This window comes from Streptomyces sp. NPDC058195, assembly GCF_042883525.1.
Taxonomy (GTDB): domain Bacteria; phylum Actinomycetota; class Actinomycetes; order Streptomycetales; family Streptomycetaceae; genus Streptomyces.
This window is the reverse complement of sequence record NZ_JBHVVM010000019.1, coordinates 56,587-113,387: the sequence shown is the minus strand read 5'-3', so window position 1 is coordinate 113,387 and position 56,801 is coordinate 56,587. Positions and strand designations below refer to the sequence as shown.

General features: G+C 70.6%; 48 protein-coding genes (2 of these 48 only partly in view). 26 read left to right on the top strand and 22 right to left on the bottom strand.

The genetic code is table 11. From position 1 onward, the window contains the following. Window positions 1–441, bottom strand: the 5' portion of a protein-coding gene (locus ACFVWY_RS23460; protein ID WP_389875650.1) for a haloacid dehalogenase-like hydrolase. It extends 252 nt beyond the left edge of the window; only the first 441 of its 693 coding nucleotides appear in the window; the start codon lies at window positions 439–441; its stop codon lies off the left edge, out of view. A 98-nt stretch (window positions 442–539) separates the two neighbouring features. Here ACFVWY_RS23460 and ACFVWY_RS23455 point away from each other — a divergent pair, with 98 nt between their 5' ends. Both ACFVWY_RS23455 and ACFVWY_RS23450 read left to right on the top strand, forming a co-directional pair. Continuing rightward, complete coding sequence (locus ACFVWY_RS23455) at window positions 540–1,316, top strand: XRE family transcriptional regulator (protein WP_389875647.1); 777 nt, start codon at window positions 540–542, stop codon at window positions 1,314–1,316. After that, complete coding sequence (locus tag ACFVWY_RS23450; RefSeq protein ID WP_389875644.1) at window positions 1,303–1,770, top strand: NUDIX hydrolase; 468 nt, start codon at window positions 1,303–1,305, stop codon at window positions 1,768–1,770. The genes ACFVWY_RS23455 and ACFVWY_RS23450 overlap by 14 nt, the downstream gene beginning before the upstream one ends. On the opposite strand, the gene ACFVWY_RS23445 is transcribed toward ACFVWY_RS23450, so the two are convergent. Further along, window positions 1,758–2,321, bottom strand: a complete 564-nt coding sequence (locus tag ACFVWY_RS23445) for an HD domain-containing protein (RefSeq protein WP_389875642.1) — start codon at window positions 2,319–2,321, stop codon at window positions 1,758–1,760. The genes ACFVWY_RS23450 and ACFVWY_RS23445 overlap by 13 nt on opposite strands. Window positions 2,322–2,537: 216 nt before the next feature. Between ACFVWY_RS23445 and ACFVWY_RS23440 the strand changes: the two genes are divergently transcribed. The 3 genes from ACFVWY_RS23440 to ACFVWY_RS23430 are packed head-to-tail and all read left to right on the top strand — an operon-like array spanning window position 2,538 to window position 8,499. Continuing rightward, on the top strand, window positions 2,538–6,098 hold the full coding sequence (locus tag ACFVWY_RS23440) for a DEAD/DEAH box helicase family protein (RefSeq protein WP_389875759.1): 3,561 nt from the start codon (window positions 2,538–2,540) through the stop codon (window positions 6,096–6,098). A gap of 26 nt (window positions 6,099–6,124) precedes the next feature. Further along, the gene (locus ACFVWY_RS23435) at window positions 6,125–6,922 is read left to right on the top strand and encodes a restriction endonuclease subunit S (RefSeq protein WP_389875756.1); all 798 of its coding nucleotides are present in this window, start codon (window positions 6,125–6,127) and stop codon (window positions 6,920–6,922) included. Continuing rightward, on the top strand, window positions 6,922–8,499 hold the full coding sequence (locus tag ACFVWY_RS23430; protein ID WP_389875640.1) for an N-6 DNA methylase: 1,578 nt from the start codon (window positions 6,922–6,924) through the stop codon (window positions 8,497–8,499). Before ACFVWY_RS23435 ends, ACFVWY_RS23430 begins: the two co-directional genes overlap by 1 nt. Window positions 8,500–8,721: 222 nt before the next feature. On the opposite strand, the gene ACFVWY_RS23425 is transcribed toward ACFVWY_RS23430, so the two are convergent. Then, entirely contained in the window at window positions 8,722–10,260 is a 1,539-nt protein-coding gene (locus ACFVWY_RS23425; RefSeq protein WP_389875638.1) for a hypothetical protein, read from the bottom strand. An 853-nt stretch (window positions 10,261–11,113) separates the two neighbouring features. Here ACFVWY_RS23425 and ACFVWY_RS23420 point away from each other — a divergent pair. The 3 genes from ACFVWY_RS23420 (at window position 11,114) to ACFVWY_RS23410 (ending at window position 17,114) form a co-directional block, all read left to right on the top strand. Then, window positions 11,114–12,100, top strand: coding sequence for a hypothetical protein (locus ACFVWY_RS23420; RefSeq protein ID WP_389875636.1), 987 nt, complete (start codon window positions 11,114–11,116; stop codon window positions 12,098–12,100). Window positions 12,101–12,174: 74 nt separating this feature from the next. Next, window positions 12,175–14,022, top strand: a complete 1,848-nt coding sequence (locus ACFVWY_RS23415; RefSeq protein ID WP_389875633.1) for an HSP90 family protein — start codon at window positions 12,175–12,177, stop codon at window positions 14,020–14,022. Next, window positions 14,022–17,114, top strand: coding sequence for a hypothetical protein (locus tag ACFVWY_RS23410; protein WP_389875631.1), 3,093 nt, complete (start codon window positions 14,022–14,024; stop codon window positions 17,112–17,114). Before ACFVWY_RS23415 ends, ACFVWY_RS23410 begins: the two co-directional genes overlap by 1 nt. Window positions 17,115–17,423: 309 nt before the next feature. On the opposite strand, the gene ACFVWY_RS23405 is transcribed toward ACFVWY_RS23410, so the two are convergent. Then, complete coding sequence (locus tag ACFVWY_RS23405) at window positions 17,424–18,104, bottom strand: phosphotransferase (RefSeq protein ID WP_389875629.1); 681 nt, start codon at window positions 18,102–18,104, stop codon at window positions 17,424–17,426. 167 nt (window positions 18,105–18,271) lie between these two features. Here ACFVWY_RS23405 and ACFVWY_RS23400 point away from each other — a divergent pair, with 167 nt between their 5' ends. The 3 genes from ACFVWY_RS23400 (at window position 18,272) to ACFVWY_RS23390 (ending at window position 21,041) form a co-directional block, all read left to right on the top strand. Beyond that, entirely contained in the window at window positions 18,272–19,639 is a 1,368-nt protein-coding gene (locus ACFVWY_RS23400) for an alpha-lytic protease prodomain-containing protein (RefSeq protein ID WP_389875626.1), read from the top strand. Window positions 19,640–19,793: 154 nt separating this feature from the next. Further along, complete coding sequence (locus ACFVWY_RS23395; RefSeq protein WP_389875624.1) at window positions 19,794–20,639, top strand: carbohydrate-binding protein; 846 nt, start codon at window positions 19,794–19,796, stop codon at window positions 20,637–20,639. Window positions 20,640–20,822: 183 nt separating this feature from the next. Continuing rightward, complete coding sequence (locus ACFVWY_RS23390; RefSeq protein ID WP_389875621.1) at window positions 20,823–21,041, top strand: hypothetical protein; 219 nt, start codon at window positions 20,823–20,825, stop codon at window positions 21,039–21,041. On the opposite strand, the gene ACFVWY_RS23385 is transcribed toward ACFVWY_RS23390, so the two are convergent. The 4 genes from ACFVWY_RS23385 to ACFVWY_RS23370 form a co-directional block, all read right to left on the bottom strand. Continuing rightward, window positions 21,004–22,734 carry a bifunctional 3'-5' exonuclease/DNA polymerase gene (locus ACFVWY_RS23385; RefSeq protein ID WP_389875618.1) on the bottom strand — a complete coding sequence of 577 codons (1,731 nt, stop codon included), beginning with the start codon at window positions 22,732–22,734 and terminating at the stop codon, window positions 21,004–21,006. The two genes, ACFVWY_RS23390 and ACFVWY_RS23385, sit on opposite strands and share 38 nt — an antisense overlap. 149 nt (window positions 22,735–22,883) lie before the next feature. Further along, window positions 22,884–23,948, bottom strand: coding sequence for a type III polyketide synthase (locus ACFVWY_RS23380; RefSeq protein ID WP_389875615.1), 1,065 nt, complete (start codon window positions 23,946–23,948; stop codon window positions 22,884–22,886). Between the two features lie 734 nt (window positions 23,949–24,682). Continuing rightward, window positions 24,683–25,888 carry a cytochrome P450 gene (locus ACFVWY_RS23375; protein ID WP_389875612.1) on the bottom strand — a complete coding sequence of 402 codons (1,206 nt, stop codon included), beginning with the start codon at window positions 25,886–25,888 and terminating at the stop codon, window positions 24,683–24,685. A gap of 309 nt (window positions 25,889–26,197) precedes the next feature. After that, the gene (locus ACFVWY_RS23370; RefSeq protein ID WP_389875609.1) at window positions 26,198–27,163 is read right to left on the bottom strand and encodes a DUF1259 domain-containing protein; all 966 of its coding nucleotides are present in this window, start codon (window positions 27,161–27,163) and stop codon (window positions 26,198–26,200) included. 270 nt (window positions 27,164–27,433) lie between these two features. Here ACFVWY_RS23370 and ACFVWY_RS23365 point away from each other — a divergent pair, with 270 nt between their 5' ends. Further along, a complete protein-coding gene (locus ACFVWY_RS23365) occupies window positions 27,434–28,645 on the top strand; it encodes a DUF2786 domain-containing protein (protein WP_389875608.1) in 1,212 nt (403 codons plus the stop codon). A gap of 183 nt (window positions 28,646–28,828) precedes the next feature. Beyond that, window positions 28,829–31,048 (top strand): FUSC family protein, encoded by a 2,220-nt coding sequence (locus tag ACFVWY_RS23360; protein WP_389875605.1) that lies wholly within the window; start codon window positions 28,829–28,831, stop codon window positions 31,046–31,048. 7 nt (window positions 31,049–31,055) lie between these two features. Here the strand turns inward: ACFVWY_RS23360 and ACFVWY_RS23355 are convergent, their stop codons facing one another. Further along, window positions 31,056–31,556 carry a hypothetical protein gene (locus ACFVWY_RS23355; RefSeq protein WP_389875602.1) on the bottom strand — a complete coding sequence of 167 codons (501 nt, stop codon included), beginning with the start codon at window positions 31,554–31,556 and terminating at the stop codon, window positions 31,056–31,058. A gap of 254 nt (window positions 31,557–31,810) precedes the next feature. Here ACFVWY_RS23355 and ACFVWY_RS23350 point away from each other — a divergent pair, with 254 nt between their 5' ends. Beyond that, window positions 31,811–32,053: a DUF397 domain-containing protein gene (locus tag ACFVWY_RS23350; protein ID WP_266690134.1), complete on the top strand. Its 243-nt coding sequence runs from the start codon at window positions 31,811–31,813 to the stop codon at window positions 32,051–32,053. Window positions 32,054–32,331: 278 nt separating this feature from the next. On the opposite strand, the gene ACFVWY_RS23345 is transcribed toward ACFVWY_RS23350, so the two are convergent. After that, window positions 32,332–32,817: an ATP-binding protein gene (locus ACFVWY_RS23345; RefSeq protein ID WP_389875601.1), complete on the bottom strand. Its 486-nt coding sequence runs from the start codon at window positions 32,815–32,817 to the stop codon at window positions 32,332–32,334. 329 nt (window positions 32,818–33,146) lie between these two features. Between ACFVWY_RS23345 and ACFVWY_RS23340 the strand changes: the two genes are divergently transcribed. The 4 genes from ACFVWY_RS23340 (at window position 33,147) to ACFVWY_RS23325 (ending at window position 36,869) form a co-directional block, all read left to right on the top strand. After that, entirely contained in the window at window positions 33,147–34,031 is an 885-nt protein-coding gene (locus ACFVWY_RS23340; RefSeq protein ID WP_389875598.1) for a helix-turn-helix domain-containing protein, read from the top strand. Between the two features lie 54 nt (window positions 34,032–34,085). Further along, window positions 34,086–35,543 (top strand): aldehyde dehydrogenase family protein, encoded by a 1,458-nt coding sequence (locus tag ACFVWY_RS23335; protein ID WP_389875595.1) that lies wholly within the window; start codon window positions 34,086–34,088, stop codon window positions 35,541–35,543. Window positions 35,544–35,657: 114 nt separating this feature from the next. Beyond that, window positions 35,658–36,209 carry a DinB family protein gene (locus ACFVWY_RS23330; RefSeq protein WP_389875592.1) on the top strand — a complete coding sequence of 184 codons (552 nt, stop codon included), beginning with the start codon at window positions 35,658–35,660 and terminating at the stop codon, window positions 36,207–36,209. An 18-nt stretch (window positions 36,210–36,227) separates the two neighbouring features. Then, window positions 36,228–36,869, top strand: a complete 642-nt coding sequence (locus ACFVWY_RS23325) for a PadR family transcriptional regulator (protein WP_389875590.1) — start codon at window positions 36,228–36,230, stop codon at window positions 36,867–36,869. Between the two features lie 44 nt (window positions 36,870–36,913). Here the strand turns inward: ACFVWY_RS23325 and ACFVWY_RS23320 are convergent, their stop codons facing one another. The 3 genes from ACFVWY_RS23320 to ACFVWY_RS23310 form a co-directional block, all read right to left on the bottom strand. Beyond that, window positions 36,914–38,338: a glutamate decarboxylase gene (locus ACFVWY_RS23320; protein WP_389875587.1), complete on the bottom strand. Its 1,425-nt coding sequence runs from the start codon at window positions 38,336–38,338 to the stop codon at window positions 36,914–36,916. Between the two features lie 52 nt (window positions 38,339–38,390). Continuing rightward, window positions 38,391–39,014, bottom strand: a complete 624-nt coding sequence (wrbA, locus tag ACFVWY_RS23315) for an NAD(P)H:quinone oxidoreductase (protein WP_389875585.1) — start codon at window positions 39,012–39,014, stop codon at window positions 38,391–38,393. A gap of 116 nt (window positions 39,015–39,130) precedes the next feature. Further along, window positions 39,131–40,465 (bottom strand): ion channel protein, encoded by a 1,335-nt coding sequence (locus ACFVWY_RS23310; protein ID WP_389875583.1) that lies wholly within the window; start codon window positions 40,463–40,465, stop codon window positions 39,131–39,133. 103 nt (window positions 40,466–40,568) lie between these two features. On the opposite strand from ACFVWY_RS23310, the gene ACFVWY_RS23305 reads away from it, so the two are divergent. Then, window positions 40,569–41,348 (top strand): MerR family transcriptional regulator, encoded by a 780-nt coding sequence (locus ACFVWY_RS23305; protein ID WP_389875580.1) that lies wholly within the window; start codon window positions 40,569–40,571, stop codon window positions 41,346–41,348. A 75-nt stretch (window positions 41,349–41,423) separates the two neighbouring features. Here the strand turns inward: ACFVWY_RS23305 and ACFVWY_RS23300 are convergent, their stop codons facing one another. Continuing rightward, complete coding sequence (locus ACFVWY_RS23300; protein ID WP_389875578.1) at window positions 41,424–41,789, bottom strand: YbjQ family protein; 366 nt, start codon at window positions 41,787–41,789, stop codon at window positions 41,424–41,426. 187 nt (window positions 41,790–41,976) lie between these two features. Between ACFVWY_RS23300 and ACFVWY_RS23295 the strand changes: the two genes are divergently transcribed. Next, window positions 41,977–42,669 (top strand): DedA family protein, encoded by a 693-nt coding sequence (locus ACFVWY_RS23295; protein ID WP_389875575.1) that lies wholly within the window; start codon window positions 41,977–41,979, stop codon window positions 42,667–42,669. 19 nt (window positions 42,670–42,688) lie between these two features. On the opposite strand, the gene ACFVWY_RS23290 is transcribed toward ACFVWY_RS23295, so the two are convergent. Both ACFVWY_RS23290 and ACFVWY_RS23285 read right to left on the bottom strand, forming a co-directional pair. Then, window positions 42,689–44,404 (bottom strand): threonine/serine exporter ThrE family protein, encoded by a 1,716-nt coding sequence (locus ACFVWY_RS23290; protein ID WP_389875573.1) that lies wholly within the window; start codon window positions 44,402–44,404, stop codon window positions 42,689–42,691. 192 nt (window positions 44,405–44,596) lie between these two features. Next, a complete protein-coding gene (locus ACFVWY_RS23285) occupies window positions 44,597–45,091 on the bottom strand; it encodes an inorganic diphosphatase (RefSeq protein ID WP_073789594.1) in 495 nt (164 codons plus the stop codon). Window positions 45,092–45,177: 86 nt separating this feature from the next. Between ACFVWY_RS23285 and dacB the strand changes: the two genes are divergently transcribed. From dacB to folE, 6 genes are all read left to right on the top strand, one after another. After that, window positions 45,178–46,680, top strand: coding sequence for a D-alanyl-D-alanine carboxypeptidase/D-alanyl-D-alanine-endopeptidase (gene dacB, locus ACFVWY_RS23280; RefSeq protein ID WP_389875571.1), 1,503 nt, complete (start codon window positions 45,178–45,180; stop codon window positions 46,678–46,680). Window positions 46,681–46,729: 49 nt separating this feature from the next. Next, window positions 46,730–47,863, top strand: coding sequence for a zinc-dependent metalloprotease (locus tag ACFVWY_RS23275; RefSeq protein WP_389875569.1), 1,134 nt, complete (start codon window positions 46,730–46,732; stop codon window positions 47,861–47,863). Window positions 47,864–48,061: 198 nt separating this feature from the next. Beyond that, a complete protein-coding gene (tilS, locus tag ACFVWY_RS23270) occupies window positions 48,062–49,144 on the top strand; it encodes a tRNA lysidine(34) synthetase TilS (protein WP_389875567.1) in 1,083 nt (360 codons plus the stop codon). Window positions 49,145–49,244: 100 nt separating this feature from the next. Next, complete coding sequence (gene hpt, locus ACFVWY_RS23265) at window positions 49,245–49,784, top strand: hypoxanthine phosphoribosyltransferase (RefSeq protein WP_389875752.1); 540 nt, start codon at window positions 49,245–49,247, stop codon at window positions 49,782–49,784. Window positions 49,785–50,015: 231 nt separating this feature from the next. Next, a complete protein-coding gene (gene ftsH / locus ACFVWY_RS23260) occupies window positions 50,016–52,046 on the top strand; it encodes an ATP-dependent zinc metalloprotease FtsH (RefSeq protein ID WP_389875564.1) in 2,031 nt (676 codons plus the stop codon). Window positions 52,047–52,200: 154 nt separating this feature from the next. Beyond that, window positions 52,201–52,806 (top strand): GTP cyclohydrolase I FolE, encoded by a 606-nt coding sequence (gene folE, locus ACFVWY_RS23255; RefSeq protein ID WP_389875562.1) that lies wholly within the window; start codon window positions 52,201–52,203, stop codon window positions 52,804–52,806. Window positions 52,807–52,874: 68 nt separating this feature from the next. Here the strand turns inward: folE and ACFVWY_RS23250 are convergent, their stop codons facing one another. The 6 genes from ACFVWY_RS23250 to ACFVWY_RS23225 all read right to left on the bottom strand — a co-directional run. Then, window positions 52,875–53,357: a DUF3180 domain-containing protein gene (locus tag ACFVWY_RS23250; RefSeq protein ID WP_389875559.1), complete on the bottom strand. Its 483-nt coding sequence runs from the start codon at window positions 53,355–53,357 to the stop codon at window positions 52,875–52,877. 90 nt (window positions 53,358–53,447) lie between these two features. After that, on the bottom strand, window positions 53,448–54,059 hold the full coding sequence (gene folK / locus ACFVWY_RS23245) for a 2-amino-4-hydroxy-6-hydroxymethyldihydropteridine diphosphokinase (RefSeq protein WP_389875556.1): 612 nt from the start codon (window positions 54,057–54,059) through the stop codon (window positions 53,448–53,450). Next, window positions 54,056–54,415, bottom strand: coding sequence for a dihydroneopterin aldolase (folB, locus tag ACFVWY_RS23240; protein ID WP_389875553.1), 360 nt, complete (start codon window positions 54,413–54,415; stop codon window positions 54,056–54,058). Before folB ends, folK begins: the two co-directional genes overlap by 4 nt. 200 nt (window positions 54,416–54,615) lie before the next feature. Further along, the gene (locus ACFVWY_RS23235; protein WP_389875550.1) at window positions 54,616–55,098 is read right to left on the bottom strand and encodes a nuclear transport factor 2 family protein; all 483 of its coding nucleotides are present in this window, start codon (window positions 55,096–55,098) and stop codon (window positions 54,616–54,618) included. Continuing rightward, window positions 55,095–55,892: a dihydropteroate synthase gene (folP, locus tag ACFVWY_RS23230; RefSeq protein ID WP_389875749.1), complete on the bottom strand. Its 798-nt coding sequence runs from the start codon at window positions 55,890–55,892 to the stop codon at window positions 55,095–55,097. The genes ACFVWY_RS23235 and folP overlap by 4 nt, the downstream gene beginning before the upstream one ends. A 93-nt stretch (window positions 55,893–55,985) precedes the next feature. After that, a protein-coding gene (locus ACFVWY_RS23225) for a phosphatidylglycerol lysyltransferase domain-containing protein (RefSeq protein WP_389875547.1) crosses the window boundary here: on the bottom strand, window positions 55,986–56,801 show its end. 1,026 nt of this gene lie beyond the right edge of the window; only the last 816 of its 1,842 coding nucleotides appear in the window; the start codon falls outside the window, past its right edge — the gene reads right to left on this strand; the stop codon is at window positions 55,986–55,988.

Genomic DNA, 56,801 nt, shown 5'->3' with positions numbered 1-56,801 from the left:
GGGACGCTGGACCCCGTCGGCACCGTAGGCGCCGACGGAGAGGTCGAGCAGAGAGTCGAGGCCGAAGGCGGCGAGCTTGACCTCGGCATTCGCCGCGATGTTGCCCGTGAGGACCGAGGACACCCACCCCTCCCTCTCCGCAACGCACTTGAGCGCGTCACATGCACCCGGCAGGGCCGTACCGCGCACCCGCAGCTCCCCAAACCGCTCCTGCCCGGCAAGGGTCAGGGCGTCCTGGATCCGGCCCCATTCCGGCTCGGGAACGTCGTGCCGAATGAACATCTCATGCATGATCAGGCGGTCCGTACGTCCCTCCGTGCGTGCCGGCCCGGTCGGCGCGAAGCCGGCCAGTGCGGCGAACGCGGCGGAGTAAATCTCCTTGCTCACACCCGCGTTGTCGATGAGCGTGTGGTCGATGTCCCACAGGACGCTGAGCTGCATACCGCCAGCGTAAGCACTGGCTCGATACCGCCCGGCACCACGGAAACGTCCCACGACGTCCTTGCCCTCCGCCTCACGACTCGGCTTGTATTGGCTCCGTGAACGAGCGACTTCACTCCGTACTCGCCCAGCGCGGTGTATCTCCCGAATCGCTCGCCGAAGCCTGCGAAGTGGACCCCAAGACCGTCGGCCGGTGGCTCGGCGGACGCGTGCCCCACCCACGGCACCGCTTCAGCGTTGCCCAGCACCTGCGTGTCGAGGAGACCTTCCTCTGGCCCGCACCGCTGCCACGCAGCGGTCGGCCTGGCACCGGCTTAGGCAGCGGCGAGATCATCGGCACCTACCAGAACCGGGCCAGCGTCCCCCGTGACACATGGCTCGCCCTCCTCCAGGGCGCCCAGCGGCAGATCGATGTCCTGATCTTCTCCGGCACCTTCTTCGCCCAGACCAACCCGCACGTCGCCAAGATGCTCGCCGAGCGCGCGGCCACCGGGGTGCGCGTACGCCTCTGCTTCGGTGACCCGAGCGGCAACGCAGCCGCCACCCGAGGCCGCGAGGAGGGCATCGGCGACACCCTCGCCGCCAAGATCCGCGCCTCCCTCACCTACTACCGCCCACTGCTGTCCGAACCCGGATGCGAGGTGCGGCTCCACGACACCACGCTCTATAACTCCCTCTTCCGGTACGACGACGATCTGCTGGTCAACCCGCATGTCTGGGGCCAGCCGGCGAGCGCCAACCCCCTGTTCCACCTGCGGAGAGTGGATGCCATGGGCTGGTTCGATAACTACGCTCAGAGCTTCGACGCCGTCTGGGCCGGCGCACGGCCCTGGATGCCCGATCATGAGGGGACCGCCGCACATGGGCAGGACTGAGTACTACAACGACCCCAACGCCCCAAAGGCCAACACCCTCATCCCGGCCAGCAACCTGCTGGTCGTCGACGACAGCGGCGCCATCCTGCTCCAGCGCCGCCGAGACACCGGCCAGTGGGCATTGCCGGGCGGGGCCCAGGACATCGGCGAGACGGCGGCCGAGTGCGCGGTACGCGAATGCCTGGAGGAGACGGGGATCGTCGCCGAGATCACCGGATTCCTCGGCGTCTACACGAACCCCCGCCACATCGTGGCGTACACCGACGGTGAGATCCGCCAGCAGTACGAGAACACCTACATCGGCCGCCCCATCGGCGGCGAGCCCACGATCAACGACGAGGCCGACGGCGTCCGCTTCGTTCAGCCGGCCGACCTCGACCAGTACGACATCCACGCCAGCATGCGCCAGCAGATCGGCGACTACCTGGCCGGCGCCTACCCCTACCTCGGCTGAGCCGCCAGCGCCGCCTCCACCCGCCTCACGGCGGCGAAGATCTCCGGTGCCGCCCGGCGGATGAACCGCCCAACCACGCTGTCGTTCCCGTAGCGGCCCAAGATCTCCGCGACACGCTCCTCGGCGGTGGTCCGGCCGCCGTCGGGCGTGGTCGTCATGTCGCAGTACACGAGCGCGTCCACCAACAGCGGCTCCTCCAGCAGAGGGAACTCGCTCGCGAGCTCCTCCCGCAGCCCCCGCTCCTCGGCCTCCAAGAGCGCGAACGAGTGGTTCGCGACCAACCGCACCAGCCGCTCGTCGGCGCCGTGCTCGTCCCGGAGGAACCGGGCTCCGTCCAGGGGGTGGAAACCGGTCGTCGCGAGCCGGGGCGCGTACCCGACGTCGTGCAGGGTGGCGGAGGCGATGAGCAGGCCAGCATCTCGGCCGAGAACCTGACTTACTTCGGCAGCGCGCTCGGCCACTCCCTGCGTATGCGCCCACCGTCGTGGAAGCGCACTGCTGAGTTCGGCCTTTGCGATCTCCGCCGCCCAGTTCTCGATGAGATCACCCATGCGGGCTCTCTGCCCAGAGTGCACCGCGGGCAAGCCTGGCCGGGTATGCGCATCCGTCTCGGCTCCCGCTGCCACCGATCCCGCCGGCGTCGTCACAGGACAGAAGATCAAATTTCTACTACTTGCGTGGCGTCCTGCTTCTAAGCTTGTGCCGATTCGACACAGCAGGGATGCAACACGGCCGGTGCCACGAGGATGGAGTAGCTGGTGGGGGAAATGGACGAGCGGCTACAGAAACTGGCGAAGTCCTCTCCGAACTTCGGCATCCTCTACTCACTGAAACCACTGTTGTCGCTCTACGGCGCCCAGGCCGAGGCTACGGTCTTCACCAACCCCAACTCCTCGCTCGTCCAGGCGGGCCAGTTCGGTGAAGTCCTCGCAGAGGAGCTGATCACTCGGATCGGCATGCGTGTGGAAGGCAATCGGCAGATCGATCGGCTGACCGCCCTGACTCGAGCCGGCGTCCTGATCCCTGAGACGCGCCGGGACTTCGATCAGCTGCGGGTGGACCGCAACAAGGCTGCCCACGCCCATTTGTTCGACACAGCGCGAGCGTTGGACGCTGTGAAAGTCTGCTACAAGCTCGGTCTCTGGTTCCACGACGCGATCTTTGACCGCCGCACGGTGGCGGAGTTTGTACCGCCCACGGACCCGCAGGCGATCGAGCGGATTTCGGATCCGGGCGAGGTTGCGGAGCTGAACCAGGCGCTGGATGGGCATCGCGAGGCCCTGACCCAGGCGCGCACACGCATCACTGAGTCAGCGAGTGAGCTGGAGGCCGAGCGGAACGCACGTGCCGAGGCGGAGCGCCTCATCGCGAGTGCCGGCGCGAACAACGCCGAGCTCTTGGCCCAGATCGAAAGGCTGACCTCGCAGGTTGCCGAGATGCGCGTTGCCCAGACGGCTGCCTACGAGCAGGCCCGTCAGGCTCCGCGGAAGGTCGATCCGGCGGCCCGTGACGCGATCATCCACCGCGCACAGCGGCGGGCACCGCTGAACGAGATCGAAGCCCGCAAGGAGATCGATAAGCTGCTGCGCGCCGCTGGCTGGGTGGTGCAGGATCGCAGCGAGGTCAACCCGATGGCAGGTCGGGGCGTAGCCGTGCGTGAGTTCACGCTCGCCACGGGACGGGCCGACTACGTCCTGTATGTGGACGGACAGATTGCCGGTGTCATCGAGGCCAAGCGTGAGGGCACGCACCTGGCCAGCGCGGTCGCGCAGAACGACCGCTACGCCGGCGGAGTGCTCAAGGAGCACCGGCTCGCCGTGTGGCGTGAGGACGAGCCGTTCGCCTTCCGGTATGCGACCACGGGCACCGAGACGTACTTCATCAACCGGCTGGACCCCGAGGCACGCTCCCGTGAGGTGTTCGCCTTTCACAAACCGGAGACGATCGCCGACTGGATGCGGCGGGCCGAGGAGCATCATGCGGCCCCGACTTTCCGTGCCGCCCTGCGCAGTGTTCCGGAGCTGCACCGTAATGGTCTGCGTCCGGCGCAGATCGAAGCAATCACGGGTTTGGAGAGCTCGCTCGCTCTGGACAAGCCGCGAGCCCTGATCCAGATGGCGACGGGCGCGGGCAAGACCTTCACCGCCGTTGCCCAGACGTATCGGCTGCTCAAGCACGCCCGAGCCCGTCGTGTGCTGTTCCTGGTGGACCGCAACAACCTGGGCAAGCAGGCGCTGGACGAGTTCAGGAAGTTCCCGACCCCGGATGATGGCCGCAAGTTCTCCGACATCTACAACGTCGAGCGCCTGGGCGCCGCAGGGCTGCAGGACAGCAGCTCGGTGGTCATCTGCACGATCCAGAAGATGTATCGCCTGCTCACCGGTGAGCACCTCGTTGACGACGATCCGGTCGACGAGGCGAACGACGACGTGGCGTATGAACAGTCCTACGCCGCTGAGAGGCCCATCGAAGTCGGCTACAACCCGGCCGTGCCGATCGAGTCCTTCGACCTGATCATCGTGGATGAGTGCCATCGCTCCATCTATGGCCTCTGGCGCGCGGTGCTGGAGTACTTTGACGCTCACCTTGTCGGGCTTACCGCCACGCCGACCCTTCAGACCCTCGGCTTCTTCGGCCGAAATCTTGTCTCCGAGTACACCTACGCGCAGGCCGTAGCCGACTGCGTCAACGTCGACTTCGACGTCATCCGCATCCATACGGATTTGCGGGAGAATGGCGGCGCGACCATAGAAGAGGGCACGACGGTCAAGATCCGTGACCGGAAGACCCGCTACCAGCGCTACGAGCAGCTGGCGGATGACTTCACCTACACCACCCGTCAGATCGGACGCTCGGTGGTCGCCGTCGACGAGATCCGAGCCGTTCTCACCGCTTACCGGGACAACTGGCAGAGCTGGTTTCCCGGCCGCAAGGAGGTCCCCAAGACGCTGATCTTCGCGGTTGGCGAGGACCATGCCGAAGACGTGCTCGCTCAAGCCAAGGAGGTCTTCGGGCGGGGGGACGAGTTTGCTAAGAAGATCACGTACAAGAGTCGCAAGGCTGGCGAAGACCCCAACGAGCTGATTCGTGATCTGCGGACGTCCCCGGGCCTCAGGCTCGCCGTGACCGTCGACATGATCGCCACCGGTACGGACATCAAGGCGCTGGAGTGCGTGATCTTCCTGCGAGAAGTGCGCAGCGCGGTCCTCTTCGAGCAGATGAAGGGACGCGGCGCCCGCACCATCGACGCCACTGAACTGCGCGAGGTGACCCCTGGCGGGGATGCGCGGGTGCGCAAGGACCGTTTCGTCCTCGTGGACGCAGTCGGCGTCACTGACTCTCCGCTCGTGGACGCGCGGCCACTTGTTCCGGCCGGGGAACGCCAGGTCTCACTGGCCAAGCTCCTCGACAAGGCTGGCACCAAGTCGATCAGTGCCTCGGAGGCGGAGATCCTCGCAGGCCGTCTCGCCCGCCTTAACCAGCAGCTCAACGCTGGCGAGCGCGACCAGATCACCAAGGCGGCCGGCGGCCTCGAACTCTCGGACATCGCGGGCGCGATCATGAAGGCCGCAGATCCCGACAGGCAAGACCGGGCCCAAGCGGAGGGGGGTGAGAAGGCGGCCCACGCGTTGATCGCTGCTGCCGTCGCCCCCCTCACCACCAGCCCCGACCTGCGCCAGCTGATCATCGAGATCCGTCGGGACAAGGACTATGTGATGGATGAGACCACTGCGGTCGCCGTCACCGACGTCCACGCGATCCCCCGAGAGGAACGGGCCCAGGAGCAGGTCGACCGCTGGAGCCGCCTCCTCGAGGAGGAGCGTGACAAGATCGCCGCGATCTCCATCGCGGTTTCGAGTCCCCGTTCCGTTGCCCCCACGGAGGCATACGCAGCGCTCAAGGAGCTGGCCGACAAGATCCGGCGCCCAGACTTCGCATGGACCCCGCAGGTCCTGTGGACCTACTACGAGGACCTCGGCCGCGCGACCGAGCGGCCTGGCAGGGAAGCCGGTGTGCCGGACCTCATCTCACTCATCCGGTACGAGCTCAACGTAGATTCGGAGCTGAAGCCGTACCGTGAGACGGTAGAGGAGCGCTTCGAAGGCTGGCTGCTGCGGCAGCGGCAGGCTGGCGTGGAGTTCACGGAGGACCAGATGTGGTGGTTGGAGGCCATCCGCGACGTCGTTGCCAGCGACGTCGGCATCGCCCCTCCGGACTTCCGAGCCGAACCGTTCGTTAGCCGCGGTGGCGGCAGGGGTCTGGCGTTGGCCTTTCCGGGGCGCACCCCGCACGACTTCCTGAATGAGTTGAATCGAGAACTGGCTTGAGCACCACGGAACTTCCGCCCGGTTGGGTGCGTGTCCGTCTGGCGGATGTACTGAGTGAGCCCTTGATTAATGGCCGTTCCGTACGCAGCATGGACGGCGGATTCCCGGTACTGCGCCTCACGGCACTTAAGCGTGGCGGAGTCGACCTTTCGGAACACAAGTCTGGTGCATGGAGCGAAGAGGAAGCCACCCCATTTCTAGTGTCTGAAGGGGACTTCCTCCTGAGTCGCGGAAATGGCTCTCGAAGTCTTGTCGGGCGCGGCGCAACGGTTAAGCGTGTGACATTCCCAGTCGCGTTTCCGGACACCATGATTCGCGTTAGGGTCCGACCCTCACTGGTCCTCTCGGAGTATTTGGAGTTCGTCTGGGGCTCCACTATTGTGAGGAATCAAATCGAGGATTCAGTTCGCACGACTGCGGGAATCTACAAGATCAATCAGAAGATTCTTGAGGGGATGGAGATCCCTGTTCCGCCGCTCGATGAGCAAAGGCGGATCGTTGGAGCTCTCGACGCCTATATTTCTCGCCTTGACATGGCGGAAAGGGGTATCGAGCTTGCACAGTTGCGTGCGGTCAGTTTGCGGAAAGCTCTCCTCTACCGTGCCTTCACGGGTGGTCTTGTTCCTCAGGACCCAAACGAGGAGGCCGCCAGTTTGCTGTTCGATCGGCTTCGAGCCGAACGGCAAGCAGATGATAATCCGCCTAAGCGCGTTCGCCGAGCGCGCAAGAAGGGTGCTGAGGCAGGGCCTGTGTCTCCGCCGGCTCCCTCTGTTTCCATGAACTCAACCCCTCACGTCGACATTCAGCAGGAGTTCGAGCTCTAGTGGGCGCAAACGAGATCAATTCGACTGCCCCTGCCAAGGTTACAGCGCAGACCAACTCGCTTGTCGCCAAGCTCTGGAACTATTGCAACGTCCTTCGTGACAATGGCCTGTCGACCATCGAGTACGTCGAACAGCTCTCATTCCTGCTATTCCTTAAGATGGCTGACGAGCTGGGTGCAGATCCGTTTGCTGAGGAGACAGCTGGTCCCATCGTTCCGCCCGCTTACGACTGGCAGTCGCTTGTTTCCAAGCGCGGCGAGGAGCTAGAGGCGCACTATCGCGCGGTGCTCACCGAACTTGGCAAGCGCCCTGGCACGACCCTGGGAACAGTCTTCGCAAAGTCCCAGAACAGGATCACCGAGCCGGCTCTCCTCGAAAAGCTGGTTGTCGACCTGATCGGTAAGACTGACTGGGTCCTCGAAGGCACTGACCTTAAGGGTGACGCATACGAGGGGCTGCTAGCCAAGGGGGCTGAGGACACTAAGACCGGCGCCGGCCAGTACTTCACGCCGCGCCCTTTGATTGATGCCATGGTTCAGGTGATGCGGCCGGGCCCCAAGGACAGGATTACTGATCCGGCCTGCGGAACCGCTGGCTTCCTGATTGCCGCGCACAGCTACATTCGCGAACACCACCTCAAAGGCCTCTCCCGAGAGCAGCGCCTCGGGCTTGGGCAGGGCAGCATCTGGGGAAACGAGCTCGTTCCAGGCACAGCCCGCCTCGCGGCGATGAACATGTTGCTTCACGGCATCGGTGAAGCTGGTGGTGAGTCGCTCATTACCACTGGTGACGCGCTGGCCGATGCTCCCACCGACCGGGCCTCTCTTGTTCTGGCAAACCCGCCGTTCGGCAAGAAATCGGCGATTACGGTGGTAGGAACGGACGGTAAGACCGACCGGGAGGACATCACCTACGACAGGTCTGACTTCCGCGCGACGACTACCAACAAGCAGCTGAACTTCCTGCAGCACATCATGTCGCTGCTGGAGATGGACGGCCGTGCGGCGGTCGTCCTGCCCGACAACGTGCTGTTCGAGGGTGGGGCTGGTGAGAAGATCCGACGTCGACTCCTCCAGGAGTTCAACCTCCACACGATCCTGCGCCTGCCCACGGGCATCTTCTACGCCGGCGGTGTTAAGGCGAACGTCCTGTTCTTCGAGAAGAAGACTCCGCGGGCTGACGGCCTTCCCAACACGTCCGAGGTCTGGGTGTATGACTTCCGGACCGGGCTGCACTTCACGCTCAAGCAGCGACCGCTTCGCCTCGCGGACCTGGCCGACTTCATCGAGGCGTACAACGCGGACGATCGTTCAGCACGCAGGGAGACCGAGGACGGCCGCTTTAAGCGGTTCACATGTGAGGAGCTCCTTGCCCGTGACAAGGTCAACCTCGACATCACCTGGCTGAAGGACCCGGCGCTCTACGATGCCGACAGCCTGCTCCCTCCCGAGGTCATTGCCCAGGAGATCGTGGAGGACCTCCAGGCCGCCCTCGCCGAGTTTGAGGCCATCGCCGAGGCGCTGGGCGGCGAGGTCAAGCCGGACGTTGCAGCCGAGGAAGTCATCGCCGAGGCATGACCCCCTTCTTGCGGTAACTCACGTCCCGCCCGGCGCGGAAACCTCAACGGTTGTGCCGCACTCTGGGCGGGACGGCGGCAGGAGGAAGGCGCTGCCGGCACAGCGAGATCGGCTCACTGAAATCGCGTTCTTTCCGGCCGATCCCGACGTTGACAGACCGGCTCCACAAGAAGATCGCCAACACGTTGTTACCGAGATCCAGTGAGCCGCGAGCCAAGAGCGTCAGTCCGGTAGATGGCGTCCCACGTGTCCGATGACGATCACCTTGTCGCTTTCGTCGAGGTACCAATAGATGCGAAGGCACTGATCGGGGCCGGTGGACTCGTCAACTTTGAGGTGTGGTTCCATGACAACTGGATTGTCCTTGTACTTCACTTCATAGTGACGCTTGTGCCGACGATCGCGTGCCGCAGGATTCTTTGCGGAATATCCATAGCCGAGATCAGCGAAGAACTCACCGAAGGGCTTCCCGAGAGTCCCGTCGCCCCACCGTCGGCCAGCGTCGGCAACGTCCAAGAGGGCTCTGTGTAGCTTCTCCGGATCCCTGTATTCGGAGAACTTCTTGATGCTTGCGTCAGCGCTTGGAAGGAAGACGAGATCGTCGCCGATTTCCGCCTTGGCATGCTCATAAGCCTCGGGCGCTGTCAGGGTCGATACGTTCGCATCGCGCGGCGCGGCTGATTGGCCATCATCGACAGCGGGCTTAGTGGAGTACTGACTTACCAGCGCGTACTGTTCGCGCATTGCAGCGACATCCGTCAGGGCGGCGGCGAGATCCTCCTTGAGGTCGTCGCGTTCCTCCCGAAGCCCGCGCAGCTCAGCGTCGGTGGTTTCGATGTACTCCTGAACCCAATGCGGGATGTCCCCGCTCTCGGCAAGCGCCTTCCGGCGTGCCGCTCGCATCCAGCCAAGAGCAGGATTCTCGGGTACCGACGCGGCGCTTACCGAACCCAGCCACCGCCTCAGCTCATCGATTAGTGCCTCATCATCCTCAAGGAGGCGACTAGGCGTCCAATACTTGTGTTCATATGGGTTTGCGTCCGCCTTGAATTTCGGCCAATACAGGCGTACTGCCCCCTGCCAAGCGGAGCGCTCTGCCCCTACTCTGTCGCTCAATGCGCGCGCAGCAAGGTGAGTGGAGAGGTGTACGACATGAGCGAGCCCGGATAGTTCCTTGGCCAACTTCCTCAAATCGACGAGCGGCTGCCCGGTTGAAGGGTAATTTGTGGCAACGACAACTGGAAGTGCACGCTGGTCGTTCGTCAGCCATTCGGCGAACTCGGGAATGTCGCCCGTGCGAAGCGTCGTGTGCGTCGGCCTTGTTGGTCGACCCGCATCAGATACTTCGAATTCTCGCAGGAGAGTGCGAACGATTGCCGGCGCAGAGAATTGATAGTTGGGCCGGCGGAGCTGGAAGCTATGGCTTCTCTGTTGGAGGCCGATTCGTACGGTTGCGCAGGCGGCATTCCCTTGGGCTGCGAGCGCCAGACTCAAAGTCCATCGCACCGAAGGGTCGTCCGTGCCGGGAAAGTGCCACAAGCAGCTCCAACCCGACGAGCCATCCTCGGTGGGCGCGTAGCGACTAACAGCCACCGTGTGTCCGCCACTCGCCTCGTGCTGCCCTTCGCTGAGGAACTCGGGGGCGAGGTGGGTCGGTCGGCTGACCCACTCGCGGATCAGCCTCTCAGCTCGGTTGAGAGTGTCCCCTGGGGACTCTTCGTCGCCGGTTAGTAGGAGCTGACACGCATAGAGCTCGCGCATTCCGCCTCTTTCGGACAATCTAAAACGAATCCGACATCGACATGTGGCGAGCTTCTGGCTCGCTGTTTCATATCAAGTACCACGGGCGGGCGAGCCGCAAGCCCACACTCGCGTCCGGAGAGGCTCTTCTCGAGCTGTCGCCGTCCGCATCGATGGGATCGAAGCGCATTGAAGCGAAGGTGGTATCTCCCCCCCCCCATAACCCTGGCCGTAGCTCGGCAGTCCGGATGGTGGCCGCAGTGGAGGCGGAACGTCCCTGCCTTTGTGGCCAGCGCATGTCCACACCCCACTGCGCCTGACTGTGATTACCTCGCGGTCACGCAGCGCATACGCGGAATGTCGTTCGCTTAACCTCAGGAGGCTTCGCGGGTGTCGACCCTCGAAAGTCTGCTGAGTGCGCGGGCCGCCTTCCTTCAAGGGCGGCACCGATGTACGGGCACGGGCCGAGCCCGAAGCCCCAAGTCCAATGACCTGTATAGGTGGCCGCCCGCCCATCTTGTGACGTCGGTGGAGCAGTCGCCGCTGCGTGAGCGCTGCGTGAGCGGACTGGGTGGCACCAGGGTGGACCAGTCGTCACGCCGATCAAGGCCGCAAGTCTCTGATCAGCGAAACCAGGATTCGGCGGCACGGCTCAGCACCACCCGGGATGATCTTGCGGGCCCTCGTAATGCGTAGGTCTCGGGTTCGAATCCCGAAGGCGGCTCCGATCAAACCCCAGGTCACGTACTCAGTGACCTGGGGTTTTTTTGTGCGTGGTGGGGCTGTGGAGCAGGTGTGAAAACTCTGTGGAAGCGATGTCGGTGGGGCGGCTTATGCTGCACCGGAAGATCGCGGTACCAGGGGAGGGATCGACATGTTCGGCAAGCTGTTCGGCAGGGGCGGGGAGAGGCCGGAGGCGGATCCGCACGCCCTGCCCGTTCCGCGTCGGCAGAGGAACGGGGTGTACACGCTGCGCGCGCTCGGGGACCGGCGGGTGCTCGCGGCGGTGGAGGCGGCCGGGGCGGGGGACTGGCAGGCGGTCAAGGCGGCGCTGGCCCCCTTCGATCTCGGCCGGGATCACCACGTCCTGGGTGAGCTCGCCGAGGTGGACGGGGTGCAGGACTGGATCGGCCGGGCCATCGAGGAGGACAAGGAGGGCCGTGCGACGGCGCTGCTCATATCCGGTGCGCGCCACGTCAGTTGGGGCTGGGAGGCGCGTACGGCCGACCGTGCGGTGAATGTCACGCGGGACCAGTGGCGGGTCTTCCACGAGCGGCTCCACATCGCCGAGGAGCAGTTGCTGGAGGCTGCCGAGCTGCGTCCGGAGTGGATCACTCCGTGGCGCCAGCTGCTCACCTCGGGCCGCGGCATGTCGCTGGGATCCGTCGTGAACCGGACCCGCCTCGATGCCGCCCTGCGCCGTGATCCGCTGGATCTGGAGACCCACATCGACTGGATCTCGCAGTTGCAGCCCCGCTGGAGCGGAGAACCGGGCCAGGCCCTGGCGTTCGCACGGGACGCGTTCGCCCGTGCGCCCCAGGGGCACCGGATCGGCTGTGTGATCGCCTTCGCGCACATCGAGGAGTGGGTCGAGGCGGAGAGCATGGGCTGCCTGAAGACGGCCGAGATCCGGGGCGAGTTGCGGACCGCGGCCGACCACAGCATCCTCCACCCCGACTACGTGCGGCGTCCGGGCTGGCAGGTGGACTTCAACATGTTCGCCATGGCGCTCTCACTGGCGGGCGAGCGCGACACGGTCCGACGGGTCTTCCAGGCGCTGGACGGCGCGCACACGACCTGGCCGTGGGCCTATCTCGCCAACTCCCAGAAGCAGTTCGCCCGCTACCAGCGCCGCGCCTGAGCGCACGCCGGTCCCGGCCGTGCCGCCCGTCCGTCGCCTCCTTCATCCGTCGCCCCACTCACCCGGACTGCCCGATGACTCTGCCCGACACCGCAGCGACCCCGCCCAACGCCGATCGCACCTTCCAGGTGGATCTGCGCGGCCTCGTCGACCTTCTCTCCCATCACCTCTACTCCAGCCCGCGCGTCTACCTGCGTGAACTCCTGCAGAACGCGGTGGACGCGCTGACCGCCCGGCAGGCACTCGCCCCGGACGCGCCCGCCGGCGCCTTCGGAATCCGCCTGTACGCGGACGGCGCGGTGGTACGCGTCGAGGACGACGGCGTCGGCCTCAGCGAGGCCGATGTGCACACCTTCCTCGCCACGATCGGCCGCAGCAGCAAGCGCGCCGAGCGGATTGCCGAGCAACGCGGCGACTTCATCGGCCAGTTCGGGATCGGGCTGCTCTCCTGCTTCCTCGTCGCGGACGAGATCCACGTCCTGAGCCGCTCCGCCCGCACCCCCGACGCGCCCGCCGTGGAGTGGCGGGGGCGCGGCGACGGCAGCTACAGCGTCCGCACCCTGCCCGGGGCCGCCCGTCCCCGGCCCGGTACGACCGTCACGCTGACACCGAGGGCCGACACGGGCGAGTGGACCGTGCCGGAGCGGGTGCACGCCCTGGCGCGGCAGTTCGGCTCCCTGCTGCACCACCCGGTGACCTTCGACGACGGCACCGCGGGCCCCGCCGTAGCGGTCAACCCCGAACCGGCGCCCTGGGCCCGTGCCTACCCCACACCCGGGTCGCGTTCCCGCGCGCTGGCCGCGTACGGCGAGGAGGTCTTCGGGTTCACGCCGCTGGACACCATCGAGCTGGACCTTCCGGCCGTGGGCCTGAAGGGCATCGCGTGCGTGCTGCCCGAGGCGGTCCCGGCCGGACGCCGTCACGGCCACCGCGTGCACGTCAAGGGCATGCTGCTGTCCGAGCAGGCCGAGGAGATCCTGCCCGAGTGGGCGTTCTTCGTCCGCTGCGTCATCGACGCGGAGAGCCTGCGCCCGACGGCGTCCCGCGAGTCCCTGTACGAGGACGACACGCTCGCCGCCGTCCGTGACGCCCTCGCCGAGCGGCTGCGCGCGTGGATCGCACGGGCCGCCGCCAGCGATCCGGAGCTGCTCGGCCGCTTCCTCCAGGCCCACCACCTGGCCGTGAAGTCGCTGGCGGTGCACGACGACGAGATCCTGCGGATGCTGCTGCCCTGGCTGCCGTTCGAGACCACCGACGGGCACACCACGCTCGACGAGTTCGCGCGCACCCACCGCACCGTGCTCGTGACGTCGAGCGTGGAGGAGTTCCGGCAGGTCGCGGCGATCGCCTCGGCCGCCGGGCTCGGGGTGGTCAACGGCGGCTACACGTACGACCGCGAGCTGGTCCACCGGCTGCCCGAGGTCAGGCCCGGGGCGGAGGTCGCCGACCTCGACCCGGAGACGCTCACCGCCCACCTCGACCCCGTCGACCGTGAGACGGAGCTGGCCGCCATGGCCTACCTCGCCCTGGCCCGGGACGCGCTGGCCGTCTTCGACTGCGACGTGGCCCTGCGCACCTTCCAGCCGGCCTCCGCCCCCGCCCTCCTCGTCGACAGCCGGGAGGCCCGGCACGAGCGGACCCGCTCCCGGCTCGCGCGTGAGCAGGAGGGCGGCGTCTGGGGCGACATCCTCGGCGCCCTGCGCCAGGAGGCCCCGCGGGCCCAGCTGATCCTCAACCAGCTCAATCCGCTGGTCCGCGCCGCCGTCTCCATCGCGGAGCCCGAACTGGCCCGCACCAGCGCCGAAGCCCTCTACGGGCAGGCCGCGATGCTCTCCCGGCGCCCGCTCCGGCCCGCCGAGTCCAGCCTCATCAACCGCTCCTTCCTCGATCTCCTCGCCCACGCCCTCCGGAAGGACAGCTGATGTCGCCGAACGCGCCCCAGAACACCGACGAGCTCTACCAGGCGCTGGAGGCGAACGACCAGCGCCCCTACGGCCGCACCCGTACGGTCACCGCCGAGGAACTCGTGGACGTCGCGGAGCGGTTCGAGGAGCCCGCCCCGCTCGTCGACGCGCTCTTCGAGCTCCAGGAGGCGTACACCTACGGCTCCGAACCCCGGAAGTCGCCCGTCGTCTTCGCCCGCCTGCTCAACCTGTTCGACGAGCAGCCCGACGTGTTCGACGAGCGCCGTCGCCACACGCTGTTCTGGCGGTTCAAGTGGGTGGCGAACGCCCTGCTGGTGCTGCCCGAGGTGCCGCTGGAGGGTCTGCGCCAGTGGCTGACGGAGATGCGCGACCGGTACGAGAAGGCCGGGCTCGGCCTTCAGCCCTACTACGGTCAGGCGTACCAGCTGGCCGCCCACACCGGTGAGGACACCGCTCTCGCCTACGAGTTGTGGGCGAGCCGTACCCGTACCCGGCTCAGCGACTGCGAGGCCTGCGAGATCTGCGAGCGGGCCCTCCACCACCTCGTGTCGGGCGACGACGGGCGGGCGCTGGACGCCTGGAGCCCCGTCCTGGCCGGGAAGGCGTCCTGCCAGGAGGAGCCGGCCCGTTCCGTCTCGTACGCGCTGCTGCCGCTGCTGCGCGAGGGGCACGCCGACCGCGCCCGCGAGCTGCACCTCTCTGGCTACCGCATCTGCCGCCGCAACCCCTCGATGGCCGGGGAGGTCGGGCGGCACCTGGAGTTCTGCGCGCTGACCGGCAACGAGAGCCGGGGCCTGGAGCTGCTCGCCGAGAACCGGAACCTGTTCGCCGAGGTGGAATCGCCGCTGGACCTGCTCCAGTTCCTGACCGGGGTGGAGGTCCTGCTCCAGCGTGTCGAGGCCCTCGGCCACGGCGGACTGCCCGCCGCCGGATACGCGGGCCGCACCTGGACGGTGACCGGGCTCCGCGCCGAGGCGGGGAAGCGCGCCGACGATCTCGCCGCCCGCTTCGACGCCCGTAACGGAACCTCGGCCCACACCGACCGCCGCCGGGCCCGCCTGGAGCGTGCCCCGCTCGCCGACGCGCTGGAGCTCACCCTGCGCACCCGCGGCCTCGACGAAGTGGCCCCGGCCGCCCCGGTCGCCGAGCCCGCCGCCCGGGTGTCCGCGCCGGTTCCGGAAGAGCCGGACGAACTCATCCTGCGAGCCCGGGAGCTGGAGAGGCAGGGGCACCCGGAGGCGGACGCGTACTGGGCGAAGCTGCGCGCCCTCGTCGCCACGGGCGACTACTCCCACCCCGGTAACCCGGCCGTGGGCCCGCTCGCGCGGCTGCGCGCGGACCTGCTGAGCGACGAGGCGAGCCGGGCGGGCGAGAACGAGGAGTTCGCCGAGGCGGTAGCCCTCTACGACGAGGCCGCAGGGCTGTACGAGGACGCCGGGGCGCCGGGTGACGCGGCGGAAGCCCGCGCGGGCGCGCTGCTCGCCGCCGCCGAGGGCGCCGGGGCCGATGAGTCTGATGAGCCCGATGAGTCCGATAAGGCTGAGCGGCTCGGTGGTGCCGAGGGTGCCCATGGGGTCGATAGGGCCGATGGGATGTCTGAGGCCGACAGGGCTGACGAGGCCGGAGAGTCCTATGGGTCCGAGGGGTCCGAGGGGTCCGATGAGCCCGACGGGTCCGGGGCGAAGGCTGCCGCGCTGACCGCCGCCCATGCGTCGATGGTGCGTCTGCACGAGGAGGCGTCCGGCCTCGCCCCGCACCAGGAAGCGCGGCTGCTGCGGCTGCGGGCCACCGCGCTGGGCATGCGCCTGCAGACCTCGGGGAGCGAGGAGCACGTCGATCCGGTCCTCGCCGAGGCCGAACTGCTGCACGCGTTCGCCACCCGGCACGACCTCCCCATGCAGATATCCGGCGCCCTGCTGCTGCGGGCCACCACCCATGCCATCGCCGGTGACCTGCCCACCGCGATCGCCGTGCTCGACGGCCTCCTCGACCGGCTGAACGAACACGGCCCCGCCTGGCACCTGCCCCGCACGCTCGCCCTGCGGGGCCGGATGCGGCTCGGCCTCCAGGACGCGGGGGCCGCGCGGGCGGACCTGGCCGAGGGGCTGCGACTGGCCGCCGACTGGCCGGGTGACGTGACCGCCACCGCCCGCCTCCACGCGGATCTGGCCGATGCCTGCATGCGCCTGGACCGCCCCGACGAGGCGCTGCGTCACCTGACCCGCTCGGCGGAGCTGGAGCTGCGGCGAGGCCGCCGGATCGACGCGTACTGCACGTACAGCGGTGCGGCCGGGCTCTGCCTCGATCTGGGCCGTGTCGAGGACTGCATCGCGCTGCTCGACTCCCTGCTGGCCGAGCCGGACATCGCGGCCGGGGAGGTGGACGACCGGCTCGTCGCCCAGCTGCGTCTGACCCGTGCCCGCGCGCTGCACGCGGGGGAGGACCTCAAGGTCGCGACGGAGGAGTTCGTCTCCCTCGCGGCCGAGTCGGCCGGCTGGGACGACGACCCGGGGAGCCACGCCATGATCGCGGCGGAGACGTCCGTGCTCCTCGCCGAGTCCGGGGAGTTCGACCGGGCCCGCGAGGCCATCGGGCAGGCGGTCGCCGCCCATGCCCTGGCCCCGCGCTACGAGCAGCTCAGCAGCTGCCTGCGCGAGATCGCCCGGCTCCAGACCCAGCGGCAAGGGCCCGAGGGACTGGCCGATGCCCTCGCCCACCTGGCCGAGGCGGGCCGGATCGCCGACGAGGCCCGCGCCGCCGGGTACGGGGCACAGGGCCGCGACCTCGACGCGGCCCTGGCCTACGAGTACGGCCGGGTCCATGCCAATGCCGGGGAGTTCGGGGATGCCCTGGCCGCGCTGGAGAAGAGCCTCGTGCTGGTCGGCGAGCCGACGCCGGAAGGGGACGGGGCCGAGGAGTGGGCCGAGTGCGTCCGGCTCGCGGCCGCGGTGGAGGGCATCTACCTGGAGCGTACGGACGCCGCCCTCTCCCGCCTCGACGCGGCGGTGTCCCGCCTGACCGCCCTGGGACGCGCCGAGGAGGCCGGGCCGCTGGCCTCCCTGGCGGCCCATCTGCGCGACGAGGAGTAGGCACCCGCCCGGCCGCCACTCAGGGCCTCTCGTTTGGATCATGCCGGGCTCGCGGGGGCCGGCACGCACATCTGCCGCGTTGTCGTCAGTCACCGACGCTCCGCGTCGGCTCCTTCCTCCGCCTTGCAGCTGCACGCACCAGCCCCCGCTCCCTGATCCAGCCTGATCCAAACGAAAGACCCTAGTCTCAGGTCGCCTCGCGGCCTCCACACCCGGCAGGACCGGCCGCCCGCCACTCCGCCCGGCCCGCGCTCCGTCAGCCGGGCAGCCAGCCAGTCCGGCAGTCCGGCAGTCCGGCAGCCCGTCCGTTCAGCTCGTCAGTTCGCGGACCAGGGCCGCCGCCGGTTCGATGAGGGCGCGTTCGTGGGGGGTCATCGTGGGGTTGGCGGTGCGGTGGCGGGCGGCCTCGGCGACGTGGGGGGCGGGGACGGGGCCGGAGGCGGTGAGCTGAGGGGCCAGGGCGCCCAGGAGGATGCGGGCCCGGCCGGACAGGGGGGACGCGGGATCCACCGCGATCTGGGCCAGGATCAGCGCGGACATGGCGCGGTCCAGGGCCGGGGCGCCCTCCGCCGCGTTGCTCCAGTCGATCACCACCGGCCCCCGGTCCGTCAGCATCACGTTGCCCGGGTGCAGGTCGAGGTGGAGGATCCGGTCCCCGGGGTGCGGGGAGACCCGCGCCGGGACGGTGTGGAGTTCGGCGAGGAGCCCGGCCAGCAGGGCGCCCGCCTCGTCCGCCGACAGCTCCTCGGCCATCAGGGCGTCCAGCATCGTCGGGCCGTCCAGGCGCTCCAGCAGCAGATCGCCGGGCGGCGTCTTCGCGTCGCGCGGGCCCAGGCGGGGGACCGGGCAGCCGTGTGCGGCGAGGTAGGCCATGACCATCCATTCGGGCGTGGCGTCCATGCCGTCCCGGTAGCGGCGCAGGACCCACTTCTCGTCGAGCGCGTACACATCGGCCGATCGTCCGGCACCGAGCAGCTCACCAATTCGCATGGGGCGAACCTACGGGGGCCGACGGCGGATGGGGATGCCCGGGGCCGGTCCGGAGGGAAGAACCCGGCGCCCCCATAACGCGAAGTGAGGGGGTGAACGGGATCTCCTGGAGATGACGTGTACGCGGCTACGTTGTCGGCAATTCCCCCGAAGTCAAGGAGAGTTCCGTGGAGAGCTCCACACTCCGCAGACGTGCCCTGGCCGCGTGTACCGCCACCGTGGCCGTCGGGGCGCTCGCGCTGGCCGGCCTGTCCGGCAGCGCGTCCGCCGATCCGGTGCCCCAGCTCCGCACCCCCACCGCCGCGGGGACCGGGCAGCTCTCGCCCGGTCTGCTGGAGGCCATGCAGCGTGATCTCGGCCTGAACGAGGCAGAGGCGCGCGGCCGGATCGGTCACGAGACCCGGGCGGCGGCGATCGCCTCCGCGCTGAAGCACACGCTCGGCGCGGACTTCGCCGGCGCCCGGGTCAGTGGTGACGACGCGGACCTGACCGTCGCCACCACCGACGCCGCCCACGCCCAGGAGATCCGCCTCGCCGGTGCCCGGCCCGTCGTCGTCGCGCACAGCCAGGCCCAACTCGACGCCGCCAAGGGCGCGCTGGACCGGGTGGCGCTGCGCGGGGCGCCCGCCGACGTGCCGGTCTGGTACGTCGACGTGGCGAGCAACCGGGTCGTCGTCGAGGCCGCCCGCGCCAAGGCGGCCAAGGCGTTCCTGGCCGAGGCCGGAGTGTCGGACACGCTGGTGACGGTACGTCAGTCCACTGAGCGGCCCCGTACGTTCGCCGATCTTCGGGGCGGTGACGCGTACTACATGAACGGTTCGGGGCGGTGCTCCATCGGCTTCCCGGTGAAGCGCGGTACGCAGGGCGGCTTCGTCAGCGCCGGTCACTGCGGCACGCCCGGGGTCAGCACCAGCGGCTACAACCAGCAGGCGCAGGGCTCCTTCCAGGGCTCCACCTTCCCGGGCCGCGACTACTCCTGGGTCGCCACCAACACCAGCTGGACGCCGCGTGCCCTGGTGAACGGCTACGGCAACGGCGATGTGACCGTCACCGGCTCCACCGAGGCACTGGAGGGCTCGTCGGTCTGCCGCTCCGGCTCGACGACCGGCTGGCACTGCGGGACCGTGCAGCAGCGCAACACCAGCGTCACGTACCAGGAGGGCACCGTCTCCGGGGTCACCCGCACCAATGTGTGCGCCGAACCCGGCGACTCCGGCGGCTCGTTCATCTCCGGCAGCCAGGCGCAGGGTGTCACCTCCGGCGGCTCCGGCAACTGCTCCCAGGGCGGCACGACGTACTTCCAGCCGCTGAACCCGGCGCTCCAGGCCTACGGGCTGACCCTGATGACCAACGGCACCCCGCCCGACCCCTCCGACCCGCCGACCAACCCGGGCGGCACCTGGAAGGAAGGCGCGACGTACGCGGCGGGCGACGTCGTGACGTACGGCTCCGACAGCTACCGCTGCCTCCAGGCGCACCTGGCGCAGCCCGGCTGGACCCCGCCGAACGTTCCGGCCCTCTGGGCCCGGGCCTGAACCGCTCCGCAGTGAGTGCGGCGGCCCCGCACCCGGGGCCGCCACCGGTTACCGCGCCCGCCCGGCTACCGCTTCGGCCTCCCGGCCGGGCGGCGCGCACCCCGCTCCGCTCTGTGTCATGCACGTGCCCTTCCCCCACCCCGAGGAATCAGCCATGACTCCAGAACCGCCCGAGGGCCAGAACCCCGGCGACCGCAAGATCAGCCGCAAGACCCTGCTCAAGGCCGCGCTCGTCGCCGGTACCGTCCCGCTGCTCGCGGGCGGTGGCGTCGCACTGGCCCGGGACGCGGGCTCCGGCGGCAAGCCGCTGGCCCCGACGCCGAACTGCGACGACGGTGACGGCCCGACCCACGAGCAGATGGAGGGCCCGTACTTCAAGCCCAACTCCCCGCTCCGCACCAGTCTGATCACCGGCAGCACCCCGGGTGTCCGGCTGACCGTGAGCGGCTACGTCTTCGGGCGGGCGTGCCGCCCGATCTCCGGAGTGCTCCTGGACTTCTGGCAGGCCGACACCAACGGCGCCTACGACATGAGCGGATTCGCCTTCCGCGGGCACCAGTTCACCGACCAGTCGGGGGCGTACAGCCTGACCACGATCGTGCCGGGGCTGTACCCGGGGCGCACCCGTCACATCCACGTGAAGGTCCAGGCGCCCGGCTCGTCCATCCTGACCACCCAGCTCTACTTTCCGGGTGAGCCGCGCAACAACACCGACATGCTCTACGACCCGGCGCTCCTGATGAGCCTGCGGGACGCGGGCTCGGAACAGCAGGGGACGTTCGACTTCGTCCTCAACATCGCCCAGAGCCCGACCGACCCGCCGACCGATCCCACGGACCCGCCGACCGACCCGCCCGGCTCCACCTGGAAGGCCGGTACGTCCTACACCGCGGGAGACCGCGTCACGTACGGCGGGGTCGCGTACCGCTGCACGCAGGCCCACACGGCCATGGCCGGGTGGGAACCGCCGAACGTCCCCGCGCTGTGGGTACGCGGGTAGGCACGCGGCACAGCGGGCGCGTCCCGCCGCGAGGGTCCGGGCCGGGCGCGTCCCCGGCCCGGACCCCCGCTGTCCGGCGCTCGTCCGAGGGGGGTGGGTGCCGGGCAGCGGAGTAACCTGGACGCGTACGGCTCCCGGTGGGCCGCACCGCTCGGCCTGCACGTCGAAGGGGGCCGGATTCGTATGGACACCCTGGTCACCACCGTGGTCGTCCTCGCGATGATCGCGATCACGGCGTACGTCATCCATCTGCTGAACGCCCGGCACCGGCATCATCGTCTGCGCCCGGCGCACTACGACCACGGGCTCGCCGGATTCGACGACGCGCCTGCACCGGAGCAGGGCACCGGTTCCTTGCCGTCCGCTACTTCGCGTCGGAGTAGCGCTCCACCACCGCCGTAGTGAACGGGAAGCGCACGGGCGTCTCGCCGAAGGCGGTCCGCCCGGCCAGCTCCCCGGCCGCCCGGATCGCCTCCACCACGGCTGCCGCCTCCTCCTGCGGGCAGTGCACGATCACCTCGTCGTGCTGGAAGAAGACCAGCTCGGCGCGGAGTCCGGCGGCGTGGAGCGAGCGGCGCAGGGCGGCCAGGAGCAGCAGCGCCCAGTCGGCGGCGCTGCCCTGCACCACGAAGTTGCGGGTGAAACGGCCCCGCGCCCTGGCGTTCGACGAGGCGTAGCCCGGGGTGAAGCCCGGACCCGGACCCGCGTCGGATCCCGGGCCGGAGCCGTCGTCGGAGGGCGTCGGCCCGGGGCCCTCCTGCGGGATGCCCGCCTCCTCGTACGCCCCGCTCCCGGCGGCCGGGGGGCTGGTGCGGCCCAGCCACGTCCGCACCAGACGCCCGTCCTCCCCGGCTTTCGCGGCGTCGTCGACGTAGGCCACGGCCCGCGGGAATCTCCGGCGCAGGGCGGCCAGGTTCTTCAGGCCGTCGCCCGAGGTCTGGCCGTAGACCGCGCCGAGCAGGGCGAGCTTGGCGTGGTCCCGGTCGCCGTGGAACGCCCGGTCGGACAGGGCGGTGTACAGATCGCCGTCGTGGCCCGCCACGTCCATCAGGCCGCGGTCACGGGAGATCGCGGCGAGCACCCGGGGCTCCATCTGGTCGGCGTCCGCGACGACCAGGCGCCAGCCCGGATCGGCGACGACCGCCTGCCGGATCACCTTGGGGATCTGGAGCGCCCCGCCGCCGTTGGTCGTCCAGCGGCCACTGACCGTGCCGCCCGGCTGGTACTCGGGCCGGAAGCGGCCGTCGCGCACCCAGTCCTGCAGCCAGGCCCAGCCGTGGGCCGTCCAGATCCGGTAGAGCTTCTTGTACGCGACGAGCGGGGCCACCGCCGGGTGGTCCAGGCCCTCCAGCTCCCAGCGGCGGGTGGACCGCACCTTGATCCCGGCCTGGGCGAAGGCCCGCACCACGTCGGCCGGGAGGTCGGGGCGGACCCGTCTGCCGAAGGCGGCGGACACCTGGTCGGCCAGCTCGGCCAGTCTGCGGGGCTCGCCGCCGCCCGCGTACCGCTCGCCGAGCAGGCCATGGAGGACCTCGCGGTGCACGTCGGCCCGCCAGGGGAGGCCGCAGCGGTGCATCTCGGCGGCGACCAGCATGCCCGCCGACTCGGAGGCGGTGAGCAGCCGCATCCTGCCGGGATGCTCGGTGGCGTCGTGGCGGCGGAGCTGGTCGGCGTAGACCTCCAGCAGGGCGTCGAAGGGGAGCGGGGCTGCGGGCCGGGGCTCGAAGAGCGAGGACTGCGCGCCGGGCTCCGCCGAGCGGGGCGGCGGATCGGGCGGCACCGGGGCATGGTGCAGGCGGGCGTGGGCGGCAGCGGCGGAGCGGGGTTCGCCGAGGAGGCCCTCATGGGCCAGGAGCAGGGATTCGGCGACCTCGATGTCGTAACAGCGGTCCACGGGGACACCGGCCGCGAGGAGCCGGGGGTACACCTCCGCGGTGGAGCGCCAGACCCAGCGGGTGACCTCGGGGCGGGCGCGGACCGCCGCCACCACGTCGGGCTCGGCCACGACCGGGCCCGCGGGCAGGCCGGCCGGATCCAGCGGCGCGAGGAGCGCACCGCCGGTCTCCGTCATGGCCACGGCCCACCGTCCGGTCATGACATCGAGTCTGGCACCCGGCACTGACAGCGGACGCGGGCCACGCCCCCGCCCCGGTCCCGGACCGACGTGTCCGGGACCGGGGCGGGCGGGCTCCCGGGGCGTGAACCGCTGGGCGGTCTCCCGGGAGCCCGGGGACTCCCGGGCCCTCAGAGTCCGGATTCGGACGCGGAGGTCCAGGTGCCCAGGGAGATCTCGGCGGTGATGCCCGGTCCGAACCCGGCCATCAGACCGCGGTGGCCGTCGAGCGCCGATGCCTCGTCGAACATCCGGCCGAGGGCGTCGATCACCACGGCGCTGGCGATGTTGCCGTACTCGGTGAGCGTGGCGCGGCTGAAGCGGAACGCCTCGGGCGGCACGTCCAGGAAGTGGCTCAGGTCGTCCAGGATGCGCGGACCGCCCGCGTGGATGATGTAGAAGTCCATCTTCCCGGCGTTCCACTGGTTCTCCTCGGCGACCGCCTCCAGGGCCGGTGCGAGCGGTTCCATCGTGCCGGGCACCCGCTTGTCGAGCTGGAAGTGGAAGCCGGTGGACCGGACCGCGTAGGAGATCCAGTCCTCCGTCTCCGGGATGATGAACGAGCCGTTGCGCTCCAGCCGTACCCCCGTGCCGCCGTTGCCGCGGAGTACGACGGCGGCTATGCCGTCGCCGAACAGTCCGTTGGACAGCAGGGAGCCGACGCCGAGGTCGGTGGGCTGGTAGCAGAGCGAGCAGAACTCGCAGGCCACGATGAGCACATTGGCGTCGGGGTACGCCGTGCAGTAGTCGTGGGCGCGGTTGACGGCGGCGCCGCCCGCGGCGCAGCCGAGCTGGGCGATCGGCAGCTGACGGGTCTGCGGGCGGAAGCCCAGCTCGCCGATGAGCCAGGCGGTCGGCGGCGGCATCATGAAGCCGGTGCAGGAGACGTAGACGATCAAGTCGATCTGATCCGCCTCCAGTTCGGCCTGGTCGAGTGCCTGGCGGACGACCGCGGGCACCCGTGCCTTGGTGTGTTCCTCGTACGTGATGCTGCGGGCGTCGAAGCCGGGGTGCTGGAGCACCTTCTCGATCGGCTGGATGAGGTGCCGCTTCTGTACCCCGGTGTGCTCGATCAGGCGCAGGACCAGGTCGAGTTGCGGGTGGTCGCCGTGCAGCCGTCGGGCCAGCTCAAGGGTTTCCTCGTTGGTGATGATGTGCTCGGGAACCGCGATGGCCGGCTTGCAGAGAACCGCCATGGAACTCCTCCTAGCGGATTTGGTCCACACGCCCGGTGCCCGTAAACGGGATCAGGGGCGTCGGTCGGCCGGGGGACGGACACCACCGCCGTTCGCACGCGGCACTGCGTGGATGTGGCGGACTGGTGGGTTCCGGCGCCGGGTCAGGTGTCCCTGAAGCGGGCGCGGACGGGCCGACCGTCGAAGACTGTGTTCCGGGGCTTCTTGTCGGGACGAAGAGCCTCGGCCGTTCGTGGGCGGAAACGATCCGCCACGGCTTGGGTGGCCGTCGGGATCACGCTACGACAGGCGGGTGAGCGACGCACGTCGAGCGATCGTCGACGATCGCTCACGCGGTGGGGGACGGCGTTCGGGGGCGGCGTTCCGGGCGGCGCCCGGAACAGGGCCGGGGGCGGGCCCGCGGATGGGGCCCGGGGGTGCGGGGACATGACCTGGGACACGGCCGGGGGTGGTGACCGGGATGGTGCCGGGCGGCGCTCGGGGCAGGACTCCGCGGTGACTCCTCCGGGCAGCGCTCCGGGCAGCGCTCCGGGCGGTGTCCCGCGTGGGCTCCCGGGCGGCTTCCCGAGCCGTGCGGATGCGTCCGCCCCGCCCCGGCTTGCCGGTGGGGCGGGGCGGACGCATCATCGAGGGCGGTCGGCCGATTCCGCGGTGCGGCTCACGAGATGACTCGCGCGGCGCGGCTCACGTGGTGACTCGCGCGGTGCGTCCCGCCCGGTCCTCCGCGGTGCGGTTCACCAGGTGACGGGCAGTTCGAGCGGGTAGCGCCAGATCGACGTCCTGTTCCAGCGCACCTCCTCCGCCGGTGCGGCCAGCTTCAGGGCGGGGAAGCGCTTCAGCAGCGTCCCGATGGCGACTTCGAGCTCCGTGGCCGCGAGCGGGGCGCCGAGACAGTGGTGTCCGCCCCATCCGAAGGTCATGTTCGACGGCCCCTGCCGCTCCAGGTCCAGCACGTCGGGGTTCTCGAACTTCCGGGGATCGCGGTTGGCCGTCAGATAGGAGACGTGGACGATGTCCCCCTCCCTGATCCGTACCCCGCTCAGCTCCACGTCCTCCAGGGCGACCCGCGGAATGCCGACGCCCTTGCGGAAGGGGATGAAGCGCAGCAGCTCGTCCATGGCCTGCGGGAGCATCTCGGGGCGGTCGCGCAGCATGGCCAGCTCGTCGGGCCTGGTCAGCAGCGTGTAGGCGATGTTCCCGATCTCGTACGTGGTGGTGTCCTGGCCGGTGATGAGCAGCACCATGGCCATGACCGTCAGTTCCTGGTCGTCCAGGATCTCGTCGCCGTCGCGGGCGGTGGCGAGCGCGCTGATCAGGTCGTCGCCCGGGTTGGCGCGCCGTTCGGCGGTCAGCTCGGCGAAGTAGGCGCGGAGATCGGCCTTGGCCTGGATGGCGTTGGGCTTGTTCTCGACGGTGGTGTCCATCATGGTCCGCGCGTAGGTGCGCAGCTGTGCCTGCTCGCCCTCCGGGATGTCGAGGACCTCGCAGATGGTGGTCAGCGGCAGCGGTGCGGCCAGGTGCGCGAACAGGTCGGCCGGGGCGCCGTGCTCCTCCATCCGGTCCAGCAGCTCGTCCACCACGTGCTGGGTGCGCACCCGCATGCGCTCCATGTGGCGGGGGGCGAAGCCCTTGGAGATCAGGCTGCGCAGCCGGCTGCTGGCCGGCGGGTCCATGACGTTGATCGCCTCGTCCTGGACGATCGGCTCGGGGGTCATGCGCGGGAAGTCCCGGCCGATGATGGCGTGGCGGCTGAAGCGCCGGTCGGTCGTCACCGTGCGGACGTCGTCGTAGCCGGTGACGAGCCACGCCTCGCCCTCGCCGTGCGGGAGGCGGATGCGGGAGACGGGTTCCTCGTTCATCAGGTGCCTGAGCACCGGGTCGAATTCGAGGGCCTCGGCGTAGTCGAACGGGCAGAGCCGGGCGCCGGTGGCTGGTTCCATGCGGAGCTCCAGAGGGTCTGGCGGGTGGTTCGTGGGGGAAAGGGGGCCGAACGGGGACGAGGACATGGGTGCCCGGTCGTTCCCTGGGCCACGCGCCGGGCCGGGCCGATTGGTCCATATGCAGAACAGAATCGGCGCCACCGGTCGCTGGACCGGCGCAACGCGGCCGGTCCCGGCCAGGCAGCCGGTGCCGCACGCCTCCGTCCCGGCCGGGCCCGCCGCCCCCGCCCGGGTCCGAGCGGCCGAAGCGCGGACCGTCCGGGGGAGATCCGTGGCGCGGCCGCTCGGCGTCTTCCCCGAGGGCCGGGCCTACGGAACCGTCAGGGAAGTGGCGTCCACCGCGGTCCGCAGCGCACGGGCGAGCCGTACCCCGTCGTCCACCGCCCAGAAGTGGGTGAAGAACAGCCGGGGGCTCTCCGCGAGGTGGTGGTTGTGCAGCTCGACCAGCTTGATCCCGCCGCGCCGCAGGGCCCTCAGCACCTGCGGGATCTCCTCGGCGAGCATGGCGAAGTCGCCGCTGAGCGCGGCCCGTCCGCCACCGACCGGCTGGAAGTTGAACGCGCTGGTCGAGCCCAGCCCGGGTGGCAGGACCAGGTGGCCGTCCGTGATGGTCTCGCGGCGGACGAAGACGATCTTGTAGATCCCGTCCTCGACGCTGCCCGGGGCGCCCAGCGCCGCCTCCATCCCGGCGATGTCCAGGTCGACCGGGGTGCTCCGGTCGGGCACCACGGGGGGCGGGGTGCCGGTGCGGTCGAGGCCCGCGCGCACCCCGCGGGCCAGGGCCACCGCGTCGCGGCCGTGGCCGTGCAGATGGACCCACCAGAGGTCCGGGGTCTGGGCGAGCAGGTGCTTGTGGAGGGCGGTCTGCTCGATGCCGTGCGCCTGCCAGGCGTCGATCACCTGCTGGAGCTCGCGTTCGGTGACGACCATGTCGCCCATGAGCATCGTGGTGCCGTCGGCGTAGCGGATGAAGGCCACATGGGTGCCGAGCGCGAGTCCCGGGGTGACGACGACGCCGTCCGAGACCACGAGGAGGTCCCGCCGGGGAAAGCCCGTGTGGTACGTCGTCTCGCGCAGCATGTTGCCGGGGCGGCCGAGCGCCTTCGCGACCCCTGCCCAGTCCGCCGGATCGGTCGGCACCGGCCGGACCGGCCGCCTGTGGGCCGCGTCGGCCGCTCGGGCCGTTCCGGCGGCGCCCGCCGCGGTCAGTACCGGGGCGAGCGCGGCGGCGGTCAGTATCCGCCGCCGCGACGAGGTCGCCGTGGCCGCTCGCACGGGTGTGTCCTGAGGTCGCTTCCCGGTCATCGCTCCCTGTCCTTCGCCCACTCGATCGGATTCATGGCGCGATGAAAGCACGCGAAATACTGATCAAATGGCAGAAAGCGTATACATCGTCAGCGGGTGCGGCCGAACGGGTGAGGCGGGAGGCCGTGCAGAGGGCCGTGCGGGCTGTCGTGCGGCAGTTCGATATCCACAGGGTGTGGACGACCGGCGGACTCCTGGGGCGGCCCCGCCGCGCCGTACCGCCCTGCCTACCCTGGCGGCATGGAATCGGTGATCGACCAGGCGTGTGCGGCGGCCCTCTACGCGGACGGCGACGCCGGGCTCGATGCCGGGGCCTCCCTCCTCGCCGCCGACCCGGCGTCCGACGCGGAACTGTTCCGGCGCGGCGAGGAGTTCGTCCGCCGGGCCTGGGAACGAGGCTGGCAGCCCGCCGACGTCGTACGTGTCGTCCGCCGCGAGCTGGACGGGACCGCCGCCGGGATCGCCGCCGGACTCATCGGCGCGGAGACCGCGCGCTACGAGCGGTTGCCGCCGCGCTGGCGGGCCCAGCTCGACGGGCTGCCCGAGGCCGCGCCCCGCAATCGGCCGGACCGGTTCTCCTACGCCTCCGCCGTGCTCGGGCTCTACCGCCTGCTGCTCCGGCTTCCCGTCATCGAACCCGTCGGGCCCCCGCCCGGCGCCGCCGGGCACGCGCTGCGGCGTGCGCCCGCGCCCGGCGAACCCCGGATGCTGACCCGTATCCGCGCCTTGCTCGCCAAGGCGGAGGCGACCGGCTTCCCGGAGGAGGCCGAGGCACTCACCACCAAGGCGCAGGAGCTGATGGCCCGGCACTCCATCGACGAGGCGCTGCTCGCGGCCCGCACCCACGGCGAGGAGGCGCCCGGCGCCTGCCGGATCGGAGTGGACGCGCCGTACGAGACGGCGAAGGCGATCCTGCTCGACGCGGTCGCCACCGCGAACCGCTGCCGCGCGGTGTGGAACAGCGACCTCGGCTTCTCCACGGTGGTCGGCTTCGAGCCGGACCTGGACGCCGTGGAGCTGCTGTACACCTCCCTGCTGGTGCAGGGCACCGTGGCGATGACCCGGGCGGAGGCGGGCCAGCGGGCGGGCGGACGCAAGCGGACCAAGACGTTCCGGCAGTCGTTCCTGATGGCGTACGCCCAGCGGCTGGGCAGCCGCCTCGCCGCCGACACCGCGCGGGTCACCGCCGAGGCCGGGGCCGGAACCGGGCCGGGAGCCGCGGGCGGTACGGCGGAGAGCGGCGCCCCCGATCTGCTCCCGGTCCTCGCCGCCCGCGATGTCGCGGTCACGGACGCCGCCGAGCGGATGTTTCCGAGAACGACGACGACCCGGGTCCGGGGCGCCACCGACCTGGACGGCTGGACGCACGGCACCGAGGCCGCGGACCGGGCGCGCGTGTCCGGACGCGACCCCCAGCTGCGCGGAGGGCGCGGAGGGCGCCGGGAGGGGTGAGGGGAAGGGGCGCCCCGCGCGCCCCGCGCATCCCGCGCGCCTGCGCATCTCGCGCGCCCCGCGCACCCGATGTACCCCGAGTGCCCCACGCGCCCGCGCGCCCGATGTGCCCCACGCGCCCGGCGTGCTCGATACGCCCGACAAACACGGTCAATCAGGCATTTTTCCGGCTAGGCTCAGGGCATGAGCTGGCTCCGGGCGCTGAAGGAGACCGCCCGCTCGGGGCTCTCGATCGAGCGACGGCGGCTCGAACCGCTCATCGCGATCCGCGGCGCGGCCGGGCTCGCCCTGGTCATCGGGGTCGCCCTGGCGTTCTTCGGGCCGGTGGTCGCCGCGAGTTCCGCGTTCGGCGCGTTCCAGGCGGCCATCGCCACCTTCCAGCGCAGCTGGCGTCCCCGCCCGGTCCTCGCCCTGGTCTCCGGGGCGAGCCTCGCCGTGTCGACCTTCCTCGGCTATCTCACCGGCTCGCGGACGCTGCTGTTCCTCGCCCTGCTGGTGCTCTGGACGTTCGTCGCGGGACTGTCCTGGGCGGCCGGGCCGACCGCGGGCATCATCGCGGCGTCGAACGTGGCGATCATGCTGGTCACCGTCACCCTGCCCACCTCCATCGCCAACTCGGCCGTACACGCCGGGATGATCCTGTTCGGCGGGCTGGTGCAGGCGGCGCTCATCGTCCTGTTCCCGGTCCGCAGATGGGGCGTCCAGCGCGACGCGCTCGCCGACGCGCTGGCCGCCGAGGCCGACTACGCACGCCGGCTGCGGCACGACCCGCTCGCCCCCTTCGACCCCGTACCCCTGATGACGGCCCGCAGCGCCGCCGCCCTCACCGCGCGCCAGGCCCGCCGCAGACCGCCCGAACTGCGCGGCCCGCGGGGGATCGCCGAGCGGATCAGACCCGTGCTCGCCTCGCTCGCCGACCCGTCCCTGGGCGTACCGGCCGAGGGGCCGGAGCGGGAGCGGGTCCGCGAGCTGCTGGCCGCCACCGGCTCGATGCTCGACTCGGCGGCCCGCGCGATCCGGCACGGCGGCCCGGTCGAGCTGAACCCGTCCGCCGTGGCCGTGCTGCGCACCCCGGACACAGGGACTCTGCTCACCGGCCCGCCGCTGCGCGCCGCCGACCGCCTGGCCGTGCTGCTCTCCGACGTCATCGAGACGGCCGAGGGCGAGGGGACGAAGGAGCAGGACGACAAGGCGGTGGAGGCCGCCGAGGAGCTGAAGGCCCGCGCCGATCACCGCCCCGCCGCCCCGCACCGCCACCGTCACCGCCCCCATCGCCCCAGCCTGCTGCGGCTGATCCCGGTCGTGGCGAAGGCGATGCGCGCCGAGCTGCGGCCCGGCTCCCCGATCCTGAGGCATGCCGTCCGGATCTCCGTCGTCGCCGCCGTCGGCTACCTCATCGGCACCGCGCTGCCCTTCGGCCACGGCTACTGGGCGCCCATGGCCGCCGTCATGTCGATGCGGCCGGAGTTCACCCAGACGTACGAGCGGTCGACGGCCCGGTTCGGCGGCACGATCGTCGGGGTCTCGGCTGCCACCGGGATCGTCCAGCTCACCCACCCCGGCGTGACCACGGCCGCGGTGCTCGCCGTGCTCTGCGCCCTGCTGATGTACCTGCTGATGCGCACGGGGTACGTGGTCGGTCAGTGCTGCGTCTCGGCCTACGTCGTCTTCCTGCTCGGCATGGCGGGCGACGACTGGTCGCAGACCGTCCTCGAACGCGTCGTGCTGACCCTCGCGGGCGGCCTGCTGGCGATGGTCTCGTACGCCGTCTACCCGGCCTGGGAGACGCCCCGTCTCCGGGGCAGGCTCGGCGACTGGCTGAAGGCGGACGGGCGGTACGCCGCCGCGGTCGTCGAGCAGTACGCCGACCCCGCCGAACGCGGCCACGGCGACGTGCGCTCCGCGCTGCTCGACACCCGCGAGGCCCGGGTCGCCTGGCAGGAGGCGCTCGACGCCGCCCAGTACGAACCGGTCCGCAACCGCGGCCTGTCCCGGGCCGCCGCCGACGACACCCAGCACGCGCTGGCCCAGTTCGGCCGGGCCGCGATGCTGCTGGAGGCCCACCTCCCGGACGGCGGCGCCACCCCCGTACCGAACGCGGGCCGGCTGGCCGCCGCGCTGCGCCGGTGCACCGAACAGGGCGCGAAGGCGGTACGCGAACGGCGGGTGCCGGACTGGACCGAGGCGCGCGAGGCGCTGGCTGAGTGGGACGCCCGGGTCCGGGCGGCCGAGGGCACCGACCGGGCGGAACCGGACCCCTTCGTACGGGAAGGGGCCCACCTCCTTCTCGACGCCCTGGAGGAGTTCTCCCAGGGGCTGGACGGCGGCCCGGACACCACGCGCGAGCCGGACGGTCCGAACGGGCCGAACGGGCCGAACGAGCGCTCCGGCACCGCGCGCTGATGCGGGATCAGGACGCCGGCAGATCCGCCAGATCGGGAAGCCCGGACGGCAGAGCGCCCGCCGCGGTCTTGGCCAGGGTGTCGCGGACCCCGCTGTCCCAGGACACCACGAGGGTCTTCCCGTCGTTGGACTCGACGGACCCCGTGGTGCGGTCGTCGCCGCCGTCGACGCACTTCAGCGTGAGCGTCACCCGGCCCGAGCCCTGCGCCGTGCCGGTGCAGGCGCGCTGCTCGGTGACGAGCGCCGCCTTCCCCGACGACACCGACAGGACGACCGCCTTGCCGTCGGTCCTTCCGGCCCAGCCGCCCTCCAGCGCGGCGGCGTCGGCCCCGGAGCCGCCGCTGCCGCCGGACTCGCCGCCGGGGGCCTCGCCGGACTGCTCCGTACCGGACCCGCCGTCACCGCCGGGCGCGTCGTTCTTTCCGCTGTCGCCGCCACAGCCGGTCAGCGCGAGCGAGGCCAGGAGACCGGCGGCGAGCACGGCGCCGGTGCGTGCGATTCTGTGCATCTGTAATTCCCCCCTTGCCGACAAAAGACCGAGCCAAGTTATCAGCGGGATACAAGGGGATGGAGAGATCCGTCGAGGGCAGATGGATCCGAAGCGGCGTCCCGCGCGTCTGTCCTTGGGGAGTAAAAGCTGTAATCGCGGGAACACCCCCCGTGCACGTGCATCGGCGCATGCATCTGCTCATGCAGCAAGAATTGAACACAGCTATGATCCGGGACAGTTGACACTTGCACCTTGCAACTCGGGAGCGTCCTGTGCACCACGTGTACAACGGCATGGCGGCCACAGAGCTTCGCGGAGTCGTCTGGCAGAAGAGCAGACACAGCAACTCCCAGGGTTCCTGCGTGGAGTTCGCGAAACTGCCCGACGGAGATGTGGCGATGCGGAATTCGCGCCACCCCGACGGACCGGCGCTGGTCTATACGCCCGCCGAGATAGAGGCGTTGCTCCTCGGGGTGAAGGACGGGGAGTTCGATCACCTCGTAGCGGGCGGCTGATCGCATTCCGTAACGGTACGGAGCGCGCCCCGCGATGATGTCGGATACATCACACGGCGGAGCCGGGCGGATCGTCGCACGACGACCCGCCCGGCTCCGCCGCTCGTGTTGCCCCTAAGGGCTGGCCCGTCATCCCTGGCGGGCGTGCGACGACAGCCACGGCGCCTCGCCGCGTTGCCGGGACGCCCGGATGCATCCAGTATTCGGGCGTCCCTCCGCCTCACGATGCACCGCGTCTGACGCCCCACGCTGATCCACCAGGGAGTACGGGACAGTCCTCAGACCCGGAACAGGGCCCAAACCACCTTGCCGCGTGACGCTTTCACGGCGCCGAACTCGTCCGTGCCCGGCAACGGGTGCCAGCCCCAGGAGTCGCTGAAGGACTCCACGAGGAAGAGGCCACGGCCCGACTCGGCACAGTCCGGCGCCTGGGAGGCGACCGGGCTCTCCTGGCTGGGGTCGCGCACGGCGCACACCAGGCGCGAGCTCCAGCGCATCAGGTGCAGCCGGACGGCCGGGTCCGGGGACTCGCCCGCGGCGCCGTCCGCGGGCACGGCATGCCGCAGCGCGTTGGTGACGAGTTCGGAGACCACCAGTGCGACATCGTCGAAGCGTTCGGCCAGGCCCCATCCGTTCAGCGTCGTCCGGGTGAACCGCCTTGCTCCGCCCACGGCTTCGAGGCGGGCGGGCAGTGTGCAGGTGGCCGATCCGGAGACGGCTGAGGGATCGATGGGGGGAAGCCCCTGCCGTAACGGCTCGAGCATCGTCGATCCATTCGTCCCCATGCGAGGCACTCCCGGGATTCGCGGCTGTATCGGTACTGCGGGGGGTACAGCGGCACAACACGAACGAGCACGCAGGTGCGCGAGCCCCATGGTTCCCAATGCGTTGGGCAGATGCAAGGGCAGATGCACGTGCACGCGCCTGACCTGTCCGAACCCGTGCCGGTTCTTGGTCATTTCTTCCGGTGGGTATTTTCGAACGGTTCTGGAAGGCTTGCTATTTCCGTAATCGAATGAGTACGGGCTGAAGCGTTTTGATGGCAGAATCCGGCACTTGGGGTTCACGGGGGAACCCCGGTGCCCAGGAAGCGATGGGGAGGACCGGAGCGGTGGCGGCAGGCGAGTCGAGTGGATCTGTGGTGCGGCGCATCCTCCTGGGCTCGCAGCTCAGGAGGCTGCGCGATTCGCGCGGCATCACCCGTGAGGCGGCCGGCTACTCGATCCGGGCCTCCGAGTCGAAGATCAGCCGCATGGAGTTGGGACGGGTGAGCTTCAAGGCCAGGGACGTCGAGGACCTGCTCACGCTCTACGGAGTCACGGACGAGACGGAGCGCGACGCCCTGCTCGGCCTGGCCCGGGAGGCCAATGTGGCGGGCTGGTGGCACAGCTACGGGGATGTACTGCCCGGCTGGTTTCAGACATATATCGGCCTGGAGGGGGCGGCGTCACTCATTCGAGTGTACGAAGTTCAGTTCGTTCACGGGCTGTTGCAGACCGAGGCGTACGCCCACGCGGTCGTCACCCGGGGCATGGGCGCCGCCGCGCCCGCCGTCGAGGTCGACCGGCGCGTGGCGCTGCGGCTGGAGCGCCAGAAGGCGCTGGTCTCCGAGCGCGCCCCGCACTTCCACGCCGTACTGGACGAGGCGGCGCTGCGTCGGCCTTATGGCGACCGTGAGGTGATGCGCGGACAGCTGCGGCATCTGATCGAAATGTCGGAGCAGCCCAACGTCACTCTTCAGGTGATGCCGTTCAGTTTTGGCGGTCACGCCGGAGAGGGCGGCTCCTTTACGATGCTCCGATTCCCGGAATCCGACCTGTCGGACATTGTCTATTTGGAGCAGCTGACAAGTGCGCTCTATCTGGACAAGGCGGAGGAAGTCGCGCAGTACGAAAAGGCCATCACCCGGCTGCACGGCGACAGTCCGGGCCCGGAGGAGAGCCGTGACCTGCTCCGTGGTCTGCTCCAACTGACCTGACTTGTCAGTACGATGACGGTTCGACGGGAGTCTGCACCTGAGTTAAGGGATCGCATGTCCTTCTTCTACGAGCTGGCCCACCAATACATCGACGGTGAGTGGCGGACCGGTAGCGGCTCGTGGGACATCATCGATTTCAACCCCTACAACGGGGAGAAACTCGCCGCGATCACCATCTCGACCGCCCACGAGGTCGATCAGGCCTATCGCGCGGCCGAGCGCGCCCAGCGTCCCTGGGCCGCCGCCGGGGCCTACCGGCGACGCGAGGTCCTGGAGCGCGCGCTGCGCGTCATCGGCGAACTGCGCGAGCCGATCGTCGAGGCGATCATCGACGAGGTGGGCGGCACCCGGGGCAAGGCGGAGTACGAGGTCGGGCTCGCCGAGGAGTTCCTGCGCGACGCGATCCGCCGGGCCCTGCACCCGCCGGGCAGCCTCCCCGTCTCCCCGGACGACGGCAAGGAGAACCGCGTCTACCGGCTGCCGGTCGGGGTCGTCGCGGTGATCACCCCCTTCAACTTCCCCTTCCTGGTGGCGATGAAGTCCGTCGCACCGGCCCTCGCCCTCGGCAACGCGGTCGTCGTCAAGCCCAACCAGAACGCCCCGGTCACCGGGGGCACCCTGCTCGCGAAGATCTTCGAGGACGCCGGTCTGCCCGCCGGGCTGCTCAACATCCTGGTCACCGACGTCGCCGAGATCGGCGACGCCTTCATCGAGCATCCGGTACCGAAGGTGATCTCGTTCACCGGCACGGACCGGGTCGGCCGCAGGGTCGGCGCGGTGGCGGCCGGTCACTTCAAGCGGACCATCCTCGAACTCAGCGGCAACAGCGCCCTGGTGGTGCTGGAGGACGCCGACCTCGACCACGCGGTCGAGGCGGCCGTCTTCAGCCGCTTCCTCTACCAGGGGCAGGTCTGCATGGCCGCCAACCGCATCCTGGTGGACCGCCGGATCGAGCGGGAGTTCACCGCCAGGTTCGCCGCCGCGGTGGCCGCGCTGCGGACCGGTGACCCGCGCGAGCCGGAGACCCGGATCGGCCCGGTCATCAACACCTTCCAGGCCGACGCCCTGACCGCGCTGGTCGACCAGGCGGTCGCCGACGGCGCCACCGCGCTCGTCCGCGGGCGCACCCGGGGCAACCTCGTGGAGCCCACGGTGCTCACCGGCCTGCCCGAGGACTCCCCGCTGCTCTCCCAGGAGATCTTCGGCCCGGTGGCGCTGCTGGTGCCCTTCGAGGGCGAGGACGAGGCCGTACGGATCGTCAACGACACCCCGTACGGGCTGAGCGGCGCCGTGCACACCCGGGACGTCGAGCGCGGGGTGCGGTTCGCGCGGCGGGCCGTCAGCGGAATGTTCCACGTCAACGGCTCCACCGTGCAGGACGACCCGCTGGTGGCCTTCGGCGGCGAGAAGGCGTCCGGGCTGGGGCGGCTGAACGGCGAGGCGGCGGTGAACGCCTTCACCACCCGGCGGTGGGTCTCGATCCGCCACGACCGGAGCGCGTTTCCCTTCTGACGTTCTCCTCCGTGCCCTTTCCGGACGGGAGAGTTGCGGACACTAAGTGTCCGCAAGGGTCCGTAGCTTGATGGGTGTCAGGAAGAACCGGCACGGACCACCGAGGCGGACCCCATGGTTACCCACGTTCCTTCCGAAACCCCCGGCGACGAGCGCGGCATGCTCCTCTCCTTCGTCGAGGCCCAGCGCGGCGCGCTGCGGCGCTCGCTGCTCGGACTGACCGCCGAGCAGGCCGCGAGCCGCCCCAGCGCCAGCGCGCTCTCCCTCTCCGGGCTGGTCAAGCACGTCGCCGAGACCGAGCTGAACTGGCTGCGGATGGCCCAGCGGCAGCCGAACGAGAAGGTCCGGACCGAGAGCACCTGGGCGGACTCCTTCCGGCTGGTCGGCGACGAGTCCGTCGAGGACATCCTGACGTTCTGGGACGGCGTCGCGGCCGAGCTGGAGGAGTTCATCCGCGCGGTGCCCGATCTGGGGGACACCTTCCCGCTGCCGGAAGCGCCGTGGTTCCCGCGGGACGGCCGGGTCTCGATGCGCTGGCTGCTGGCCCATCTCGTCGAGGAGCACGCCCGTCACGCCGGGCACGCCGACATCATCCGCGAGTCCCTGGACGGCCGGACCGCGTTCGAGCTGGTCGCCGAGGAGAAGGGCTACTCTGGTCAACGTTGACCAGAGAGGGTGCGTGCGATGTCCGCGATCCGGCTGCTGGTCCTCTGCGCCGTGCGCCAGCACGGCCGGGCGCACGGCTACCAGATCCGCAACGACCTGGAGTACTGGGGCGCGCACGAGTGGTCCAGCGCCAAGCCCGGGTCGGTGTACCACGCACTGAAGCAGATGGCGAAGCAGGGACTGCTGGTCGCCCACGAGACCGGTCCGAGCACCGTGGGCGGCCCGCCCCGCACGCAGTACGAGATCACCGGGCGGGGCGACGCGGAGTACTTCGCGCTGCTGCGCGCCGCGCTGACCGCGTACGACCAGAAGCCGGACGTGCTGACGGCGGCCCTCGGCGGGATCGTGGACCTCACCCGGTCCGAGGCGGTCGCGCTGCTCAGGGAGCGGGTCGCGGGACTGGCCGCCTGGCGGGACGAGGTCACCCGGCACTACGTACCCGAGGACGGGCCCGGTTCGATCGGCCACATCGGCGAGATCATGAACCTCTGGGTCCACTCGGCGGACGCCGGGGCCGAGTGGACGCGCGGACTGATCGACCGGATCGAGGGCGGGGCGTACACCTTCGCGGGCGAGGGCGAGCCCTTCGTCGGCGTGCTCGCCGAGGGCGAGGAGAACCCGTACGCGACCGGCGTACCGGACCCCGGCGACGACGCGTAGGCCGTCTCGCGGGCGGGAGGGCCGCCCGGTCCGCGGCACAGCCGTCAGTGGTGGAAGGCCGTGGCCGCCTGCCGGTCGGTGCTCAGCGGGTGCGGCTGGCGGCGCAGCTCGGGCAGGAGCCGCTCGACGTCCTCCAGCAGCAGCGCGGCGAGGTCCGAGGAGAAGCCGTTGCGGCACACCACCCGCAGCACCGCCAGGTCCTCGCGGTTGGCCGGGAAGGTGTACGCGGGCACCCGCCAGCCCTGCTCGCGCAGCCGCCGCGACACGTCGAAGACGTCGTACGCGGCCACGTCCGGCGCGGTGGTCAGCGCGAAGACGGGCAGCTGGTCGCCCCGGGTGAGGAGCCGGAAGTCCTCGATCGCCCCGAGCCGGTCGGCGAGCCCGCACGCCACGTCCCGGGACGCCTGCTGGACGGCCCGGTAGCCCTCCCGGCCCAGCCGCAGGAACGTGTAGTACTGCGCGACCACCTGGGCGCCCGGCCGGGAGAAGTTCAGCGCGAAGGTCGGCATGTCGCCGCCCAGGTAGTTGACCCGGAACACCAGTTCCTCGGGCAGCTCGGCGGGCGTGCGCCACAGCACCCAGCCGACGCCCGGGTAGACCAGGCCGTACTTGTGCCCGGAGGTGTTGATGGAGGCGACCCGGCCCAGCCGGAAGTCCCACCTCAGCTCCTCGTCCAGGAACGGCGCCACCATCGCCCCGGAGGCCCCGTCGACGTGGACGGGGATGTCGAGGCCGGTGCGTTCCTGGAGGGCGTCCAGCGCCGCGCACAGCTCGGCGATCGGCTCGTACGAACCGTCGAAGGTGGAGCCGAGGACGCCGACGACACCGATGGTGTTCTCGTCGCAGAGCTCCGCCGCGGCCTGGGGGTCGAGATGGAAGCGGTCGCCCTCCATCGGGACCTGGCGGGGTTCGATCTCCCAGAAGTTGCAGAACTTGTCCCAGCAGACCTGCACGTTGATGCCCATGACCAGATTGGGCCGCGCGGACGCCGGGTAGCGGCGGGCGTTCCGGTTCGCCCAGCGGCGTTTCAGCGCCAGCCCGGCGAGCATGCACGCCTCGCTGGAGCCGGTCGTCGAACAGCCCACGGCGGCCGAGGGGTCGGGGGCGTTCCACAGGTCGGCGAGCATCGCCACGCACCGCCGCTCCAGCTCGGCGGTGCGCGGGTACTCGTCCTTGTCGATCATGTTCTTGTCGCGGCACTCGTTCATCAGCACCCCGGCCTGCGGCTCCATCCAGGTGGTGACGAAGGTGGCGAGGTTGAGCCGTGAGTTGCCGTCGAGCATCAGCTCGTCGTGGACCAGCCCGAACGCGGTCGACGGAGCCATCGGCCCGTCGGGCAGCCGGTGGCGGGGCGGCGCCGACTCCATTCCGGCGGCCGGGTCGGCCTCCCCGTAGAACGGGTTGAGGGCGAGCCTGCTGCGGGCCGGGGACGGTTCCGTGCTGGGGGGCGAACCTTTGTGGAGCGGCATCGGCGGGCGGCCCTTCTCTGGGTACGTCGGTGTGCGTGGGCGTACGGGGGCGTCAGCCCTCGGCGGCCAGGCCGTCCTTGATGGCCCGGGTGAACTTCACGACCCGCTCGGCCTGGACCCGGGCGGCGGTCAGGGTCTGCTCGCCGACCGGGATGTCGCCCTGTCCCGCCACATGAGAGGTGCCGTACGGATTGCCGTCGACGAACTTGGACGGGTCCGTGTAGCCGGGGGCGACCAGGATGCCGCCGAAGTGGTGGATCGAGTGGTAGAGCGCGAGCAGGGTGGATTCCTGGCCGCCGTGCGCGGTGCTGGTGGCGGTGAAGCCGCTGTAGACCTTGTCGGCGAGGTGGCCCGCCTGCCAGAGCCTGCCGAGGGTGTCGAGGAACTGCTTGAGCTGGGAGGTGACGTTGCCGAAGCGGGTCGGCGTACCGAAGATCACCGCGTCCGCCCAGACCATGTCGTCGGGCGTGGCCTCGGGGATGTCGGCGGTGGCCTTCGCGTTGGCGGCCCAGGCCGCGTTGGAGTCGATGGCCGCCTGCGGCGCCAGCTCGGCGGCCTTGCGCAGCCGCACCTCGGCCCCGGCCTTCTCCGCGTACTCCGCGACGGCCTTGGCGATCGTGGCGACGGTTCCGGTCGACGAGTAGTAGATGACGGCGACGTTGACGGGGGTGGGCATGGCGGAGACCTCCGGCGAAGCTGACGACTATGGATGATTCGGTCCATACGCGTATGAATCCATACGGGTGTGACGATACGGAAGCGGAGGGCGTCCGTCGCGCCGGACGCCCTGCCTCACCTCAGCGGCGTACCGTCCTCGGCGAGCTGCATCTGAGGCCGCCCGGTCACCAGCAGCCAGGCGGGCAGCGAGGCCACGCAGAGGATCGGCAGCATCGCCGCGTCCCCGGCCAGCACCGCGGCGGTGAACAGGCTCAGCCAGGCCTGCCGGGTGATGGCCAGCAGCACCCCCAGCACCCCGCAGGTCACCGCGAGGGCCACCGGTACGGCCCCGGCCAGCGCGTGGGCGCAGAGCCCCAGGGCGACGCCCACGAAGACGGCGGGGAAGATCCGCCCGCCCCGGAAGCCGCAGCTCGCCGCCACCAGGAGCGCGGCCGCCTTCACCACGGCCATGACGGCGAACTGCCCGGCCGACCAGCCACCGGGGTCGGCGGCCAGCTCCCGCACCTCGTCGAGCCCCTTGAACAGCGTCAGGTGGCCGCCCAGCACCCCCAGCAGCCCGAGCAGCAGCCCGCCGGCGGTCAGCGCCAGGACGGGGCCTCCCGCCCTCCGGAGGGGCCGGGAGGCCCCGAGGGCCCGGAAGGGCCGGTGCGCGTACGGGAACGCGTACACCGTCAGCAGTCCGAGCACCGCCCCCGCCGACGCGATCACCGCCGAGGAGAGCAGGTCGCCCCAGTGCGGGTGGTCGTAGGGCGGCAGTGACAGGTCGAAGCTGGGGCGGGCCAGCAGCGTCATGGTGAGCGCCCCCGCGGTGCCCGCCGCGAGCGGCGTGAAGAGGCGGTCCCAGAGCGCGCCCGGTCCGGGCGGCCGGGAGGTGAGGGTCTCGGTGAGGATCAGCGCGGCGGCGACCGGGGTGCCGAAGAGGGCCCCGATGGTTCCGGCGGCGGCCAGGGGGAGCCACTGCGCGGCCGGGGCGCCGGGCATGAGACGGCCGCCGAGCCAGCAGGCCAGCGCGATGTTGGCGGCGGTGATCGGGTTCTCCGGCCCGAGGCTGACCCCGCCCGCCAGGGTGAGCACGGTGGCCAGGAGCAGCCCCGGGACGACGAGGGGCGGCAGCGGCGGGTCGACCAGCCCGGTGGTCGCCGGGTCGGGGCCCGCGTGACCGGGCACCGCCCGGATCACCAGCCCGGTCACCAGCCCGCACGCGGTGAGCACGGCGATCGTCCAGAGCGCGGAGTAGCGGCCCACGGAGAGCGCGTCGGGCAGTGCCTCCCAGAGCACGTCCTGGAACCGCTCGGCGATCAGGCTGACGCCCAGCAGGACGAGTGCGCTCAGCACCCCGACGGCCAGTGCGGGCACGATGGCGGGCAGCAGGCGGCGTACGGGGGCGGGGGCCGAGGCGGCGGGGGATTCGGGGGCCACCGGCTCACGATAGAGGTGTAAAAGCCGCATAACCCCACTAACCGCGCCGGGGTGGCGATACGGGCTTGCACCTCACGTCACGTCAGGACCGAGGCTCGGGACGTACCCGATCGACGAAGGGAGCGGGGAAGCCATGGACTACTCCGTGGGACAGGTCGCCGGATTCGCCGGGGTCACGGTGCGCACCCTGCACCACTACGACGGCATCGGACTGCTCTCGCCCACCGGGCGCAGCCGGGCCGGGCACCGCCGCTACGGCGACGGGGACCTCGACCGGCTCCAGCAGATCCTGTTCTACCGGGAGCTGGGCTTCCCGCTCGACGAGATCGCGGTACTGCTCGACGACCCGGGTGCGGACCCGCAGGAGCACCTGCGCCGCCAGCACCGGCTGCTGGCCGGCCGGATCGCCGAGCTCCGGAAGATGGCCGACGCCGTCGAGAAAGCGATGGAGGCGCAGAAGATGGGCATCAACCTCACGCCCGAGGAGAAGTTCGAGGTCTTCGGGGACAAGGACCCCGAGGCGCACGCGGAGGAGGCCGAGCGCCGCTGGGGCGGCACCGCCGAGTACGCCGAGTCCCAGCGCCGGGCCGCCCGGTACACCAAGGACGACTGGAAGCGGATGCAGGCCGAGGTGGCCGAGTGGAGCGAGAGCTACGTGGCGCTGATGGAGGCCGGGGAACCGGCCACCGGCGAGCGCGCCATGGACCTGGCCGAGGCCCACCGGCGCCATGTCACGGGCTGGTTCCACGAGTGCGGCATCGAGATGCACCGGTGCCTGGGCGAGATGTACGTCTCCGACCCGAGGTTCCGCGCGTTCTACGACGCGATGCGGCCGGGCCTGGCCGGGCACCTGCGGGACGCGATCGAGGCCAACGCCCGGCGTATCGAGGACGGTGCCCGGAACCAGGACTGAGCGCCGAGGGGGCGGGGTGCCTCGTGGGCCCGCCCCGCGGCGGCCTCATGGGCCCCGCCCCCTCGGCCCGCCCGTTCATTCCCTGCTGATCACGGCCGCCGTACCGTAGGCGCACACCTCCGTGCCCACGTCGGCGGCCTCGGTCACGTCGAAGCGCATCATCAGCACCGCGTTGGCGCCGCGGGCCTTCGCCTGCTCGACGAGCCGGTTCATCGCCTGGTTGCGGGTCTCCACCAGGGTCTTGGTCAGCCCCTTCAGCTCCCCGCCGATCATGGACTTCAGCCCGGCGCCGATCTGGCTGCCCAGATGGCGGGAGCGTACGGTCAGGCCGAACACCTCACCGATCACCTGCGTGACCCGGTATCCCGGTACGTCGTTCGTCGTGACGACCAGGACGTCCGACTGGGCCGTCTGCCCGCCGCCGTAATCCTCAATGCCCATCGTCCGGCACCTCCTGAGGACAGCTTTGTCCGGGTTGAGCCGATGTGCATCCCCGGCCGGACCGATGCGCCTGCCCGCAAGGGCCATCTGGAACCCGGCGGTGTCATCGTGCGTTGATAGCTTTGGGCGGCCACGCAGCCGCAGCGGCCGTGCAGCCGCAATTCGACCTATCCAGGAGCCCGGACCCTTGAACACGCTTGCGCTCGGACCGAGCTGGCTGGACCCGGACTATCTGATCAACACCTTCGGACTTCCCGGCGTCCTCCTCATCGTCTTCGCCGAGTCCGGACTGCTGATCGGTTTCTTCCTCCCCGGCGATTCGCTCCTGTTCACCACAGGGCTGCTGGTGACCACGAACCAGCTGAAGTCCCCGCTCTGGCTGGTCTGTCTGCTGGTGGCGCTGGCGGCGATCATCGGTGACCAGGTGGGCTATCTCTTCGGCCGCAAGGTCGGCCCCTCGCTCTTCAAGCGCCCCGACTCCCGCCTCTTCAAGCAGGAGAACGTGGAGAAGGCCCACGAATTCTTCGAGAAGTACGGGCCCAAGTCGCTGATCCTGGCCCGCTTCGTGCCCGTGGTGCGTACGTTCACCCCGATCATCGCCGGTGTGAGCCGGATGAACTACCGCTCGTTCATCATCTTCAACATCATCGGCGGGGTGCTCTGGGGTGTCGGCGTCACCCTGCTCGGCTCGGCCCTCGGCAAGATCGACTTCGTCCACGAGAACATCGAGGCGATGCTCATCCTGATCGTCCTGATCTCGGTGGTGCCGATCGGGATCGAGTTCCTGCGGGCCCGTTCCAAGTCGAAGAAGGAAGCGGCGTCCGGTGACGGTGACGGCGCCCAGCCGCAGCCGCAGCGCGGCCGTCACGCCAAGCGCTGAGACCGTCCCGGGGCGGGGATCAGAAGCCGCGCGTCCGCTTGGCCGCGCGGCGGTTGGCCCCGCCGACCGCTCCCGGCACCCGCATGAACAGCCGGGAGATCTCGCCCCCCAGGTTCACCCCGATCGCGATGGCCAGCGCGGTGGCCACCGCCGTCGACAGTGAGGCGAGCCCCGTGATCACCCGCCCCTGCGCCACGGCCAGCAGACCGAAGTACGTGGCCGAACCGGGCAGCAGCGGGCCGATCGCCGCCGTGATGAACGGCAGCGACGAGGTGTACCGGTAGCGCGAGAACAGCTGCCCGAACAGCCCCACCAGCCCGGCCGCCGTCGCCGTGGCCGCCACCGGCGAGATGTTGCCGGTCCGGGCCATCGCCCCGTAGATCACCCAGGCCACCCCGCCGTTGAGGGTCACCGCCAGCACCGTGGAACGGTCCTGCTGCAACAGCACCGCGAAGGCGAAGCAGAGCGCCATCGACGCCAGGATCTGCACCACCGGCCGGTCGTGCGGCACGAACCGGGCCTCGGGGTTCAGCTGGGCGCCCAGCTGGAGCCCCAGGTACAGCACCAGCAGCACCCCGACGACGATGCCGATGAACAGGTACATGACCTCAAGCAGCCGGGCCGCCGCGGTGATGTAGAAACCGGTCAGTCCGTCCTGCACCCCCGCGACCAGCGCCCGCCCCGGCAGCAGCGCGAACAGCCCACCGGTGATCACGGCGGAGGGGCGTACGTCCGACCAGTGCGTGAGCGTCAGCGCCACGCCCATCGCGGCCGGAGGCATCGCCGCCACGACGAACTGGTAGAACTCCGGCAGCCCCCGCCCGGCGCACAGCCAGGCCAGCCGGTCGCCGAGCATCGCGCCGACCGCCGCCACCAGGAACACCACCGCGTTGCCGCCGACCAGCACCGACGCCGCCCCGGCGAGCCCGCCACCGGCCAGCGTCAGCACCCAGCCCGAGTACGGGTGCCGGTTGCGCCGGATCTCCGCCAGCCGCCGGTAGGCGTCCTCCAGCGAGACCTCGACGTCCCCCGTGGTGATGTCGTCTATCAGCCGGAAGACGGCGGCCAGCCGGGTGTAGTCGGTACCCCGGCGGCGTACCGTACGGCTCGCCGTCACCGGGTCGTCGACCAGCGACGGCTGGTACGAGATGGTCAGCAGGGTGAAGGTGACCGTGGGCTCGGAGCGGTCCAGGCCGTAGCTGCGGGTCACCGCGAACATCGCCGCCTCGACGTCCTCGGCACCCTCGCCGCCCGCCAGCAGCAGTTCCCCGATGCGCAGCGTCAGGTCGAGCACCCGGGGCACCGCCGGGCCCGTCTCGTCGGGCTTCTGCGCCGGTTCCGGCGCCGGGCGCTCGGCGACCGGCATCCGCAGCATCGTGCGCATCCGGTCCTGCCAGGGGGCCTCCTGGTTCAGCCGGATCATCGGGCTGCCGTGCGCCGGGGTGAAGGCGGGCGGCGGGTGCTGGGCGCTGTAGGTGCTCGGCGGGGCGAACGCGGAACCGATCGTGTCCGAACCCGAACCCGGACCCGACCCCCCGCCGGCCCCCGAAGCGGAACCCGTGCCCGAGCTGGTGGACTCGTTCGCGAGACCGGCCGGAATAGCGAATTCCGAGGTCGGATGGTCGTCCTCGGCCGGAGCCGTGCGCCGCTCCACCCCGGAAGGCGGGACAAAGGCGCTGCGCGCCTCGTCGGACTGGGGCTTCTGGTCCTCGGGACCGCCCTGTTCCGCCACCACTCGACCTCGCTCCTCCCCATACCGGCTATGCCTGAGCCCAGTATGGCCATGGCCCCGGACCAGGGGCGGAAGCGGGCCGTCCGCCCGGCCGGGCGGACACGTGAAACGGGCGGCACCCCGCCGGAGAAGCCCGGAAGGAGTACCGCCCGCCCGTACGGAACCGCGGAAGCGGAACCGTTCACGACCCTCGGGTCAGTGCGCGCCGCCCTGCGCCTCAAGGCGCTTGTAGGAGGCCTCGATCTCGGCCTCGGCCTCGGTGCGGCCGACCCAGTCAGCGCCCTCGACGGACTTGCCGGGCTCCAGGTCCTTGTAGACCTCGAAGAAGTGCTGGATCTCCAGACGGTCGAACTCCGACACGTGGTGGATGTCGCGCAGGTGCTCCACCCGGGGGTCGGAGGCCGGGACGCACAGCAGCTTGTCGTCGCCGCCGGCCTCGTCCGTCATCCGGAACATGCCGATGGCGCGGCACTTGATGAGGCAGCCGGGGAAGGTCGGCTCGTCCAGCAGGACCAGCGCGTCCAGCGGGTCGCCGTCCTCGCCGAGGGTGTTCTCGACGAAGCCGTAGTCCGCCGGGTAGCTGGTCGAGGTGAAGAGTCGACGGTCCAGGCGGATTCGACCGGTCTCGTGGTCCACCTCGTACTTGTTCCGCGAACCCTTCGGGATCTCGATGGTGACGTCGAACTCCACGGGTGGCTCCTCCATGATCAACACATACGACTGGTGATTAAGTGTCCCCCACGCAGATGTGTGCTCGCGAAAGGGGCTGGTCAACGGTGGACGAGCAGGTGAAGAGACCGTCGGTCAACCCGCTGGACAAACTGAGGCGCCTCACCCGCCGGGGCGGTGCGATCAGGTTGACGCGGCTGAACGACCGCCAGTTCACCGCCGTTTCCGCCGGTCTCGGTCTGGTGCTCGCGGCCGGCGTCGTCCTTGCCGCCGGCCCGTGGGACTCGGGTCAGCGTAAGGCCGAGCTGGACCGGGCGTCCGTGCCGAGCCGCACAGGTGGCGCAGATCACGAATCCGCCCTGTCGTCCGGTCCGCGGCCCGCGCCCAGCGCCCCGCCCGTCCTGGCGGCCCTCACCGCCGCCGTCGACAACGCCGCCCCCGGCTCCCGCACCGCACCGGACGGCGCGTCCGCCGCCCTGCGCTCCGTGCTCGGCCCGCTGCTGGAGGACCCCGCGCTGGGCACCCGGCGCGCCGCCGTCGTCATCGACACCGCGAGCGGCGAGCGGCTGTACGGCCAGGGCGCCGGTACGCCCATGACCCCCGCGTCCACCGTCAAGATCGCCACCACGGTCGCCGCCCTGAACGCGCTGGGCCCCGAGCACCGCATCGCCACCACCGTCCGGGCCACCGCCGACCACCACGCCGTCACCCTGGTCGGCGGCGGCGACCCCACCCTCGACAGGGGCGCCTTGCGCACGCTGGCCGCCACCACCGCCCGCGCCCTCAAGGAGAAGGGCGTCACCCGGGTCCGCCTGACGTACGACACCTCCCTCTACTCCGGCCCGGCCCTGCACCCGATCGGCCCCAACGAGAACATCGCCCCCCTCAGTGCCCTGATGACCGACGAGGGGCGCCTCGACAAGAGCAGCAGCGGCCCCGCCCCGCGCACCGACGACCCGGCCGGTGACACCGCCCGCACCTTCGCGAGGCTTCTCCACGACGCCGGGGTCACCGCCGCCGCCCCGAAGCCCGGCCGCGCGCCCGCCGCCTCCCGGCAGCTCGCCGAGCACCGCTCGGCCCCGCTCTCCGCCCTGGCCGAACGCGCCCTGACCAACAGCGACAACGACATCGCCGAGGCCCTCGCCCGGCAGACCGCCCTCGCCGCGGGCGAACCCGCGGACTTCGCCGGCGCCCGACGGGCCGTCACCGCGCAGCTGAAGAAGCTCCGGCTGCCGCTGACCGGCGCCGTCCTCGCCGACGGCAGCGGACTCGACCGCGAGGACAAGGTCACCGCCGGACTCCTGGCCGGGCTCCTCGCCCGTGCCGCTGACCCGGACCACCCCGAACTGCGCCCCGTCCTCACCGGCCTCCCCGTCGCCGGATTCAGCGGCACGCTCAGCGACCGCTACACCGGGACGTCCCGGGGCACCGGCCTGATCCGCGCCAAGACCGGCACCCTCACCGGGGTCAACACCCTCGCCGGAACGGTCGTCGACCGCCGGGGCCGCCTGCTGGCCTTCGCCTTCCTGGCCTCCGGCACCACCTCGCCGGCCGACGCCCAGTCCGCCCTCGACGAGCTCGCCACCGCCCTGGCCTCCGGCACCCATTGAGCCGTCCAACCCCTCACCGCGGACGGACCCGAGCACGTACGGTTGACGCATGACGAGCATCGGTGGTGCCGAGATGGTCGACTGGAATCTCGCGGTCGCGACCGCGATCCGGCTGGTGCGCCCGGGGCCGGAGATCAGCCGCGAGGAGGCCCGCGAGGTCGTCGCCGAGCTCCGCCGCCACGCCAAGGCCTCGGAGGAGCACGTCCGTTCCTTCACCCGGATGATCCCGGAGGGGGCCGAGCCGGAGGACACCCCGGTCCTGGTCGTGGACCGGGCCGGCTGGATCAAGGCCAACGTCGCGGGCTTCCGTGAACTGCTCCGCCCGCTGCTGGCCAAGATGCAGGACCGCCGGCCCGGCGGCCCCGGCGGCGCGGTGATCGGCGCCGTCGGCGGGAAGGTCACCGGCGTCGAGGTCGGCATGCTGCTGTCGTTCCTGGCCTCCCGGGTCCTCGGACAGTACGAGACCTTCGCCCCGGCCACCCGCGAGTTCCCCGCCGGGGCCGACGGCGGCGGGCGCCTGCTGCTCGTCGCCCCGAACATCGTGCACGTCGAGCGCGAGCTGGAGGTCGACCCGCACGACTTCCGGCTCTGGGTCGCGCTCCACGAGGAGACCCACCGCACCCAGTTCACCGGAGTCCCGTGGCTCCGCGACCACCTCCAGGGTGAGATCCAGTCATTCCTCGACGAGACCGACGTCGACCCGACGACCCTGCTGGAACGGCTCCGCGAGGCCGCCCAGTCCCTCGCCGGGGGCCGTCCCGAGGGCGAGGACGGCGAGGACGGCGGACGCAGCCTGGTCGAGCTCGTCCAGACACCCGGCCAGCGCGAGATCCTCGGCCGGCTCACCGCGGTCATGTCCCTCCTCGAAGGCCACGCCGACTACGTGATGGACGGCGTCGGCCCCGAGGTCGTCTCCTCCGTCGCCGAGATCCGCGAGAAGTTCCAGCAGCGCCGGGCGCGCAGCGCCGGACGCCTCGACCAGGCCCTGCGCAGGCTCCTCGGCCTCGACGCCAAACTCCGCCAGTACCGCGACGGGGAACGGTTCGTCCGCGCCGTCGTCGACGAGGTCGGCATGGACGGCTTCAACCGGGTCTGGACCTCGCCGAACACCCTGCCCACCAAGGCCGAGATCGCGAAACCGGCGGACTGGATCGCACGGGTGCACCGCCGGGCGGATTCCTGACCGCCACCGGTCCGACGACGGGCGACAGCGGGCGAACGCGCGGGTAATCACCCATCCGAGGGACCGTTGGCGCACGGAAAGGCGTGCAATGCTCGATGGACGGCTTGCCTCTGTCACCATCGACGCACTCTGAGTGACGGCACACTCCCCGTCCGGCACTCCGAGGCGCCTCCCCGAACTCCACGAAGGGCACCGGACATGGGTCCTCATCCCGCGGTCGCGGCGATACGCCTGGCGGTCCGCCGCGTACTCCACGACGTACTCACCGAACACACCCGAAGCGCCGACCCCGACCGGCGCGCCCCGCACCCCGAGCTCGCCGAAGCCGGTGCGGGCAGGCAGCGCCCCGCCCTCCCCGAACGCCCCGACGCCCCGCTGGTGCTGGTGGCCTGTTCCGGCGGCGCCGACTCCATGGCGCTCGCCTCCGCCCTCGCCTTCGAGGCCCCCAAGCTCGCCGTCCGCGCCGGTGGCATCACCGTCGACCACGGCCTCCAGACCGGCTCCGACACCCGGGCCGCCGAGGTCGTCGACCGCCTCACCGCCCTGCGCCTCGACCCGGTCGAGGCCATCGCCGTACGCGTCGGCCACGACGGCGGACCCGAGGCGGCCGCCCGGGACGCGCGCTACGCCGCCCTCGACGCGGCGGCCGAGCGGCACGGCGCCGCCGCCGTCCTGCTCGGGCACACCCGCGACGACCAGGCGGAGACCGTGCTGCTCGGCCTCGCCCGCGGCTCCGGCATCCGCTCGCTCTCCGGCATGGCCGCCGCTTCCGGACCGGCTGGCCGCTACCGCCGCCCCTTCCTCCAGCTCGACCGCCAGACCGCCCGCACGGCCTGCCTGGCCCAGTCCCTGCCCGTCTGGGACGACCCGCACAACGCCGACCCCGCCTACACCCGCTCCCGGCTGCGCCATGAGGGCCTGCCCGCCCTGGAGAAGGCGCTCGGCAAGGGCGTCGTCGAGGCCCTGGCCCGTACCGCCCAGCTCTCCCGTGACGACGCCGACGCGCTGGACACCTGGGCCGCCGAGGCCGACCGCACCGTACGGGACGAGGCGGGCCGGCTGGAGTGCGCCAAGCTCTACGCGCTGCCGCCCGCGGTACGCCGCCGGGTGCTGCGCCGCGCGGTGATGGAGGCCGGTTCCCCGGCCGGTTCGCTCTTCGCCCGGCACATCGAGGAAGTCGACCGTCTGATCACCGGCTGGCGTGGTCAACGGGCCATCAACCTGCCCGGACGCGTCGAAGCCATGCGTCAGGGTGGCAGACTGGTCATTCGGCAGAGCTGAAGCACCGGCGGCCGACACGCAGGAGAGCGGCCGCGCCGGTGCGGGGCGACCCCCCCGAAACCGGCAGGCACAGAAAGAGACGCGGGTGAACGAGAAGGACATGGGCACCGACCTCCAGGCGGTGCTCCTCACCAAGGAAGAGATCGACGCGAAACTCGTCGAGCTGGCCGCGAAGATCGACGCGGAGTACGCGGGCAAGGACCTGCTCCTCGTCGGCGTCCTCAAGGGCGCGGTGATGGTGATGGCGGACCTGGCGCGCGCGCTGTCCACCCCCGTCACCATGGACTGGATGGCCGTCTCGTCGTACGGGGCGGGCACCCAGTCCTCCGGCGTCGTCCGGATCCTCAAGGACCTCGACACCGACATCAAGGGCAAGCACGTCCTGATCGTCGAGGACATCATCGACTCGGGCCTGACCCTGTCGTGGCTGATGTCGAACCTCGGCTCGCGCGAGCCCGCCTCCCTGGAGATCTGCACCCTGCTGCGGAAGCCGGATGCGGCCAAGGTCGCGCTCGACTGCAAGTGGGTCGGTTTCGACATCCCCAACGAATTCGTCGTCGGCTACGGACTCGACTACGCCGAGAAGTACCGCAACCTGCCGTTCGTCGGCACGCTCGCCCCGCACGTCTACGGCGGCTGACCTCCTCCCGGAACCCTCCGCCCGGCTCCCGGGCACCCGGCGAAGCCGGGACCGGTGGCGGGGAACCTTTCCACGGATTCCCGCCGTTGGGCCTTCGAAGGCGGGTTTTGACGGACGTCCCCGGCACTCGCGGGTGACAATGCTGGGGTACCGTCCGAAGAACAGTCTTTCTTTTCTCACAGCAGCATTTACCTACGGGCAGGAGGGACGGGGCGGATTCGCCCCGTATGGATGGACGTGAAGCGATACTTCCGTGGGCCGGTCATGTGGATCGTGCTGGCCGTCCTCGCCGTGGTCGTGTTGATGACAGTCGTCGGCTCGTCGGGCGGCTACAAATCGGTGGACACCGGCCAGGTGATCCAGGCGATCAGCAAGGACCAGGTGGCGCAGGCCAAACTGACCACCGGTGACGAACAGATCATCAAGATCGAGCTGAAGAAGGGCGCGAAGCTCCCGGACGAGTCCGGCACCAAGTTCCAGGCGAGCTACATCGGCGACCAGGGCGTCCAGCTGGCCGACACGCTGCAGAAGAAGTTCGAGAGCGGCTCGATCGACAAGGGCTACACGGTCTCGCCGTCGAAGCAGTCGCCGTTCATCTCGATCCTGCTCTCGCTGCTGCCCTTCGTCCTGATCGTGGTCGTCTTCCTGTTCCTGATGAACCAGATGCAGGGCGGCGGCTCCCGGGTCATGCAGTTCGGGAAGTCCAAGGCCAAGCTGATCACCAAGGACACCCCGAAGACGACGTTCGCCGACGTGGCGGGCTCGGACGAGGCCGTCGAGGAACTCCAGGAGATCAAGGAGTTCCTCCAGGAGCCGGCGAAGTTCCAGGCCGTCGGCGCGAAGATCCCCAAGGGCGTCCTGCTCTACGGTCCTCCCGGTACGGGCAAGACGCTGCTCGCGCGTGCCGTGGCGGGCGAGGCGGGCGTGCCGTTCTACTCGATCTCCGGCTCCGACTTCGTCGAGATGTTCGTCGGTGTCGGTGCCAGCCGGGTCCGTGACCTCTTCGAGCAGGCCAAGGCGAACGCCCCGGCGATCGTCTTCGTCGACGAGATCGACGCCGTCGGCCGCCACCGCGGCGCCGGCATGGGCGGCGGGCACGACGAGCGCGAGCAGACGCTGAACCAGCTGCTCGTCGAGATGGACGGCTTCGACGTGAAGGGCGGCGTCATCCTGATCGCCGCCACGAACCGCCCGGACATCCTCGACCCGGCGCTGCTGCGTCCGGGCCGCTTCGACCGGCAGATCGCGGTCGACCGTCCGGACATGCAGGGCCGTCTGGAGATCCTCAAGGTCCACCAGAAGGGCAAGCCGGTCGCGAAGGACGTCGATCTCGGCGCCGTCGCCCGTCGTACGCCCGGCTTCACCGGTGCCGACCTGTCGAACGTGCTCAACGAAGCGGCGCTCCTCACGGCGCGCAGCAACCTGAAGCTCATCGACAACAAGATGCTCGACGAGGCCATCGACCGCGTCGTGGCGGGCCCGCAGAAGCGGACCCGGATCATGTCCGAGAAGGAGAAGAAGATCACCGCGTACCACGAGGGCGGACACGCCCTGGTCGCGGCGGCCTCTCCCCAGGCGGACCCGGTCCACAAGATCACGATCCTCTCCCGCGGCCGCGCCCTCGGTTACACGATGGTGCTCCCGGAGGAGGACAAGTACTCCACGACGCGCAACGAGATGCTCGACCAGCTGGCGTACATGCTGGGCGGGCGCGCGGCCGAGGAGCTGGTCTTCCACGACCCGACCACCGGCGCTGCCAACGACATCGAGAAGGCCACCGCCACGGCCCGCGCGATGGTCACGCAGTACGGCATGACGGAGCGGCTCGGCGCGATCAAGTTCGGCGGCGACAACACCGAGCCCTTCGTGGGCCGGGAGATGGGCCACCAGCGCGACTACTCGGAAGAGGTCGCGGCGCTCGTCGACGAAGAGGTCAAGAAGCTCATCGAGACCGCCCACAACGACGCGTGGGAGATCCTCGTCGAGAACCGCGACGTGCTGGACAACCTCGTTCTCCAGCTCCTGGAGAAGGAGACGCTGGGCAAGGAGGAGATCGCCGAGATCTTCGCCCCGATCGTGAAGCGTCCGGCCCGCCCGGCGTGGACCGGTTCGTCCCGGCGTACGCCGTCCACCCGCCCGCCGGTGCTCTCGCCCAAGGAGCTCGCGCTCACCAACGGCGCCACCACGGCGAACGGCACGACCGTCCCCACGGACGCCGTCCCGGCCACCGAGGCGGTCCCGGAGGACCGGCCCGAGAGCTAAACCCCGTTCCCCCGGTGTGGCCCCTTTCACGGGGATCCCACCGGGCCCGGAATGGAAGCCGCGCCCCCACAGGTTCTAGCCTGAGGGGGCGCGGCTATTTCGTACGCCCGTGCGGGGGTATGCACGGGCGACAGCTCAGAGGAACGAGGCACAGATGACCGACCCGGTGACGCTGGACGGCCAGGGTTCGATCGGCGAGTTCGACGAGAAGCGGGCCGAGGCGGCGGTGCGCGAGCTCCTCATCGCGGTGGGCGAGGACCCGGACCGCGAGGGGCTCCGCGAGACCCCGGCCCGGGTGGCTCGGGCGTACAAGGAGATCTTCGCGGGACTCCACCAGGAGCCCGAGGACGTCCTGACGACGACGTTCGACCTCGGCCACGACGAGATGGTGCTGGTCAAGGACATCGAGGTCTTCAGCACCTGTGAACATCACCTGGTGCCGTTCCGGGGCGTCGCGCACGTCGGGTACATTCCGGCGACCAGTGGAAAGATCACCGGTCTCTCCAAGCTGGCCCGGCTGGTCGACGTCTATGCCCGGCGCCCGCAGGTGCAGGAGCGGCTGACCACGCAGATCGCCGAGTCGCTGATGGAGATCCTGGAGCCGCGCGGGGTCATCGTCGTCGTGGAGTGCGAGCACATGTGCATGTCGATGCGGGGCATCCGCAAGCCCGGCGCGAAGACGCTGACCTCGGCGGTGCGCGGCCAGCTGCGCGACCCCGCGACCCGCGCCGAGGCGATGAGCCTGATCATGGCGCGCTGAACCCGCGCGGCCGGACGGCGCGCGGTCGTTCGACGTGTGAGGGACGGGCGAACCGAGGACTCGGTGGTCTACGCGGCCGCCGAGTCCTTGTTGCCGGACTCGTCGTCGGGGAGCTTGCAGATGCGTTCCAGCCAGAGGGCCGCCGCGATGACGGCGATGCCCGCGAGGACCGCGAAACCTGCGTAGATCGCCTGGTCGCGGCGGGCTGGCTGGTCGAGGTGGCCGAGCAGGAAGACGCCGGTGCCGCCGTACATCCCGGAGACCAGGGCGACGACCAGGGCGCTGGCCTGGCCGAAGACCACCGCTCGGGCCGCCATGAGCGGCTCGATGCCCTTGGCTCCCGGCCGGCGCTCGCGCTGGGCGCGCAGCCGGGAACGGACGGAGAGCGCCGTCGCCAGCAGGACGACCGCGATCACCGCGAGGACGATCGGCGCGGCGAGGGGCACGCTCGGCAGGTTGCCCAGGGAGTCCCAGAGGCGGGCGCCGCCCCAGGAGAGCACCCCGGCGGCGGCGAAGAGGCCGGCCAGTACCCCGAGCCTGAGTTGCTTCACCGCGTGATCCGCCCTTCGCCGCCCGTGCGGCCATGTCGCCGGTGGTCCGTTCCGCCGTTCCGGACGGGCCTTCTGCGTCGAGCCTAACGACTACTCGGGCAGCCGGAGTTCCAGGTCGGCCCGGGGCAGTACGCCGTCCCGGCCGACCGTGGCCAGCAGCTGGGCCACCGGCCCGGCGCCGGGCAGCTGGGCCTCGGGGTCGATGTCCAGCCACGGGGCGAGGACGAAGGCCCGCTCGGCGGCCCTGGGGTGGGGGAGGGTGAGGACCGGGTCGTCGGAGACGACGTCGGCGTACGCCACGATGTCGACGTCTATGGTGCGCGGGCCCCAGCGCTCCTCGCGGACCCGCTCGAAGGCCTCCTCGACGGCCTGGCCGCGCTCCAGCAGGGAGGACGGGGGGAGGGTCGTCTTCACGACGATCACCGCGTTGAAGTACGAGGGCTGGGAGCCGGGGGCGACGCCCCACGGCTCCGTCTCGTACACCGGGGAGACCGCCTTGACCCGGAGGCCGGGGGTGTCCTCCAGGGCGTCGATGGCGCCCTGGAGCGTCTCCAGGCGGTTGCCGAGGTTGGAGCCGAGGGAGATCACGGCACGCTTGGGGTTGGAGAGCGTGATGTCCGCCGCGTCCACCTGCTCGACCACGGAGGCGGGTACCGGCTGGACGGTCGGGTCGCTCTGCCCTTCGGTGGAAAACGAGGTCATGCTCGGCTCCGGGTGATGGTGATGGTGACATCGTCGAAGGGGACGGTGATCGGCGCGTCCGGCTTGTGCACCACGACCTCCACCTCCTCGACCCCTTCGTGCCTGAGGCACGTGCGGGCGATGCGGTCCGCGAGCGTCTCGATCAGATCGACGGGCTCACCCCGCACCACCTCGACGACCTCCTCCGCGACGACGCCGTAGTGCACGGTCTTCGTCAGGTCGTCGGAGGCCGCGGCGGGGCGGGTGTCGAGACCGAGCACCAGGTCGACGATGAACGTCTGGCCCTCCTCCCGCTCCTTGGGAAAGACGCCATGGTGCCCACGGGCCTTGAGGCCGCGCAGCGCGACACGATCCACGCGAATCACTCCTGCTGTCGTTGGTCCTGAGACACGGGGCCGCGTGCAGACGGCGTGGTGCCCACTTTCGAATTTACCTGCGAGCACCGACAGTGCTCGCCCGTGGGTCCTTGGGGCGGCTCCACGGGGACTGGTAGCCGCGTATACCCGCGCTTGCCGGTTCCAACCCCTTCCGGGGGCACGACCGCCCGGAGACCGGGTCAGGAGGAGGGCTCTTCGTCCGCTTCCTCGCCGGTTTCGGTCAGTACGGGCGAGCCGTGGTGGGACCAGAGTTTCCAGCCGTCCGGTGTGCGGCGGAACACATTGGTGGCCACGACGAGCTGGCCGACCAGCGGGCCCAGCGCGTTGCCGTCCTCCGCGGGACCGCCGCTGAGGATGTTCTCCGTGCAGGTCACCAGGGCGGTGTCGCCGGTCATCGAGACCCCGACGTCGGTCAGGAAGAACTGGATGTAGTCGGTGTTCGCCATGATCAGCGCGTAGCTGCGGAGCACCTCGCCGCGGCCGCTCAGCACCGGCCAGCCCGGGTGGACGCAGGAGACGGTGAGGTCCTCGCCCGGCAGCCAGAGCCCGGAGAGCTCCTCAAGGTCACCGCGCTCCATCGCCTCGTAGAAGGCGGTGTTGGCCCGCTCGACGGCGGCGATGTCGGCGGCGGCCTCCGCGTGCTCGTCGCGGCCCGAGCTCACGCGGCTCCCTCGACGGCGCGCGCGACCCGTACGGCGTCGGCCGTGGCGCGTACCTCGTGGACCCGGACGGCCCAGGCGCCGGCGTGGGCCGAGAGCGCGGAGACGGCCGCGGTGGCGGCGTCGCGTTCACGGGCGGGCGGCGGCGAGGCGCCCTCGCCGGCCAGTACGTGGCCGAGGAAGCGCTTGCGGGAGGCGGCGACCAGCAGGGGGCGGCCCAGGGTGTGCAGCGCGTCGAGGCCCGCGATCAGGGCGAGGTCGTGGGCGGCCTCCTTGGCGAAGCCGAGGCCGGGGTCGATCACGATGCGTTCCGGGGCGATACCGCCCGTGACCACGGCGTCCATCCGTTCGCGCAGCTCCTCGACGACCTCGGTGACGACGTCCCCGTACACCGCGCGGCTGTTCATGGACTCGCTGAAGCCGCGCCAGTGCATCACGACGAAGGGGGCCCCGGCCGCGGCGACGACCGGGACCATGTCGGGGTCGGCGAGGCCGCCGCTCACGTCGTTGACCAGGGCGGCGCCCGCCGTGACCGCCTGCTCGGCGACCCGGGCCCGCATGGTGTCGACGGAGACCGTGACCCCTTCGGCGGCCAGGCCCCTGACCACCGGGACCACGCGTCGCAGCTCCTCCTCGGCGTCCACCCGGCTGGCGCCGGGGCGGGTCGACTCACCGCCGACGTCGATCAGGTCGGCGCCCTGGGCGACCAGGTCGAGGCCGTGTTTGACCGCGGCCGTGGTGTCGAACCAGCGGCCCCCGTCGGAGAAGGAGTCCGGGGTCACGTTCACGACACCCATGACCGCGCAGCGGCCCCACTCCGGCAGGCCCTGGACCGTGCCGCGTCCACGCAACGTACTCATGCCTCCAGCGTAGGCCCGTGCAGAGGGGGACTATGCCGCGTGCGCGTGCCGCTCCGGGCCCGGAGCGGGGGCGTGGGCGCAGGGGCGGGGCCCGGGGGACGGGAAGCGGCGGGCGAAGGGGCGGGGGAGGGAGAAGCTCACGAAGCCCTCCGCCTGCATGGCGGCGAACGAGATTCTGGGCAGGTCCCCGGCGTTGCGGTAGACCACGAAACGGGGCTCCCAGCGGGGCCGGAACTTGGCGTTGAACTTGTACAGCGACTCGATCTGGAACCAGCGCGAGAGGAAGATCAGCAGCCCGCGCCAGGTCCGCAGCACCGGTCCCGCGCCCAGTTTCTCGCCGCGGGCGAGGGCCGAGCGGAACATCGCGAAGTTCAGTGAGACCCGCGTGACCGCGAGCCCGGGGGCGGCCTGGAGGGCGGCGACGATCAGCAGTTCGTTCATGCCGGGGTCGGCGCAGCGGTCGCGGCGCATCAGGTCGAGGGACATGCCGTCGGTGCCCCAGGGGACGAAGTGGAGCACGGCCTTCAGGTCGCCGTACGGGGATGCGGAGCCAGGGTCGCCGGCCTTGTGGGCGGTGGCGATGACGCAGTCCCCGTCGGCATGGTCGCCGAGTCGGCCGAGCGCCATGGAGAAGCCGCGCTCGTGGTCGGTGCCGCGCCAGTCGTCGGCGGCGCGGCGGATGCGGGCGAGCTCGTCCTCGCCGATGTCACGGACACGCCGGACGCGGGTCTCGTAGCCGAGGCGTTCAATGCGCTTCACCATCTGGCGCACGTTGCGCATCGGGCGTCCGGCGAGCGAGAAATCCGCGACGTCCACCACCGCCTCGTCGCCGAGCTCCAGGGCGTC

What these genes read in the sequence shown, in the direction of transcription:
- ACFVWY_RS23450 (WP_389875644.1), top strand. Translation starts at nt 1,303, where the DNA reads ATGGGCAGGACTGAGTACTACAACGACCCCAACGCCCCAAAGGCCAAC.
- ACFVWY_RS23445 (WP_389875642.1), bottom strand. Translation starts at nt 2,321, where the DNA reads ATGGGTGATCTCATCGAGAACTGGGCGGCGGAGATCGCAAAGGCCGAA.
- ACFVWY_RS23440 (WP_389875759.1), top strand. Translation starts at nt 2,538, where the DNA reads ATGGACGAGCGGCTACAGAAACTGGCGAAGTCCTCTCCGAACTTCGGC.
- ACFVWY_RS23425 (WP_389875638.1), bottom strand. Translation starts at nt 10,260, where the DNA reads ATGCGCGAGCTCTATGCGTGTCAGCTCCTACTAACCGGCGACGAAGAG.
- ACFVWY_RS23420 (WP_389875636.1), top strand. Translation starts at nt 11,114, where the DNA reads ATGTTCGGCAAGCTGTTCGGCAGGGGCGGGGAGAGGCCGGAGGCGGAT.
- ACFVWY_RS23415 (WP_389875633.1), top strand. Translation starts at nt 12,175, where the DNA reads ATGACTCTGCCCGACACCGCAGCGACCCCGCCCAACGCCGATCGCACC.
- ACFVWY_RS23410 (WP_389875631.1), top strand. Translation starts at nt 14,022, where the DNA reads ATGTCGCCGAACGCGCCCCAGAACACCGACGAGCTCTACCAGGCGCTG.
- ACFVWY_RS23405 (WP_389875629.1), bottom strand. Translation starts at nt 18,104, where the DNA reads ATGCGAATTGGTGAGCTGCTCGGTGCCGGACGATCGGCCGATGTGTAC.
- ACFVWY_RS23395 (WP_389875624.1), top strand. Translation starts at nt 19,794, where the DNA reads ATGACTCCAGAACCGCCCGAGGGCCAGAACCCCGGCGACCGCAAGATC.
- ACFVWY_RS23390 (WP_389875621.1), top strand. Translation starts at nt 20,823, where the DNA reads ATGGACACCCTGGTCACCACCGTGGTCGTCCTCGCGATGATCGCGATC.
- ACFVWY_RS23385 (WP_389875618.1), bottom strand. Translation starts at nt 22,734, where the DNA reads ATGACCGGACGGTGGGCCGTGGCCATGACGGAGACCGGCGGTGCGCTC.
- ACFVWY_RS23380 (WP_389875615.1), bottom strand. Translation starts at nt 23,948, where the DNA reads ATGGCGGTTCTCTGCAAGCCGGCCATCGCGGTTCCCGAGCACATCATC.
- ACFVWY_RS23375 (WP_389875612.1), bottom strand. Translation starts at nt 25,888, where the DNA reads ATGGAACCAGCCACCGGCGCCCGGCTCTGCCCGTTCGACTACGCCGAG.
- ACFVWY_RS23365 (WP_389875608.1), top strand. Translation starts at nt 27,434, where the DNA reads ATGGAATCGGTGATCGACCAGGCGTGTGCGGCGGCCCTCTACGCGGAC.
- ACFVWY_RS23360 (WP_389875605.1), top strand. Translation starts at nt 28,829, where the DNA reads ATGAGCTGGCTCCGGGCGCTGAAGGAGACCGCCCGCTCGGGGCTCTCG.
- ACFVWY_RS23355 (WP_389875602.1), bottom strand. Translation starts at nt 31,556, where the DNA reads ATGCACAGAATCGCACGCACCGGCGCCGTGCTCGCCGCCGGTCTCCTG.
- ACFVWY_RS23345 (WP_389875601.1), bottom strand. Translation starts at nt 32,817, where the DNA reads ATGCTCGAGCCGTTACGGCAGGGGCTTCCCCCCATCGATCCCTCAGCC.
- ACFVWY_RS23340 (WP_389875598.1), top strand. Translation starts at nt 33,147, where the DNA reads ATGGGGAGGACCGGAGCGGTGGCGGCAGGCGAGTCGAGTGGATCTGTG.
- ACFVWY_RS23335 (WP_389875595.1), top strand. Translation starts at nt 34,086, where the DNA reads ATGTCCTTCTTCTACGAGCTGGCCCACCAATACATCGACGGTGAGTGG.
- ACFVWY_RS23330 (WP_389875592.1), top strand. Translation starts at nt 35,658, where the DNA reads ATGGTTACCCACGTTCCTTCCGAAACCCCCGGCGACGAGCGCGGCATG.
- ACFVWY_RS23325 (WP_389875590.1), top strand. Translation starts at nt 36,228, where the DNA reads ATGTCCGCGATCCGGCTGCTGGTCCTCTGCGCCGTGCGCCAGCACGGC.
- ACFVWY_RS23320 (WP_389875587.1), bottom strand. Translation starts at nt 38,338, where the DNA reads ATGCCGCTCCACAAAGGTTCGCCCCCCAGCACGGAACCGTCCCCGGCC.
- wrbA (WP_389875585.1), bottom strand. Translation starts at nt 39,014, where the DNA reads ATGCCCACCCCCGTCAACGTCGCCGTCATCTACTACTCGTCGACCGGA.
- ACFVWY_RS23310 (WP_389875583.1), bottom strand. Translation starts at nt 40,465, where the DNA reads ATGCGGCTTTTACACCTCTATCGTGAGCCGGTGGCCCCCGAATCCCCC.
- ACFVWY_RS23305 (WP_389875580.1), top strand. Translation starts at nt 40,569, where the DNA reads ATGGACTACTCCGTGGGACAGGTCGCCGGATTCGCCGGGGTCACGGTG.
- ACFVWY_RS23300 (WP_389875578.1), bottom strand. Translation starts at nt 41,789, where the DNA reads ATGGGCATTGAGGATTACGGCGGCGGGCAGACGGCCCAGTCGGACGTC.
- ACFVWY_RS23275 (WP_389875569.1), top strand. Translation starts at nt 46,730, where the DNA reads ATGACGAGCATCGGTGGTGCCGAGATGGTCGACTGGAATCTCGCGGTC.
- tilS (WP_389875567.1), top strand. Translation starts at nt 48,062, where the DNA reads ATGGGTCCTCATCCCGCGGTCGCGGCGATACGCCTGGCGGTCCGCCGC.
- hpt (WP_389875752.1), top strand. Translation starts at nt 49,245, where the DNA reads ATGGGCACCGACCTCCAGGCGGTGCTCCTCACCAAGGAAGAGATCGAC.
- ftsH (WP_389875564.1), top strand. Translation starts at nt 50,016, where the DNA reads ATGGACGTGAAGCGATACTTCCGTGGGCCGGTCATGTGGATCGTGCTG.
- folE (WP_389875562.1), top strand. Translation starts at nt 52,201, where the DNA reads ATGACCGACCCGGTGACGCTGGACGGCCAGGGTTCGATCGGCGAGTTC.
- folK (WP_389875556.1), bottom strand. Translation starts at nt 54,059, where the DNA reads ATGACCTCGTTTTCCACCGAAGGGCAGAGCGACCCGACCGTCCAGCCG.
- folP (WP_389875749.1), bottom strand. Translation starts at nt 55,892, where the DNA reads ATGGGTGTCGTGAACGTGACCCCGGACTCCTTCTCCGACGGGGGCCGC.